Source organism: Vibrio sp. 2433-A1, assembly GCF_056726085.1.
In genome coordinates this window covers 460,522-518,192 of the sequence record NZ_JBRESC010000001.1, presented here as the reverse complement: position 1 = coordinate 518,192, position 57,671 = coordinate 460,522, and the positions used below count along the sequence as shown (strand labels likewise).

At 45.2% G+C, this 57,671-nt stretch carries 54 protein-coding genes (2 of these 54 only partly in view); 42 read left to right on the top strand and 12 right to left on the bottom strand.

Annotated features, from left to right (window positions below; all coding sequences use genetic code 11):
- On the top strand, positions 1-1,351 hold the 3' portion of the coding sequence (locus ACU01J_RS02445; RefSeq protein ID WP_481084252.1) for a sensor domain-containing diguanylate cyclase. It extends 167 nt beyond the left edge of the window; 1,351 of the gene's 1,518 nt are visible here — the last part of the coding sequence; its start codon lies beyond the left edge, outside the window; its stop codon occupies positions 1,349-1,351.
- A gap of 145 nt (positions 1,352-1,496) precedes the next feature.
- Positions 1,497-2,861 (top strand): sodium-dependent transporter, encoded by a 1,365-nt coding sequence (locus ACU01J_RS02440; RefSeq protein ID WP_481084251.1) that lies wholly within the window; start codon positions 1,497-1,499, stop codon positions 2,859-2,861.
- A gap of 101 nt (positions 2,862-2,962) precedes the next feature.
- Here ACU01J_RS02440 and ACU01J_RS02435 read toward each other — a convergent pair whose 3' ends face one another.
- The 4 genes from ACU01J_RS02435 to ACU01J_RS02420 all read right to left on the bottom strand — a co-directional run bounded on the left by ACU01J_RS02435 (position 2,963) and on the right by ACU01J_RS02420 (position 7,119).
- Positions 2,963-4,057, bottom strand: coding sequence for a succinylglutamate desuccinylase/aspartoacylase family protein (locus tag ACU01J_RS02435; protein WP_481084250.1), 1,095 nt, complete (start codon positions 4,055-4,057; stop codon positions 2,963-2,965).
- Positions 4,017-4,922, bottom strand: coding sequence for a 30S ribosomal protein S6--L-glutamate ligase (gene rimK / locus ACU01J_RS02430; protein WP_004415299.1), 906 nt, complete (start codon positions 4,920-4,922; stop codon positions 4,017-4,019). The genes ACU01J_RS02435 and rimK overlap by 41 nt, the downstream gene beginning before the upstream one ends.
- Positions 4,922-5,362, bottom strand: a complete 441-nt coding sequence (locus tag ACU01J_RS02425; protein ID WP_481084249.1) for an ATP-dependent zinc protease family protein — start codon at positions 5,360-5,362, stop codon at positions 4,922-4,924. The genes rimK and ACU01J_RS02425 overlap by 1 nt, the downstream gene beginning before the upstream one ends.
- A 284-nt stretch (positions 5,363-5,646) precedes the next feature.
- Entirely contained in the window at positions 5,647-7,119 is a 1,473-nt protein-coding gene (locus ACU01J_RS02420; protein ID WP_481084248.1) for an aminoacyl-histidine dipeptidase, read from the bottom strand.
- A 463-nt stretch (positions 7,120-7,582) separates the two neighbouring features.
- Here ACU01J_RS02420 and vcdP point away from each other — a divergent pair, with 463 nt between their 5' ends.
- The 15 genes from vcdP (at position 7,583) to pgpA (ending at position 21,027) form a co-directional block, all read left to right on the top strand.
- The gene (gene vcdP / locus ACU01J_RS02415; RefSeq protein WP_481084264.1) at positions 7,583-7,669 is read left to right on the top strand and encodes a small protein VcdP; all 87 of its coding nucleotides are present in this window, start codon (positions 7,583-7,585) and stop codon (positions 7,667-7,669) included.
- A 482-nt stretch (positions 7,670-8,151) separates the two neighbouring features.
- Complete coding sequence (locus ACU01J_RS02410) at positions 8,152-9,441, top strand: NCS2 family permease (RefSeq protein ID WP_481084247.1); 1,290 nt, start codon at positions 8,152-8,154, stop codon at positions 9,439-9,441.
- A gap of 280 nt (positions 9,442-9,721) precedes the next feature.
- Positions 9,722-10,186 carry a xanthine phosphoribosyltransferase gene (gene gpt, locus ACU01J_RS02405; protein WP_053440075.1) on the top strand — a complete coding sequence of 155 codons (465 nt, stop codon included), beginning with the start codon at positions 9,722-9,724 and terminating at the stop codon, positions 10,184-10,186.
- Positions 10,187-10,286: 100 nt separating this feature from the next.
- The gene (gene frsA / locus ACU01J_RS02400; RefSeq protein WP_481084246.1) at positions 10,287-11,534 is read left to right on the top strand and encodes an esterase FrsA; all 1,248 of its coding nucleotides are present in this window, start codon (positions 10,287-10,289) and stop codon (positions 11,532-11,534) included.
- Between the two features lie 104 nt (positions 11,535-11,638).
- On the top strand, positions 11,639-12,028 hold the full coding sequence (gene crl / locus ACU01J_RS02395; RefSeq protein WP_481084245.1) for a sigma factor-binding protein Crl: 390 nt from the start codon (positions 11,639-11,641) through the stop codon (positions 12,026-12,028).
- Positions 12,029-12,195: 167 nt separating this feature from the next.
- Entirely contained in the window at positions 12,196-13,329 is a 1,134-nt protein-coding gene (gene proB, locus ACU01J_RS02390; protein ID WP_481084244.1) for a glutamate 5-kinase, read from the top strand.
- A gap of 10 nt (positions 13,330-13,339) precedes the next feature.
- Complete coding sequence (locus ACU01J_RS02385; protein ID WP_481084243.1) at positions 13,340-14,590, top strand: glutamate-5-semialdehyde dehydrogenase; 1,251 nt, start codon at positions 13,340-13,342, stop codon at positions 14,588-14,590.
- Positions 14,591-14,951: 361 nt separating this feature from the next.
- Positions 14,952-15,401: a transcriptional regulator NrdR gene (gene nrdR, locus ACU01J_RS02380; RefSeq protein WP_038139576.1), complete on the top strand. Its 450-nt coding sequence runs from the start codon at positions 14,952-14,954 to the stop codon at positions 15,399-15,401.
- Positions 15,402-15,413: 12 nt separating this feature from the next.
- Positions 15,414-16,520, top strand: coding sequence for a bifunctional diaminohydroxyphosphoribosylaminopyrimidine deaminase/5-amino-6-(5-phosphoribosylamino)uracil reductase RibD (ribD, locus tag ACU01J_RS02375; protein ID WP_481084242.1), 1,107 nt, complete (start codon positions 15,414-15,416; stop codon positions 16,518-16,520).
- A gap of 2 nt (positions 16,521-16,522) precedes the next feature.
- Positions 16,523-17,176, top strand: coding sequence for a riboflavin synthase (locus ACU01J_RS02370; RefSeq protein WP_053440069.1), 654 nt, complete (start codon positions 16,523-16,525; stop codon positions 17,174-17,176).
- Between the two features lie 68 nt (positions 17,177-17,244).
- Positions 17,245-18,354, top strand: coding sequence for a bifunctional 3,4-dihydroxy-2-butanone-4-phosphate synthase/GTP cyclohydrolase II (gene ribBA / locus ACU01J_RS02365; protein WP_481084241.1), 1,110 nt, complete (start codon positions 17,245-17,247; stop codon positions 18,352-18,354).
- Positions 18,355-18,527: 173 nt separating this feature from the next.
- Positions 18,528-18,998 (top strand): 6,7-dimethyl-8-ribityllumazine synthase, encoded by a 471-nt coding sequence (ribH, locus tag ACU01J_RS02360; protein WP_004415274.1) that lies wholly within the window; start codon positions 18,528-18,530, stop codon positions 18,996-18,998.
- Positions 18,998-19,465 (top strand): transcription antitermination factor NusB, encoded by a 468-nt coding sequence (nusB, locus tag ACU01J_RS02355; RefSeq protein WP_005473507.1) that lies wholly within the window; start codon positions 18,998-19,000, stop codon positions 19,463-19,465. Before ribH ends, nusB begins: the two co-directional genes overlap by 1 nt.
- A gap of 77 nt (positions 19,466-19,542) precedes the next feature.
- Positions 19,543-20,508 (top strand): thiamine-phosphate kinase, encoded by a 966-nt coding sequence (gene thiL, locus ACU01J_RS02350; RefSeq protein WP_481084240.1) that lies wholly within the window; start codon positions 19,543-19,545, stop codon positions 20,506-20,508.
- 12 nt (positions 20,509-20,520) lie between these two features.
- Entirely contained in the window at positions 20,521-21,027 is a 507-nt protein-coding gene (pgpA, locus tag ACU01J_RS02345) for a phosphatidylglycerophosphatase A (protein ID WP_481084239.1), read from the top strand.
- A 186-nt stretch (positions 21,028-21,213) separates the two neighbouring features.
- On the opposite strand, the gene ACU01J_RS02340 is transcribed toward pgpA, so the two are convergent.
- The 3 genes from ACU01J_RS02340 to map all read right to left on the bottom strand — a co-directional run bounded on the left by ACU01J_RS02340 (position 21,214) and on the right by map (position 25,336).
- The gene (locus ACU01J_RS02340) at positions 21,214-21,597 is read right to left on the bottom strand and encodes a DUF3461 family protein (protein ID WP_481084238.1); all 384 of its coding nucleotides are present in this window, start codon (positions 21,595-21,597) and stop codon (positions 21,214-21,216) included.
- 136 nt (positions 21,598-21,733) lie between these two features.
- A complete protein-coding gene (gene glnD / locus ACU01J_RS02335; RefSeq protein ID WP_481084237.1) occupies positions 21,734-24,355 on the bottom strand; it encodes a bifunctional uridylyltransferase/uridylyl-removing protein GlnD in 2,622 nt (873 codons plus the stop codon).
- A 102-nt stretch (positions 24,356-24,457) separates the two neighbouring features.
- A complete protein-coding gene (gene map, locus ACU01J_RS02330) occupies positions 24,458-25,336 on the bottom strand; it encodes a type I methionyl aminopeptidase (RefSeq protein WP_481084236.1) in 879 nt (292 codons plus the stop codon).
- A gap of 348 nt (positions 25,337-25,684) precedes the next feature.
- Here map and rpsB point away from each other — a divergent pair, with 348 nt between their 5' ends.
- The 21 genes from rpsB to ACU01J_RS02225 all read left to right on the top strand — a co-directional run bounded on the left by rpsB (position 25,685) and on the right by ACU01J_RS02225 (position 48,197).
- Positions 25,685-26,413, top strand: a complete 729-nt coding sequence (gene rpsB, locus ACU01J_RS02325; protein WP_481084235.1) for a 30S ribosomal protein S2 — start codon at positions 25,685-25,687, stop codon at positions 26,411-26,413.
- A 131-nt stretch (positions 26,414-26,544) separates the two neighbouring features.
- Positions 26,545-27,387: a translation elongation factor Ts gene (gene tsf / locus ACU01J_RS02320; RefSeq protein ID WP_481084234.1), complete on the top strand. Its 843-nt coding sequence runs from the start codon at positions 26,545-26,547 to the stop codon at positions 27,385-27,387.
- 150 nt (positions 27,388-27,537) lie between these two features.
- Complete coding sequence (pyrH, locus tag ACU01J_RS02315) at positions 27,538-28,269, top strand: UMP kinase (protein WP_481084233.1); 732 nt, start codon at positions 27,538-27,540, stop codon at positions 28,267-28,269.
- Between the two features lie 101 nt (positions 28,270-28,370).
- Positions 28,371-28,928, top strand: coding sequence for a ribosome recycling factor (gene frr, locus ACU01J_RS02310; protein ID WP_004415258.1), 558 nt, complete (start codon positions 28,371-28,373; stop codon positions 28,926-28,928).
- Positions 28,929-29,024: 96 nt separating this feature from the next.
- Complete coding sequence (locus ACU01J_RS02305; protein WP_481084232.1) at positions 29,025-29,780, top strand: isoprenyl transferase; 756 nt, start codon at positions 29,025-29,027, stop codon at positions 29,778-29,780.
- 11 nt (positions 29,781-29,791) lie between these two features.
- On the top strand, positions 29,792-30,634 hold the full coding sequence (locus ACU01J_RS02300; protein WP_481084231.1) for a phosphatidate cytidylyltransferase: 843 nt from the start codon (positions 29,792-29,794) through the stop codon (positions 30,632-30,634).
- A gap of 42 nt (positions 30,635-30,676) precedes the next feature.
- Positions 30,677-31,885 carry a 1-deoxy-D-xylulose-5-phosphate reductoisomerase gene (gene ispC / locus ACU01J_RS02295; RefSeq protein WP_481084230.1) on the top strand — a complete coding sequence of 403 codons (1,209 nt, stop codon included), beginning with the start codon at positions 30,677-30,679 and terminating at the stop codon, positions 31,883-31,885.
- Entirely contained in the window at positions 31,882-33,240 is a 1,359-nt protein-coding gene (rseP, locus tag ACU01J_RS02290; protein WP_481084229.1) for a sigma E protease regulator RseP, read from the top strand. Before ispC ends, rseP begins: the two co-directional genes overlap by 4 nt.
- Before the next feature lie 38 nt (positions 33,241-33,278).
- On the top strand, positions 33,279-35,687 hold the full coding sequence (gene bamA / locus ACU01J_RS02285) for an outer membrane protein assembly factor BamA (protein ID WP_481084228.1): 2,409 nt from the start codon (positions 33,279-33,281) through the stop codon (positions 35,685-35,687).
- Positions 35,688-35,703: 16 nt separating this feature from the next.
- Complete coding sequence (locus ACU01J_RS02280) at positions 35,704-36,213, top strand: OmpH family outer membrane protein (RefSeq protein ID WP_481084227.1); 510 nt, start codon at positions 35,704-35,706, stop codon at positions 36,211-36,213.
- A 6-nt stretch (positions 36,214-36,219) separates the two neighbouring features.
- Complete coding sequence (gene lpxD / locus ACU01J_RS02275) at positions 36,220-37,251, top strand: UDP-3-O-(3-hydroxymyristoyl)glucosamine N-acyltransferase (RefSeq protein ID WP_481084226.1); 1,032 nt, start codon at positions 36,220-36,222, stop codon at positions 37,249-37,251.
- 148 nt (positions 37,252-37,399) lie between these two features.
- Positions 37,400-37,852 (top strand): 3-hydroxyacyl-ACP dehydratase FabZ, encoded by a 453-nt coding sequence (gene fabZ / locus ACU01J_RS02270; protein ID WP_481084225.1) that lies wholly within the window; start codon positions 37,400-37,402, stop codon positions 37,850-37,852.
- 1 nt (position 37,853) lies between these two features.
- Positions 37,854-38,642, top strand: coding sequence for an acyl-ACP--UDP-N-acetylglucosamine O-acyltransferase (gene lpxA / locus ACU01J_RS02265; protein ID WP_481084224.1), 789 nt, complete (start codon positions 37,854-37,856; stop codon positions 38,640-38,642).
- A 91-nt stretch (positions 38,643-38,733) separates the two neighbouring features.
- Positions 38,734-39,876 (top strand): lipid-A-disaccharide synthase, encoded by a 1,143-nt coding sequence (gene lpxB, locus ACU01J_RS02260; protein WP_481084223.1) that lies wholly within the window; start codon positions 38,734-38,736, stop codon positions 39,874-39,876.
- On the top strand, positions 39,873-40,493 hold the full coding sequence (gene rnhB, locus ACU01J_RS02255) for a ribonuclease HII (RefSeq protein WP_481084263.1): 621 nt from the start codon (positions 39,873-39,875) through the stop codon (positions 40,491-40,493). Before lpxB ends, rnhB begins: the two co-directional genes overlap by 4 nt.
- A gap of 90 nt (positions 40,494-40,583) precedes the next feature.
- On the top strand, positions 40,584-44,063 hold the full coding sequence (gene dnaE / locus ACU01J_RS02250; protein ID WP_481084222.1) for a DNA polymerase III subunit alpha: 3,480 nt from the start codon (positions 40,584-40,586) through the stop codon (positions 44,061-44,063).
- Between the two features lie 38 nt (positions 44,064-44,101).
- Complete coding sequence (gene accA, locus ACU01J_RS02245) at positions 44,102-45,061, top strand: acetyl-CoA carboxylase carboxyl transferase subunit alpha (RefSeq protein WP_053440048.1); 960 nt, start codon at positions 44,102-44,104, stop codon at positions 45,059-45,061.
- A 94-nt stretch (positions 45,062-45,155) separates the two neighbouring features.
- Positions 45,156-46,463, top strand: coding sequence for a tRNA lysidine(34) synthetase TilS (tilS, locus tag ACU01J_RS02240; protein ID WP_481084221.1), 1,308 nt, complete (start codon positions 45,156-45,158; stop codon positions 46,461-46,463).
- Between the two features lie 62 nt (positions 46,464-46,525).
- Entirely contained in the window at positions 46,526-46,840 is a 315-nt protein-coding gene (locus ACU01J_RS02235; RefSeq protein ID WP_481084220.1) for a c-type cytochrome, read from the top strand.
- A 113-nt stretch (positions 46,841-46,953) separates the two neighbouring features.
- A complete protein-coding gene (glnB, locus tag ACU01J_RS02230; protein ID WP_004415234.1) occupies positions 46,954-47,292 on the top strand; it encodes a nitrogen regulatory protein P-II in 339 nt (112 codons plus the stop codon).
- 47 nt (positions 47,293-47,339) lie between these two features.
- Positions 47,340-48,197 carry an endonuclease/exonuclease/phosphatase family protein gene (locus ACU01J_RS02225; protein WP_481084219.1) on the top strand — a complete coding sequence of 286 codons (858 nt, stop codon included), beginning with the start codon at positions 47,340-47,342 and terminating at the stop codon, positions 48,195-48,197.
- On the opposite strand, the gene ACU01J_RS02220 is transcribed toward ACU01J_RS02225, so the two are convergent.
- The 3 genes from ACU01J_RS02220 to gloB all read right to left on the bottom strand — a co-directional run bounded on the left by ACU01J_RS02220 (position 48,177) and on the right by gloB (position 51,254).
- A complete protein-coding gene (locus ACU01J_RS02220; RefSeq protein WP_481084218.1) occupies positions 48,177-48,863 on the bottom strand; it encodes a YIP1 family protein in 687 nt (228 codons plus the stop codon). The genes ACU01J_RS02225 and ACU01J_RS02220 overlap by 21 nt on opposite strands.
- Positions 48,860-50,425 carry a LysM peptidoglycan-binding domain-containing protein gene (locus ACU01J_RS02215; RefSeq protein ID WP_481084217.1) on the bottom strand — a complete coding sequence of 522 codons (1,566 nt, stop codon included), beginning with the start codon at positions 50,423-50,425 and terminating at the stop codon, positions 48,860-48,862. The genes ACU01J_RS02220 and ACU01J_RS02215 overlap by 4 nt, the downstream gene beginning before the upstream one ends.
- A 70-nt stretch (positions 50,426-50,495) precedes the next feature.
- Positions 50,496-51,254, bottom strand: a complete 759-nt coding sequence (gene gloB, locus ACU01J_RS02210) for a hydroxyacylglutathione hydrolase (RefSeq protein WP_481084216.1) — start codon at positions 51,252-51,254, stop codon at positions 50,496-50,498.
- A 33-nt stretch (positions 51,255-51,287) separates the two neighbouring features.
- Between gloB and ACU01J_RS02205 the strand changes: the two genes are divergently transcribed.
- Positions 51,288-52,025: a class I SAM-dependent methyltransferase gene (locus tag ACU01J_RS02205; RefSeq protein ID WP_481084215.1), complete on the top strand. Its 738-nt coding sequence runs from the start codon at positions 51,288-51,290 to the stop codon at positions 52,023-52,025.
- Here the strand turns inward: ACU01J_RS02205 and rnhA are convergent.
- Positions 52,022-52,486, bottom strand: coding sequence for a ribonuclease HI (gene rnhA, locus ACU01J_RS02200; RefSeq protein ID WP_481084214.1), 465 nt, complete (start codon positions 52,484-52,486; stop codon positions 52,022-52,024). The genes ACU01J_RS02205 and rnhA overlap by 4 nt on opposite strands.
- 56 nt (positions 52,487-52,542) lie before the next feature.
- Here rnhA and dnaQ point away from each other — a divergent pair, with 56 nt between their 5' ends.
- Together dnaQ and ACU01J_RS02190 are read left to right on the top strand one after the other, a co-directional pair.
- Complete coding sequence (gene dnaQ / locus ACU01J_RS02195) at positions 52,543-53,280, top strand: DNA polymerase III subunit epsilon (RefSeq protein WP_481084213.1); 738 nt, start codon at positions 52,543-52,545, stop codon at positions 53,278-53,280.
- Between the two features lie 8 nt (positions 53,281-53,288).
- Positions 53,289-54,539 carry a TIGR03503 family protein gene (locus ACU01J_RS02190; protein ID WP_481084212.1) on the top strand — a complete coding sequence of 417 codons (1,251 nt, stop codon included), beginning with the start codon at positions 53,289-53,291 and terminating at the stop codon, positions 54,537-54,539.
- Between the two features lie 79 nt (positions 54,540-54,618).
- Here ACU01J_RS02190 and fadE read toward each other — a convergent pair whose 3' ends face one another.
- Positions 54,619-57,069 carry an acyl-CoA dehydrogenase FadE gene (fadE, locus tag ACU01J_RS02185; protein ID WP_481084211.1) on the bottom strand — a complete coding sequence of 817 codons (2,451 nt, stop codon included), beginning with the start codon at positions 57,067-57,069 and terminating at the stop codon, positions 54,619-54,621.
- Between the two features lie 306 nt (positions 57,070-57,375).
- Between fadE and lpcA the strand changes: the two genes are divergently transcribed.
- On the top strand, positions 57,376-57,671 hold the 5' portion of the coding sequence (gene lpcA / locus ACU01J_RS02180) for a D-sedoheptulose 7-phosphate isomerase (protein WP_481084210.1). It continues 286 nt past the right edge of the window; the window shows 296 of its 582 coding nt (coding positions 1-296); it begins with the start codon at positions 57,376-57,378; its stop codon lies beyond the right edge, outside the window.

Here is a 57,671-nt window from a genome sequence, read left to right as displayed (position 1 = left end):
TCTGCTTAGATTGCAGAAAAACGACCTCGCCAAAAACTTGATGGATTACGCTTCGTGGGACGAAGTTACTGAGTATATTGCCGGAGAGAATGATGACCTGCTGCAAGATAGCCTCAATGACCACTCCTTTTCCTCTTTAGAGGTCCAGGGCGTCTTTATTTTTGACCCTCATGTCTCTTTGGTGTGGGGGAGGCTGTATGACTACATCAATGATAAAGAGCTCTCGTATGAACCTATTCGTTATAAGTTTGGCGCTTTATTGGCTGACAGTTTGCGTTCACCGATAGACAAAGTAGCTTCATTTGTAAAGTTCTTAGTATTGGACGGTCAACCTCACTTAATGGCGACGTCAAGGGTGTGTAATAGCGATGGGGTTGACTGCGATAAGGGGTTTATGATGATGATTAAACCCATTGGGCACGAATTTAGCCGTACCTTAAGACAAGCGACTGGCTTAGCGGTTGAGATCAAAACCAAAGATAAGTTTGAGAGTTTCGACAATCTTACTGAGAACGTATCGGTGATTGAGAAGCTGGATTTTCAGAATGATTCCACGGTATTTGTCGAGATTCACCATTCAGTCAAAATCCCTGATTTTATTACTTTTCGAGAACTATCCGCGGTACTTGCCTTTGCGGTTTTCATGTTTGCATTTAATTTGGCTCTTGCGCATATCATAGTGCGGCCAGTTAAGCGTGCCCGCAGCGCACTAGATAGTTTGACAAGCGGTAACGCTTCGGTATTGACTGAGCAAGACTCATTTATTTCTTATGAAATGCGTGATTTCGTCTATCGAATTAATGAAGTGTTTAACCAGTTAGAAGCCAAACAGAAAGAGCTTGAGTGGGTCGCTTTACATGATGCCTTGACCAAAGTAGGCAATCGCCGCAGTTTGCAGCAATATTGGGATACATTGGTTAAACAAAGTGGATCGTGCCATATCAGTTTACTGTTGATTGATATCGACTACTTTAAACCTTTTAATGATCATTACGGTCATATCGAAGGTGATAATGTCCTTCAACAGGTTGCTTCATGTTTAGAGCAAGCCCAAACACAGTGTGACAAATTTGTCGCGCGTTTTGGTGGTGAAGAGTTTTGTGTGGTGCTGAGTTCGGAATCTAACATTGATAATCTACAGGAAGCCGAATGGTTGCGTGCTGCGATTGTAGAGCTTCAGATCTCGCATCAGCATTCTCCTATTGCTGATTGCATCACTGTCTCTATCGGTGTGGCAGACTGCGCGCTGCAACCATTAGATGAACTCCAAGATATCTTCTTAGTGGCCGACCCTGCTCTCTATCAAGCAAAGGATTTAGGTCGCAATCAATTTGTGGTTCGTAGCTTGTGAGAGAAATGCTGATTTTTTGCTCCAATTTCTATTAAACACCTGCATTGTTCATGCTATTTCTAGTGTTGATGCTAAATAAATTGCTGAATATAGTGTTTTGTATTAGTGTACTAGCCAGCTAGTTCATTGGTGCAGATTAAGAAGTATGGCACAGGTAGATTCCTCTCAATCTCGTGAGCATTTTGGCTCTCGTCTTGGTTTTATTCTCGCAGCAGCAGGTGCTGCGGTTGGTCTTGGCAACATCTGGGGGTTTCCTACCCAAGCAGCAAGTAATGGTGGCGGCGCGTTCTTACTTGTCTATTTAGTGATGATCCTTGTAGTTGCGTTTCCGATGTTGGTAGTTGAGATGGCAATTGGTCGTTACGGCCAAGCTAACCCAGTTGATAGTATGCGCTCACTGACCAGTAACCCTATTGGTAAGCGTGTCGGTGCTGCCGTTGGTTGGATTGGCTTAAGTGTGCCGAGTGCGGTACTAGCTTTTTACAGTATCGTCGGTGGTTGGTTGATCTGTTTCTTGCTTGGCGCTGTGACTGACGTCTTGGGTATGGAAACGGCGACCGCTTGGTTTAAAGGCTTCAGTGTTGAACGTAACCTTTTTGGTACCATCACTTTTTACGTTCTTACTGTTTTAATTGTTCAAGGTGGTGTTAAAGAAGGGATTGAGAAGTGGTCGACACGCTTGATGCCAGCCCTGTTCATTTTATTTGGTCTGCTGTTTATCTACATCATGACGCAAAATGGTGCGATGGAAGGTTTAAAACATTACTTGATCCCAGACTTTGAGAAGGTGATGGACCGTAAGTTGATTCTAGCGGCAATGGGGCAAGGGTTTTTCTCGCTCACTATTGGTGGCTGTTCAATGCTGATTTATGGCTCTTACCTTAGCAAGAAAGAAAACCTACCAAAGATGGCGATGAATGTAACGCTGGTGGATACCGCAGTCGCGTTCATTGCCGGGTTGGTGGTGATGCCAGCAATGTTTGTCGCAATGCAAAAAGGCGTACAGATTTATGCTGAAGATGGGTCACTGCTAAGTTCTGATACCTTGGTATTTACGGTGCTACCGTTGATGTTTGATAGCTTAGGTCTATTAGGTCAACTATTTGCGATTATATTCTTCTTACTACTTACTATTGCTGCGTTGACCTCTTCTATTTCAATGTTGGAGTGTCCGGTTGCTCTGGTAAGCGAACGTTTCCACACCAAACGTACACCAACTAGCTGGGTACTTGGCGGTCTAATTGCTCTGTTTAGTGTGGTTATCGTCTATAACTTTGGTGAGCTGTTTGGGCTGGTGGCGATGGTTGCAACTCAGTACCTACAACCAGCAGCAGCCTTGTTGTTCTGCTTATTTGGTGGATGGGTATGGAATCGTCATTCAAAGATTAAAGAGCTAGAGCAAGGCTGTCCTGAGTTCACCCAAGGTTGGTTTGGCAAGCTGTGGCCTGCCTACGTGAAGTTTGTTTGTCCGATTTTAGTCGCAACGGTTATCTGGGCATCATTTGGCTAATAGCCAATTTGATTAACAGCTAATTTAGCTAACAGGAAAGCGGTAGATAATAAAAAGCCCGCATAGTGATATGCGGGCTCTTTGTTTTTAACCGCTTCAGTTTACTGAGCAGGGGCGTTGATTTGACCCGTTGTTAAAGGATCAACGTCAAGATCAGTAACTTCTTCAATAAACTCTTCAACCACTTGTTCCACTTCTTCATCATCTTGCTCAAAGTAAGCTAAGTGGAAGATTGCATCGCCTTCGTTGACTAAAGGTAGTGTCTGTTGACCGATAACAATACCGCCTTTACGAGCGGTGAGTTCAATCTCACTGTGACCGAGCGGGGCGCTGATGTAAGCCAATACTTGGCCTTTTTCAACTTTCTCACCCAGTGTCACAACAGTACGTAAGATGCCATCACTTTCAGCACGTAGCCAGCGAGTAGATTTCGCAATCACTGGTGTTGGCAGCTTTTTACGGCTTGAGCGTAACATGCCAATCGCCTGCATCACACGTTGTACACCGATGAAACCCGCACTGATACAAATTGGCTCAAAGCGTAATGCTTCGCCCGCTTCGTAAGTCAGAACCGGAATGCCCAGGCGCTCAGCTTCGCTACGCAGAGAACCATCACGTAGTGGAGCATCGACTATCACTGGCGTAGCGAACGCCTGAGCAATACGAAGTGTTTCTGGGTTACTTAAATCTGCACGAATTTGTGGCAGGTTAGTGCGGTGAATCGCACCTGTGTGTAAGTCCAGAATGTAATCACAGCGCTTAGCGACCTGAGAAAAGAAAGTATTGGCCATACGTGATGCCAATGAACCTTTCTCACTTCCTGGGAAGCAGCGGTTTAGATCGCGTCGATCCGGTAGGTAACGCGATTTATGAATAAAGCCAAATACGTTGACGATTGGCACAGCAATTACGGTACCTTTGAGCTTGCTAGCATCAATGGTGTTAATCAATTGGCGTACAATCTCAACGCCGTTAAGCTCATCACCATGGATCGCAGCGTTGACCATTAAAACTGGTCCTGCTTGTTTACCATTGATGATCTCAACAGGGATCGATAAAGGCGAGTGGGTATAAAGCTTAGCTGCTTCTAACTCAACAACCTTACACTCTCCCGGCGAGATAGACTCGCCGAGAAATTCAAATGCGCTATTCTTTTTAGCCTTTGCCACGAGTTTTAGTCCTTTTGCTTGCCGCATTCTTCTCAATAAATTCGACAATCATTCCAGCAATGTCTTTACCAGTTGCGGCCTCAATACCTTCAAGACCTGGAGATGAGTTTACTTCCATAACTAATGGACCACGGTCTGATCTTAGTAGATCTACCCCAGCCACATTTAGACCCATTATCTTCGCAGCCGCTACCGCAGTACGGCGCTCTTCTGGAGTGATCTTAATTAAAGATGCACTACCACCACGGTGTAGGTTTGAGCGGAATTCGCCTTCAGCACCTTGACGCTTCATTGCTGCAATCACTTTATCACCCAGTACGAAGCAGCGAATATCGGCACCACCCGCTTCCTTGATGTACTCTTGCACCATGATGTTTGCTTTTAGGCCCATGAACGCTTCAACAACGCTTTCTGCTGCTTTACGAGTTTCAGCTAGAACCACACCGATGCCTTGAGTACCTTCAAGTAGCTTGATCACTACCGGAGCGCCGCCGACCATTTCAAGTAGATCTTTTACGTCATCAGGCTTGCTTGCAAAACCTGTGATTGGCATGCCGATACCTTTGCGCGATAGCAACTGCATTGAGCGTAGCTTGTCACGAGAACGAGTGATCGCAACAGATTCGTTGACTGGGTAAACACCCATCATTTCGAACTGGCGTAATACCGCAGTACCGTAGAATGTTACTGACGCGCCGATTCGAGGAACAATCGCATCAAAGCCAGACAGTTCTTCACCTTTGAAGTGAATTTCTGGTTTCTCTGAGTTGATATTCATGTAACAACGTAGCGCATCGATCACTTTTACTTCGTGACCACGGCTTTCTGCCGCTTCAATTAGACGCTTGGTTGAGTACAGGTTCGCGTTGCGAGACAGAATACCAATTTTCATTATTTGCTTTCCTCGAAAGGGACTAAAAACGATTCAACAGGGTCGACAATGATGCGATCGTGCATTGCAGTGCGACCTAATAACATGCGAAAAGCCATATTTTCGCGATTAGTTAAAGTAATTTCGATTGGCCAACTTTTTCCGCCAATACTCAGTTCTGACTCGATAACGTAACGTGATTCTTCGTGGCCGCCTGAGTCACGCACTGTGCGTTCGTCAATTACTTTAGCTTCACATACTGTTTCGAAATCCGTGTCATGTTGTTTAGGGTGAATCCAGAAGCGGACCCAAAGAGCTTCGTCCTTCTTAAAGCTCTCTACTTTGAACGCGTGTAAGCAAGACGTCCTGGCTCCGGTATCAATCTTTGCGTTAATTTCATTAATACCTAAACCTGGCAGGCTAAGAGTTTCTCGCCAACCGACTAATAGTTTTTCTTTCATCGCAGTAACATAATTTTAGAGAGTATTTAAGATGCTCGAATGAAGTGAGCATCCCCAACATAACACGGTCGAATTGTGCCGAGTCTTGTGCTTGAAGAGGGTAAGAATGTACCCAAAGGCGCTTCAAGGAGGGCGACTGTAGCAACCAAGGGTAGGTGTGACTAACGAAAAAATAATACCGTTACGACAAAAAATATTTATGAATGAGAAATGAGTGGCAATAAAAAAGCCAGCTAATCTGAGCTGGCTTTTTGGATAAGTTTTTCTAATGAAAAATCGACGAATTATGCCTTTTCAGGAATCGCTTCTAGAAGTGCAACCATTTGCTCCCAGAATAGAGCAACGGTATCAATCTTTACTTTTTCATCAGGAGAGTGAGGGAACTTGATCGTAGGGCCAAAAGAAACCATATCCATGTTCGGGTAAGGTTCTTTAAATAGACCACATTCAAGACCAGCATGGATCACCATGATGTTTGGTTTGTGCCCGTAGATGCCTTCATACATATCACGGAAGATCGCCATGATTTCAGAGTCAGCGTCTGGTTTCCAACCAGGGTAAGCACCAGAGAATTCAATCTGCGCACCAGCAAGCTCAGCAACAGAAGTAAGCATGCCTTCCACTTGCTGACGACCCGAGTCAATCAGTGAGCGAACAAGGCATAAAACCTGAATTTTGTTCTCTTTTGTTGTGATAACACCTACGTTAAGCGATGTCTCTACTACACCTTCGATTTCATCGCTCATGCGAATCACGCCGTTTGGACAGGCGTTTAGTGCAGCGATAAAGCGTTGCTGGTCAGCAACGACTAAAACCTGTGCGTCTGTTTCGATTGCTTCATTGAAAGAAACAATGTCCGTTTCCACTTTACCTAGTTCAGTTTTGAGTAGGTGAGTGTAGAACTCAAACAGCTCTGCAAGTTTCGCTTCGTTTTCAGCAGGAACAGCAACAGTAACGAATGCTTCGCGAGGAATCGCATTGCGTAGGCTACCACCGCGGAATTCAACGAGGCGAAGGTCAAGCTCTTGCGCATGGCCCGCTAGGAAACGTGCAACGAGTTTGTTTGCGTTACCACGGCCTGTGTGAATATCACAGCCAGAGTGACCGCCTTTAAGGCCTTTAAGGATGAGCTGACGAGTCACATAACCAGCAGGGATGTCTTCACGTTTGATGTCAAAAGTCATTTCGCCATCGATGCCGCCAGCACAGCCCATGTAGACTTCGCCTTCTTGCTCTGAGTCAGTATTAAGAAGGATATCGCCTTCTAGCCAACCTGCTTCAAGACCAAATGCGCCTGTCATACCTGCTTCTTCATCGATAGTAAGTAATACTTCGATTGGACCGTGCTTGATCTCAGTCGATGCGAGTACTGCTAGACAAGAAGCCATGCCCATACCGTTATCAGCACCTAAGGTTGTACCTTTAGCGGTAACCCACTCACCATCAATGTATGGCTGGATAGGATCTTTAGTGAAGTCATGATCCGTGTCTTCGTTCTTTTGCGGCACCATATCGATGTGCGCTTGTAGAACAACACCTTTTTTGTTTTCCATACCCGGTGTTGCCGGCTTTTTAATGAAAACGTTGCCTGTTGGATCACGGCGAACTGCTAGGCCTTGCTCAGTCGCCCATTGCACAATGTATTGTGCTAGCGCTTCTTCATGCTTAGAAGGATGAGGGATAGAACAGATCTTATCGAAAAACTGCCATAGTGGAGCAGGTGATAAGTCGCTGATTTCAGAATGGAATTCAGACACGGATGACTCCTTAAAAAGAATAATGCCAGATTTTGTTATGCGGCGTGGTTGCTCAGGCAGAACAAAAAGCTAAATCTGACCTATTAAATAGAGGCCACAGCATAGCACTACAGGCCTTTGGGTAGTAGTAAAAGCGAAATGGAAAGCAAAAGGGCAATCACATATTAGGTATTTTTAACGAAAACGTTTACTCACCTAAGTTCGTAACTTTTGTAGCCAATCTCGTTATTAGGCTGATAATTCTGTAAGTTAATTACAGTTTAAGTTTGATTGAAGTCAATTTATAAGGTTTTTGTGATATTTATCACGCAAGTGCTTGTAATTAATTTTCTTTGGGGTATATTAGTAACCAACTTCGAAAGCGAAGAGAAAATGCTCAAAGGATGAGTCCGATTTGTCGCCTCCAAGGAACTGAGAAATCAATATTTGTAATTTGTTTTAATTGATTTAGAAGGTGATAGTTATGAAAGGTTTACCAAGTGCAGCGTTCTGGCTAAATAGCTCTGTTTACACTGGCAACTTTAAGTATCCAACAAGCTTCGGTTACTAAACCGGGGTTTGTGACTCTCGAACAGTTGTATGTTCACCCCTATTATTGGAATTTTTTTTCAGCAGCTTAATTCTTGCTGACATGATTCAACCGCCACTCAAATTGAGTGGCGTTTTTTTATCTAAAAAATAGCCTACCAGCGTATCCCAACTTCCTGATTTACTTAGCTAGCTCTTCTTGCCTCGCTTTTATTCGCATAAACTCATATTACTCGCCGATTATTAGTCATTTCTCTAGTTGTAACTTTGCAACATGGTACAAAAAAGCATCTTTTTCGTTTAAAAAATATCTTTTTCTTTACGTGTTGATAAATAACGTTTTTTACTAACTTTTTTTGCGATGTAATCGATTGAGTTTCCATTTTACAGTTAGAAATATTAGTTAGAGTCTTAATTCTATCTGGAATTTACTATTTGATGACCTTATAATTCCCGCCAATCGATTACGCAACCGTTTACTTTTTACCTTTTTAGGATTCGATTATGTTCGAAAAACTATTCAAGCTCAGTGAAAATGGCACGACAGTCAAAACTGAGATCGTCGCGGGTATCACTACCTTCCTAACGATGGCTTACATCATCTTCGTTAACCCAGCCATGCTTGCTGACGCGGGTATGGACAAAGGTGCTGTGTTCGTTGCTACCTGTCTTGCTGCCGCGATCGGCTGTTTTATCATGGGTTTTGTCGCTAACTACCCAATTGCTTTAGCGCCGGGTATGGGTCTAAATGCGTTCTTCACCTATGGTGTTGTTCTTGGCATGGGGCATTCATGGCAAGTTGCACTAGGAGCTGTTTTCGTCTCAGGTCTTATCTTTATGGCGTTGAGTGTATTCAAGATACGTGAATGGATAATTAACTCTATTCCAATGTCTTTAAGAACGGGAATCTCTGCGGGTATTGGTCTGTTTCTTGCTTTTATCGGTCTGCAAAATGCAGGTATCGTAGTTGACAACCCTGCGACTTTGGTTTCTTTAGGTGATATTACTAGCTTACACCAAGTACTTGCTGCCCTAGGCTTTTTCTTAACAATCGCTTTGGTATATAGGGGCGTACGTGGTGCTGTCATGATTGCAATTCTCGTAATTACTCTGATTGGACTAATTATGGGAGATGTTCATTGGGGCGGAGTGATGTCTACACCACCGAGTATTGCACCAACATTCATGCAGATGGATATCTCTGGTGTATTTGAAGTAGGCATGATCTCAGTCGTTTTTGCTTTCTTATTTGTAGACTTATTCGATACGGCTGGCACGTTGGTAGGGGTGGCAACAAAAGCTGACTTAATCAAAGAAGATGGTAAACTTCCTCGCCTAAGTAAAGCGTTACTTGCTGACTCAACAGCGACATCAGTAGGCGCAATGCTGGGTACTTCAAGTACAACTTCTTATGTTGAATCGACGGCCGGTGTTGCGGCTGGTGGCCGTACAGGCTTAACTGCAGTCGTCGTTGGTGTGTTATTCCTTCTAGCGTTATTCTTCTCGCCGCTCGCAGGCATGATTCCAGCGTACGCGACAGCAGGTGCACTTTTTTACGTAGCAATTTTGATGATGTCAGGTTTAGTTAGCATAGATTGGCGTGATTTAACGGAAGCTGCTCCTGTTGTTGTCACTTGCTTACTAATGCCTCTTACTTATTCAATTGCTCAAGGCATTGCTCTAGGGTTTATTTCCTATGCATTGATTAAGTTTTTAAGTGGTCGTGGTCGTGAAGTCTCGACGAGTGTTTGGTTCTTAGCTGCTGTGTTTATTATTAAATATGCAGTTGCATAATTACTGTTAATTGCTTGGTGTGTTTATTCACAAGCACCGCTAAATAATCGCCATAGTCTTTGTAAAGGCTGTGGCGTTTTTATAAATAGATGGGTAGCTAGGGCCAGAGCAACTTCTAAAGGGGGGGGGCGTTACGATGGAATATTTTACATTAACGGATTGGTATTATGCTGTACTTTCGGTAGAATAATCGTTTGCGTAGCTTTTCCCCCAATAACTTACCATAGCGTACAAGAACCTTTGCGGGGATGCAGATATTTTTAATTATTAGGTTATTAGAATGGCTAAGAAATTCATTATCACTTGGGACCAAATGCACACACTTTGTCGTGAATTGGCAGAGAAACAGATGCCAGCAGAGCAGTGGAAAGGGATTTGGGCTGTGAGCCGTGGCGGTCTTGTTCCTGGCGCAATCCTAGCGCGTGAATTAGGCATTCGTCACGTTGATACAATTTGTATCTCTAGCTACGACCATGATCACCAGCGTGATATGACGGTAGTGAAAGCACCTGAAGGTGATGGTGAAGGCTTCCTAATCGTCGAAGACCTAGTGGATAGTGGTGACACAGCGCGTAAACTTCGCGAAATGTACCCGAAAGCAAAACTGATCGCAGTATGTGCAAAGCCTGCTGGTGTGGAACTTCTTGATGACTACGTGGTTGATATCGCACAAGACACTTGGATTGAGCAACCATGGGATATGTCAATTCAGTACGTTGAGCCAATCAATCGTAAACAAAAGTAATCTCTTTGCTTAATTCCCACCTATTTCTTGATAAATGACCCTTTATTGGGTCATTTTTTTTATTACTATTTAGTCATCATTATTTATTTAGGTCGAACTCATGTCAGAGGAAGTCAGCAAGAACCTCTCAGAAACCTTGTTTGCTAATCATAAACAAGCAAAAGAAACGTCTAGGCTTACCCGCTATATGCCGAGTAGCCAAACGTTTCTCGATGGTAAGCTAGAAGAGGATGGCTATAAGTGGTATCGCAATCTGCGTCGTATGCAGTGGTCATGGCAAGGACTGGATCCGATAGAGATTGAAGCTGTGCTAGCTAAGATAGCAGCATCTAAGCACTCGCGTACCAACGACCAATGGTTAGATACCGTGATGGGCTACCACAGTGGAAACTGGACGTATGAGTGGACGAAATTAGGCATGTTGCATCAAAAGCGCGCAGCTGAACTCAAAGGAGAAGAAGCGGCGGATGAGATGTTTAACGCATCGCTATGTTTTAGTATTGCCGGATACCCACATTTAAAAAACGATAATTTAGCCGCGCAAGCACAAGTGTTAGCAAGCAATGCTTACACTGAAGCGAGCAATAAAACCAAATATATCGTCAAACGTATTGAGATCCCTTACCAAAAGAAAATCATCGTCGCTCATTTGCACCTAACCAGCACAGAAAAGCCTCAGCCTGTTGTGATGGTCAGTGCAGGATTAGACAGTTTACAAACGGATCTGTGGGCGCTATTTCGTGATCATTTGGCGAAAAAGAACATCGCCATGCTAACGGTGGATATGCCTTCTATTGGTTCTAATACCCATTGGAATATGACCGAAGATACCTCGCGCTTGCATCAGGTGGTACTCAATGAGCTGTACAACATTCCTTATGTCGATCACCATAAAGTTGGCTTGATCGGTTTCCGCTTTGGTGGCAATGCGATGGTACGACTTTCGTTCCTTGAACAAGATAAGATCAAGGCCTGTGTATCGCTCGGTGCGCCAATCCATGACGTGCTCTCTTCACCGGAAAAACTCAAGCAGATGCCCAAGATGTATTTGGATGTATTGGCATCTCGATTAGGTAAAACTGTAGTTGATATACATAGTCTAGCAGGACAGCTGATGGCTTGGTCACTCAAGGTTCAAGGCATCTTAGCTGGGCGAAAAACTCGCGTGCCGATCTTGGCGATGAGTTTAGAAAATGATCCAGTGTCACCCTACAGCGATAACCAGCTAGTTGCCGTTTATAGCGACTACGGTAAAGCGAAGAAAATTAGTGCTAAGACAATTACACAAGGTTATGAGCAATCCCTCGATTTAGCGATAAAGTGGTTAGAAGATGAGCTAATTAGATGACATTTAAACTAATTTAGACAACACTTATGTATGCGAGCTACCCAGACTGTTTAGTCCTTAAGTATGCGCGAATAACAAAAAGTAAATGAATATGGAGATTCATTATGTCTGAACAGATAAAAAGTCCAACACATTATCGCTTGTTAACAACACTGAGAGCTATTGGGCCTTACCTGCGTGAATCACAAAGTTCTGAGGGCTCTTATTTGTTTGATTGCCTATCGGTTTGCGTCAATGATAAGAAATCACCAGAGCAAAGAGAGTTTTGGGGCTGGTGGCTTGAGTTAGAGAGAAGAGGCGAGGCGTTTGAAGCGCGCTATCGATCAGGTCTATATGATGTGACAGGGGAGTGGCAAGACAAAGCGTTGCCGAAAAAGGCCATTCAAGATGTCACTCGAACCCAAGAAGTGTTTCATCAAAAGTTGCTTGAAACGCTCGAAAAAGAGTTTGAAATCCCGCTGGCGATTCACAAGGAATCTGTCGAATTCGTCTAAAATACTCAGGCTTTTGCCTCTATAGACCCAAAAGGCGCTTTTTAGCGCCTTTTCTGCTTGTGAAATTTCGATTTGATTGCTAAAACATCAGGTCTAATCAATCTTTGTGACTTATTAATTGAAAACAAGGTTGAGAGGATTTTTATATTTTTCATAGTAGAAAGGCAATGAATCAAGAAAGCGGAAATACCGTACAGTCTCAGACTGTCGTGGTTAAACTAGGTACAAGTGTTTTAACGGGTGGTACGTTGGCATTAGATCGAGCTCATATGGTTGAGCTGGTACGTCAGTGTGCTGAACTTAAAAAGCAAGGCCACTCTGTGGTTATGGTTTCGTCTGGCGCGATCGCGGCTGGTCGTGAGCATCTAGGATACCCCGCACTGCCCAACTCTATGGCAAGTAAGCAGCTTTTAGCAGCAGTCGGTCAAAGTCAATTGATTCAAACATGGGAATCTCTGTTTGCGATTTATGGCCTTAAGATAGGTCAAATGTTGCTGACACGTGCCGACTTAGAAGATCGTGAACGTTTTCTTAATGCGCGCGACACCATCAACGCTCTCGTCGAAAATGACATTATTCCTGTCGTCAATGAAAACGATGCGGTAGCGACGAGTGAAATTAAAGTAGGCGACAATGATAACTTGTCTGCTTTAGTCGGTATTTTGTGTGGCGCAGATAAGCTGCTGCTGCTGACTGACCAAAAAGGCTTATTTACTGCTGACCCTCGCAAGGACCCAAATGCAGAGTTGATCAAAGAAGTTAAGACCATTGACGATACATTGCGCAAAATTGCTGGTGGTAGTGGTACCACACTAGGCACTGGTGGTATGGCAACTAAGTTGCAAGCGGCAGATATTGCACGTCGCGCTGGCATCGAGGTCATCATTGCTGCGGGTAGCGCGCCAAATGTGGTGTTTGATTCACTTGGTGATAACCCACAAGGCACACGTTTCTTACCGTGTGACGAAGCATTAGAAAACCGTAAGCGTTGGATTCTAGCAGGACCAGCCGCTTCAGGTGATATTGTGATTGATGATGGCGCAGTTAACGCTGTGGTTGGTAAGGGCAGTAGTCTACTTGCTAAAGGCCTAACCAGAGTGAGCGGAGAGTTCGCTCGCGGCGACGTTGTACGCGTGACCGATACGCAAGGTAAATTGATTGCACGCGGTATCGCCAGTTACTCAAGCCAAGACATGGCAAAAATTGTCGGCAAGCACAGTAAAGATATTATTGGAATTTTAGGTTATGACTACGGCAATGAAGTATTGCACCGTGACGATATGGTCGTAATCCAAGGATAAGGAAAGAAAAGTGGAACTGATTTCTATGGGTATTGCTGCCAAAGAGGCGGCTTTCCAACTGGCAACAGCATCAACAGCGCAAAAAAACCAGGCATTGGCGATTATTGCTGATGAACTTGAAGCAAATGCTGACACTATCCTAGCGGCGAATGCGAGAGATATCGAACAAGGCCGCGAAGCTGGCCTAACAGAGGCGCTGTTAGATCGCTTATTGCTGAACTCAGAGCGTTTAACTGGGATTGCTAACGATGTACGTAACGTGATTAGCCTAAACGATCCTGTCGGTAGCGAACTAGACAGTAAAGTACTAGAAAATGGTATGTCACTATCACGTCGTCGTGTACCGCTTGGTGTGGTTGGTGTCATTTATGAAGCTCGCCCTAACGTAACGATCGACATCGCGGCTCTGTGTTTAAAGACCGGTAACGCAAGCATACTACGTGGCGGTAAAGAGACATTTTTCTCTAACATGGAACTGGTTAAAGTGATTCAGTCGGCGCTGGCAAAAGCGGGTCTGCCTGCTGCATCTGTTCAGTATATTGAAAAGCCAGATCGTGAGCTTGTCTCGCAATTGCTTAAGCTTGATGACTACGTGGATATGATCATTCCACGTGGCGGTGCTGGCCTGCACAAAATGTGTAAAGAAAACAGCACTATCCCTGTGATTATTGGTGGGTTTGGTATTAGCCATATCTTCGTTGATGAAAGTGCTAATCTAGCAAAATCATTGGATGTGGTTGAAAACTCAAAAGTACAACGCCCATCGGCATGCAATTCATTAGATACGCTATTGGTTCACGAAAAAGTAGCGGCAGAGTTCTTACCTATGCTAGCAGAACGCTTAGCGGATAAGGTTGCGCTAGTTGCAGAGCCAAAAGCGAAAGCTCTGCTAAGCAATGCCAAAGAGCTACGTGATGCAGGTGAAGGTGACTTTGATACTGAATGGCTAAGCTACACGCTTGGCGTTAAAGTGGTTGCTGACGTGCATGAAGCGGTTGATCACATGCGTGTTCATAACGCGAGTCACTCCGATGCGATCATGACGAACAGCTTAGAAAACTCAGAACTGTTTATTAACTCTGTTGGCTCTGCTGCGGTTTATGTCAATGCTTCAACGCGTTTCACTGATGGCGCACAGTTTGGTCTTGGCGCTGAAGTTGCGGTATCTACTCAGAAGCTGCATGCTCGCGGTCCTATGGGCTTGGAAGAGCTGACCAGCTACAAATGGGTCGGTAAGGCAAACTACTTGCCGCGCAGTTAACAAATCTTGTTAAACATTGATTGAAAAAGGGGCTATCTAGCCCCTTTTGTTTTCTTGTCTTAAGCAAATCCGCTACACTAGCTTTCCCTAGGGTCTGTTGACCTTTTGAGCTGATTTTTGCAGCATTTGTGGGTTCTTTGATACAAGGCAGAGGCTTAGAATTGTAGTTGCTCTACCTGATAAGCCGATAACAGGAGCCACAAACGCTGCCCGAAGGGTTCGGCTAAAAGCGTTTTACTCTTTGTTGAGAGATGTTTTGCTTAGAATGACTAGGCGACAAACCTCTCGCCGCGATTAAAACGCTTTTATCTCAAACAAAATTTAACCGCAAAAGGTTAACAGACCCTAAAATGGAGGTGATATGCATTGTCCTTTTTGTTCTGAGAACGATACTAAAGTAATTGATTCTCGTCTGGTTGCTGATGGCCATCAAGTGCGACGTCGTCGTCAATGTCTTGCGTGTAGCGAGCGTTTTACTACTTTTGAAACTGCTGAGCTGGTGATGCCAAGAGTGATTAAATCTAACGGCAACCGCGAACCATTCAACGAAGACAAAATGGTCGGTGGTCTTCAGCGCGCATTAGAAAAGCGTCCGGTTAGCGCCGATGCAGTCGATGTGTCGATCAGCCTGATTAAGTCTCAACTCCGAGCGACTGGTGAGCGAGAAGTACCAAGTGAAATGATTGGTAATTTAGTGATGGATCAGCTTAAAGAGCTCGATAAAGTCGCCTATATTCGATTTGCCTCTGTCTATCGTAGTTTTGAAGATATTCGCGAGTTTGGCGAAGAGATCGCTCGCTTAGAAGACTAACGGTTGTTATCGATGCCACTATTTACCCCCCAAGATTTTACTATGATGTCGCGTGCTATTGAGTTGGCAAAAGGCGGCATCTATACCACGGCTCCTAACCCTAATGTCGGTTGTGTGATTGTTCAAGGCGATGATATTGTCGGTGAAGGTTTTCACTACCGTGCTGGCGAACCGCACGCTGAAGTTCACGCACTGCGTATGGCTGGAGAAAGAGCGGTTGGCGCTACTGCTTACGTCACATTAGAGCCTTGTTCACACTATGGACGTACACCTCCCTGTGCAGAAGGCTTAATTAAAGCTAAAGTGGCGAAAGTCATTTGTGCAATGGAAGACCCTAACCCCAAAGTCGCTGGACGTGGCATTCAAATGTTACGTGATGCAGGCATCAAGGTTGAAGTCGGTTTACTTGAGCAACAAGCTGAATCGCTCAATCCCGCTTTCATTAAACAGATGAAAACTGGAATGCCTTTTGTTCAGCTAAAAATGGCAGCGAGCATCGATGGCCAAACAGCGTTAGCCAATGGTCAAAGCCAGTGGATTACCTCACCACAAGCAAGACAAGACGTGCAAAAATATCGCGCCAAGAGTGGAGCGATCTTATCAACCAGCAAAACCGTGATTGAAGATAATGCTTCATTGAACGTGCGCTGGGATGATCTTCCTCTATCGCTACAAGAGGTGTACTCACAGCAAGAGCTTCGCCAACCCGTTAGAGTGATTTTAGATAGAAATCGTCAGCTGACCTCAGAGCTTAAGTTAATGAATACTGAGGGCGAGCGAATTATTGTCGCAGAAGGCCAAGATCTCGAACCTATACTCAATGATGAGCAATTGATCGATCTTGTGGCGACATTTTCTGTATTAGCAAAACAGCACCATATTAATCACCTATGGGTGGAGGCTGGCGCGACGCTCGCGAGCAGCCTTATCAAAGCGAATCTTGTTGATGAGCTTGTCCTCTATCTAGCTCCGAAGATCATGGGCAGTGACGGTAGAGGGTTACTCGGTGCGTTAGGTTTAGAGTCAATGGCAGAGACCATTGATCTCATTATTAAAGATGTAAGACAGGTCGGTGAGGATATTCGTATTACCGCCACCTTAAAGAATAAAGAGTCGTAATCATGTTTACAGGTATTGTTGAAGCAGTGGGTACCCTTACTGCAATCACGCCAAAAGGCGAAGATATTAGCGTCACAGTGGAAGTCGGCAAACTGGATATGTCCGACGTTAAACTGGGTGACAGTATTGCGACCAACGGAGTTTGCCTAACGGTAGTGGATTTCAGCTCAACCAGTTATACAGCGGATTTATCTATCGAAACGCTGCAAAAAACCGGCTTTACTGATTATCAAGCGGGTGACAAGGTTAACCTAGAGAAAGCAATGTTACCGACTACACGTTTTGGTGGGCACATTGTTTCTGGTCACGTCGACGGTGTTGGTGAAATCGTAGAGCGCAACATGGTTGGCCGTGCTATCGAGTTTTGGGTTTCAATGCCAGAAGAGATTGCCAAATACGTTGCCGAAAAAGGTTCGATTACGGTTGATGGTATTAGCTTAACCGTGAACGATCTACGTAAGAATGCCTTTAAACTGACTATCGTTCCTCATACTGGTGAAGAGACGACCATCGCAGATTTCCACGTTGGCCGCAAAGTGAATTTAGAAGTCGATGTACTGGCGCGTTATATGGAACGTTTATTGACCAGTCAACGTGAACAGCAGCCAGAGTCGCGCATTACGATGGATTTTTTGCAGCAGAACGGTTTTGCATAAACCAATAATTATACAAACATTAACGGCGACGCCTTATTCGCTAGATGCTTTTAGATAGGAATACCAAAATGCCAATTAGTACGCCTCAAGAAATTATTGAAGATATTCGCCTAGGTAAAATGGTCATCCTGATGGATGATGAAGATCGTGAAAATGAAGGCGATCTGATTATGTCGGCTGAGATGATCACGCCAGAAGCAATCAACTTTATGGCGACTCATGGTCGTGGCTTAATCTGTCTAACAATGACCAAAGAGCGTTGTGAACGTTTAGGTTTACCCCCTATGGTTCAAGATAACAATGCTCAATACACGACTAACTTTACCGTTTCTATCGAAGCTGCTGAAGGTGTGACTACGGGGATTTCTGCGGCTGACCGTGCACGTACAGTGCAAGCAGCAGTCGCGAAAGAGGCAAAAGCAGCAGATCTCGTTCAGCCAGGTCATATCTTCCCTCTTGCAGCGCAAGAAGGTGGCGTTCTAACTCGTGCTGGTCATACGGAAGCAGGCTGTGATTTAGCGCGTCTAGCAGGTCATGAGCCTTCGGGCGTTATCGTTGAGATACTGAATGATGACGGCACCATGGCACGTCGTCCAGACCTAGAGATCTTTGCTGAAAAACATGGCTTGAAACTAGGTACGATTGCTGACCTTATCGAATACCGCAATAACACTGAAACGACCATTGAACGTGTTGCTGAGTGTAAGCTACCAACTGAATTTGGTGATTTCGATTTGGTAACCTACCGCGATGTTATCGATAACCAAATCCATTATGCCTTGTGTAAAGGCGATCTAACGATTGAAGCGCCACTAGTGCGTGTTCACCTGCAAGATACCTTTACCGATCTTCTGCACAGTGACCGTAATGCTGAACGTAGCTGGACCCTGGATGCGGCGATGAAGCGCATCGGTAGTGAAGGCGGTGTTCTGGTTATCTTAGGTAATGAAGAGTCAACCGATTTACTGATCCACCGCGTGAAAATGTTTGAGGCGCAAGATAAAGGCCAAGCGCCGACGCTTGCTAAAAAACAAGGTACCTCACGCCGTGTGGGGGTTGGTTCACAGATTCTAGCCGATCTTGGTGTATGCGATATGCGTTTGCTCTCGTCGGCAAGCAAGAAATACCATGCTCTAGGTGGCTTTGGATTGAACGTTGTTGAGTATGTGTGTGATTAAACACGAACTCTTGGTTAATAAAGCGTCTTGGTTAACATTAAGGCGCTCTTAAAGCTGGATAGAGGGTTTACCTCTGTAGTGTCACTTCTGTTAAATTTCTATTAGATATTGCTCACAGATTTGTGCTAGAATCCGGCGATTCTCACTTGATGAACATAGTTAAAGGAAGGCTTATGAAAGTGATCGAGGGTGGCTTCCCAGCGCCAAACGCAAAAATTGCTATCGTTATTTCTCGTTTCAACAGTTTTATTAACGAAAGTCTATTGTCTGGTGCAATCGATACTTTAAAGCGTCACGGCCAAGTAAGTGAAGACAACATCACTGTAGTTCGTTGCCCTGGTGCGGTTGAACTTCCACTAGTTGCTCAGCGTGTTGCTAAAACAGGCAAATTTGATGCAATCGTATCACTAGGTACGGTAATCCGTGGTGGTACACCACACTTTGACTATGTTTGTAGTGAATGTAACAAAGGTCTTGCGCAAGTGTCTCTGGAATACTCTCTTCCAGTTGCATTCGGCGTACTTACCGTTGATACAATTGACCAAGCAATTGAGCGCGCAGGAACCAAGGCTGGTAATAAAGGTGCAGAGGCTGCACTAAGCGCACTTGAGATGATTAACGTTCTTTCAGAAATCGATTCCTAATGGGGGCCAGTGTGAAACCAGCCGCACGTCGTAATGCACGTCGATTCGCTCTACAAGCGATCTACTCTTGGCAAATTACTAAAGAAAATGTTGCTACTATCGAGGAGCAATTTTTGTCAGGTGGTAAGTATGATGAAGAAGAACATCATGCTTCTGAGCCGGCACTTTCTACTCCAGACACAGACGTTGCATACTTCCGTGACCTACTAACAGGTGTTGTGCTAAGTCACACAGAGCTAGATAGTAAGATTCGTCCATACACAGCACGCCCAATGCAAGATTTGGACATGATGGAGCTTGCACTGCTTCGTCTTGCTATGTACGAAATGACTCGTCGCGAAGATGTCCCTTACAAAGTGGTAATCAACGAAGCGATCGAACTTGCAAAAGTATTCGCTGCAGAAGAAAGCCATAAGTTCGTCAATGGTGTGCTTGATAAAGCTGCGCCACACGTACGTAAGAAATAATCATTTAAGATTACTAAAAGGTCAGCAAACGCTGACCTTTTTTATGCTTGTTACTTTTAATCACTCATAGATTTCATATGTCCGGTGAATTTAACTTAATCGAAAAATATTTTGTTGGTCGTCAGAAGCAGCGTAAAGATGTGCTTCTTGCTGCGGGTGATGATTGCGCATTAGTAAAAGCTCCAGAGGGCTTGTCGGTCGCGATTAGCACTGACACCTTGGTGGCTAGTACTCACTTTCTTGCTGATGCTAACCCTGCTTGGGTGGCACACAAGGCCCTTGCCTCAAACATTAGCGATCTTGCGGCGATGGGAGCGACACCAGCATGGGTTTCTTTCGCATTGACGATGCCAAGCTCTGATGAAGCATGGTTGGCACCGTTCTGTGATGCCTTCTTCGAGTTAGCTGATTACTTTGATATCCAATTAATCGGTGGAGATACGACCAAAGGGCCGTTAAGTCTCACTTTAACGGTACAAGGCTTGGTTGACCCAGATAAAGCTTTACGTCGAGATGGCGCAAAAGTAGGGGACTGGGTCTATGTGACGGGAAACCTCGGCGACAGCAAAGCCGGGTTAGACGTTATTCTTAACCCTGAACTGCGTACTAAACCGTGTGCAGAAGAACTTGAGAAAAGGCATTATCTCTCAACGCCAAGAGTATTAGCTGGACAAGCGCTGCTGAACTTAGCCAGCTCAGCGATTGATATCTCAGATGGTGTCATTTCAGATATAAAACACATTTTAAAACGCTCAAATGTTGGTGTGAGCATTGACGTTGCTACTCTTCCTGTTTCTAATGAGTTGCTCCAATTTGTAGGGACTGCCGCTGCGGCCCAGCAATATGCGCTCTCTAGCGGTGAAGAGTATGAGCTGTGCTTTACTGTTCCAGAGCAGAACAAAGGGTCAATTGAAAGCGCTTTGGCTCATTGCGGTGCTAAGGTCACCTGCATTGGTCAAATTCGCCCGCAAGGTACCTTTGAGCTGCATAGTAACGGCCAAGCGATTGACTGGTCTCTCAGCGGTTATGATCACTTTAAGTAGAATACGATAATTATGACAAACCCTCTTGCACTTATCTCTTTGAAAAATCCATGGCATTTGCTAGCGACTGGCTTTGGTAGCGGTTTATCTCCTATCGTACCGGGTACTATGGGTACACTCGCCGCTGTCCCTTTCTATTTGCTGCTGGTTCAATTGCCCCTTCCGCTCTATATCATCGCCGTGCTGATTTCTTGCGTTATTGGCATTAAAATTTGTCAGGTGACATCTGATGATATGGGCGTGCATGATCATGGCTCGATTGTATGGGATGAGTTTGCAGGCTTTTGGATTACTATGTTGGTGGTGCCGCTGTTTAACTTATCGGCAACGGACTGGAAATGGCTAGTGACAGGATTTGTCTTGTTTCGTTTCTTCGATATGGTGAAGCCATGGCCGATTGGCTGGCTAGATAAGCGTGTTCATGGCGGCTTAGGCATTATGGTCGATGACATTGTTGCTGGTGTTATGGCGGGTGTTGCGCTTTACTTTGTCGGTAAATACGCAGGCTGGTTGGTTTAAAGTCTATCTGGGAACGGCGTAAAGGCTTCGTCATTCCATAGACCGAAGAATGAGGGAGTAGGGAATCTCTCATCGTTTTCGGCTAGGTTTAAGAGATCCCTAACTTGCTCGCCCCTCACTCTCGCGAATGACGCACAAAAAAAGGGCTGGTAACTAAGTACCAACCCTTAAATCCATTAAAACTTGCTATTTCAGCTTCTCTAGATCCGCTTCAATCTCTGCGATTTTACTCGACACCACTTTTTCCAAGTGACGTAAATCAGAGAGTATTTTTTGTTTCACATCGAGTTCTTCGACTTTCTCTGGCTTAGTTAACTGATTCAGTTCATCGATAACCAGAGTCAGGTTGCGATTGATTTCAGTGACTTCACGGTACTTGTGGCTGCCACTATCAACCAAGACATTTTTTACTTGGCGTGGGTATTTGAACTTAACGCTTTTCGCAAACAACTCACCTTTTTGCTTACGAAAATAGATTTTTAACACATCCTTGTGCGCTTCTTGGCGAAGGGAATAGCGCTCAATTTGCTTAGGATCTTGAATACCTAAACCTGTGAGGTGTGGATACATAGGCTACCTCTATTGTGTTGAAGTGTTTATTCCTGTGTTATACAGAAAATGAATAATTCAATTAATAATGTAGCAGCCTATGATCGTGGTAGATAGCGCTTTTTTAACCAAGTTAACAACTTGTGGCTGAGATCGCTTAAGGGGCTAATTCCGCAATGTTTTCTCGCAATCTCGTGCGTAATTCCGCTTGTTCCTCTTCAGTCAGCCTACCGCCTGATGGGCTAGTGATGATAAACAAATCCTCCGCTCGTTCACCAATGGTGGTGATCTTCGCAGCATGAAGGTGGATGCCTTGGTCAGCAAAGGTTGCCCCTACCGTTGCCAGTAGTCCGGGTGTATCCAAGGCAACAAACTCTAACAGTGTGCGCTTCTTACTCTTTGTCGGCAAAAAGTCGACGGTGGTTTTTACCTTAAAGTGCTGCAAGTTGCGTGGAGTACGGCGTCGCTTAATCTTGGTTGGACGCCCATCAGCCAAAACATGAGCAAGGTGTTTGGTCACGGCTTTATGGCGTGACTCTTCGATGGCTTCTCCGTTTTGGTCGAGCACCATAAAGGTATCGAGTACATAGCCATCTTTACTGGTCATGACCTGTGCATCATGGACGTTGAAGTTGCGTCTATCTAGCTCTGCGACCACAGAAGCAAATAGCGCATGTTGGTCTTTGCTATAGACAAACACTTCAGTACCTCCTCGGGTAGCCTTCTTCGAAATCAGGATCAGCGGTTGAGAGTGATCTTCATGACGAAGTAAGTTCATGCAGTGCCAAGCAATCTGCTTATGGCTATGGCGTAGGAAGTAATCTGCTTTAAAGCGCTGCCACAGTACCTCTATTTCACGCGCACTGAAGCCTTCTTTGCGCAGCAGAGCTGATGCGAGTTGTTGATTGTGGCGAATACGCTCTCGGACATCGACAGGGTTCTCTAACCCGCGACGCAGTGCTCGTTGAGTCGAATAGAACAACTCGGCGAGTAAGGTACGTTTCCAGCTGTTCCAAAGCTCTGGATTCGTTGCGCAGATATCAGCGACTGTGAGACAAAGCAAATACTCTAAGTACTCTTCATCACGTACTTGCTTAGCAAATTCAGTGATCACTTCTGGATCGTAAATATCACGGCGCTGAGCAGTCACTGACATCAATAGATGGTTGCGAACCAGCCAAGAAACCAGCTTGGCTTCTGGTTTTGATAAACCATGTTCAATACAGAAGGCATAAGCTTCTCCTTCGCCTATCACCGAGTGATCGCCACCGCGACCTTTGCCAATATCATGGAAAATTGCAGCAATGATTAGCAGCTCTTTCTTCTGGATTCGTGGATAAACTTCGCAACAAATAGGGTGCTTATCATGATTTTTAGCGTAGCTAAATGTGTTGATATGTTTGAGCAGTCGTACACTGTGCTCATCAACCGTATAGACATGAAACAGGTCGAACTGCATTTGGCCAACAATCTGACTCCACTGAGGCAGGTAGGCCGCGAGAACGCCTAATTTGTGCATCAGGCTAAACGCTTTATGCAGTGCATTAGGGTGACGGCAGAGATCCATGAATTTTTCACGCGCCTCAGGGATGGTATGTAGGAACTTATTTAGCCTTCTACGCGCAGTTCTAAGTTGACGTAGCGTTGGTGGGGCCACACCTTCAATCGTTGAGTCATTGGCGATGTGCAAAAACATATCCAAAATCGTCTCGGGCCTTGCTTGGAACAACGCAGGCTTACGTGCTTCGATTAAGTGACCACGGCGTTGGAAGTCATCACTCAGTATTTGCGGCTCGGCTTCAATGCCATTATTGAGAATTGCCAGATCAAACAGCTTGAGTAACATTTTATTCAGCTCTGCCACACGGCGCAGCGTGCGGTAGAACTCTTTCATCATCATTTCAACGCCACGATTGCCTTCGCCACTATAACCAAGGTTTTCTGCAACTTGGGCTTGGTGAGCAAAAGTAAGTCGATTGTCATAGCGTTTTAGTTCTATATGCAGGGCAAACCGAACTCGCCATAAAAAGTCCTGACATTCGACCAGTTCACGGTATTCTGCATCAGTCAAAAATCCGTAGCGGCTCATTTCTAGCAGGGATGTTGCACCAAAGTGGCGGCGTGCTACCCAACTTAACGTGTGGATATCCCTCAGTCCGCCAGGCGTTGATTTAATATCTGGTTCTAAGTTGTAGGTGGTGTCGTGATAGCGAGCATGGCGGTTACGTTGCTCTTGGACCTTAGCTTTGTAAAACACCTCGCTTGGCCAGAAAGATTCAGAATGAATGACCATGCGCAGTTGATGGAAGGTATCTTCACAGCCACATAAGAGTCTTGCTTCCTGTAGATTGGTTGCAACGGTTAAATCATCACGGCCGATTTCCGCACACTCTTCAACCGAACGAACTGCATGGCCAACTTCTAAGCGTAAATCCCACAGTAGGGTAATAAACTCACTGACTTTACCCGCTAGTGATTCTGGTAGCGCCTTTCTTGAAACAACCAAAATATCAATGTCTGACAATGGGTGGAGTTCACCTCGGCCATAGCCGCCGACCGCAACGAGACTGATGTTAGGTAAAGCGGAAAAGCCAAAGTGAATCCACAAACGGTTGAGTAGCAGATCGATATATTCAGCTCGCCCTAGAACCAAATCGGTCACAGGGTGGTGATTGAGAAATTCTTGCTTCTGATATCGCGCGAATTTTTCTAACTGACTTTTGAGATCAGCAATTGAAAGTTGGTCATTGTCAAACGTCAGTGGGGATTGAAAGGGCATACAGCAAATCCGTGCAGAAGGTCCATTAGGTACTAATCTATCAAAATGGAGCGAATAAAAAAATATCCCCGACTAAGCGGGGATATTTTCAAAGCGTTGTGATTAAGCGTTATTCATTAAGCGCGGTATAGTGTCGTCGCTGCGCAATGTCATCACTTCACAGCCTGTTTTGGTCACCAAAATCGTGTGCTCATACTGTGCAGATTTTTTCGCATCGCCGGTGTAAACTGTCCAATCATCTTCTGCATCAACAGTTACACCGAACTTACCAGCATTAATCATTGGTTCAATCGTAAAGCACATCCCTTCTTTTAGTACGCGGCGATCATTGTTTTTGTAGTGAACAATTTGTGGTTCTTCGTGGAACTCATTACCGATACCGTGACCACAGAAGTCCTTCACAATAGAGAACTTATTGCGCGGGTTCTTTTTGTTGTTTTCTTTGATGTACTTTTCAATCGCGGTACCAATATCACCCACTGTTGCGCCTGGCTTCACTTTACGCATACCAACGTAAAGCGCTTCTTGAGTCACCATACATAGGCGTTTATCTGCTGGAGACACATCGCCAACAAAGAACATTTTAGACGTGTCACCGTGGTAACCTTCTGGACGAACACTTAGATCTGCACCTTCTTCGTTTGGAATGATAACAGTGATGTCTACGTTAATGATGTCGCCGTTTTTCAGGACCGCAGGTTTAAGCTGACCGTTGCTGCCCATTTCATCTTGAGAGGCTGGAATACCGTGACAAACGATGTGGTTGATCGAAGTACAGATTGATTTAGGGAAACCGTGGTAATCAAGAGGAGCCGAGTAAGCGCCTTTTTCGATGCCGTAATCGTGACAGATTTGGTTTAGTTCATCCGTTGTTACGCCTTCTTTGATGTGAGGTTCGATCATCTCTAGGATTTCCGCGGCCAACGCGCCCGCTAGTCGCATACGTTCGATTTCTTCAGCTGTTTTAATCTTGATTGACATCGGTTTTCTCTACTTTATTCAGTTGCACACGTTGGTGCGATTGGGCGCATTCTAACAGGAACACTACATAATGAGAATTATTCTTCACTTTTGATACGAGAGAAGGCGAGCTTGAAATCACTGCAATATGTTTTTTTAGTAGCCAGAAGAGATGAAAATATGGTATAAAGCGCGCCGGAATGTGGTCTGTTCTCTTCGGTTAAATCTGTTGACTGGCGAAACTGATTACTTCCAACTAACTTATATCTTTAAATCACACACATTCCGTCACATATTCCGGGGTGCTGGGCAGAAGCCTAGTCGGAGTTATGGGGGATGTGGAGGCCTAACCCCATAGAGGATTTTAAAATGGCAACTGTATCAATGCGCGATATGCTAAAAGCTGGTGTTCACTTCGGTCACCAGACTCGTTACTGGAACCCAAAAATGAAGCCATTCATCTTTGGTGCTCGTAACAAAGTTCATATCATCAACCTAGAAAAAACTGTACCAATGTTCAACGAAGCTCTAGCTGAATTAGCTAAAGTTGGCGAGAAGAAAGGTAAAGTTCTATTTGTTGGTACTAAGCGCGCTGCATCTGAAGCTGTTAAAGAAGCTGCAATCGCAAGCAACCAGTTCTACGTAAACAACCGCTGGTTAGGCGGTATGCTTACAAACTACAAAACTGTTCGTCAGTCAATCAAGCGTCTAAAAGAACTTGAAGCTCAAGCTCAAGACGGTACGTTTGACAAACTAACTAAGAAAGAAGCTCTAATGCGTACTCGTGAAATGGAGAAGCTAGAGAAATCTCTTGGTGGTATCAAAGATATGGGCGGCCTACCAGACGCTCTATTCGTAATCGACGCTGATCACGAACACATTGCGATTAAAGAAGCTAACAACCTAGGTATTCCAGTATACGCTGTAGTAGATACTAACTCTAACCCAGACGGCGTTGACTACATCATCCCAGGTAACGACGATGCGATCCGTGCGGTACAGCTATACCTAAACGCTGTTGCAACTTCAGTAACTGAAGGTCGTAACAAAGACGTAGCTGTAGCTGCTGAAAAAGACGGTTTCGTAGAAGCTGAATAATAGCGGCTCCTAGTCACACTTAGTTTATGTGCAACTTAGTTGTAGCATAAACTGAGTTATAGTTATCAGCAGGGGCCGAAAATGTAGGCCCCTGTTTTTTACCAAATCCAGAATCAACTGAGGAATTTAGAATGGCTGTTACTGCTGCTCTAGTTAAAGAACTGCGCGAACGCACTGGCGCAGGTATGATGGAATGTAAGAAAGCGCTTGTTGAAGCAAACGCTGACATCGAACTAGCAATCGAAAACATGCGTAAATCAGGCGCTGCAAAAGCTGCTAAAAAAGCAGGTAACGTAGCTGCTGAAGGCGCAATCATCATTAAAGAAGAAAACGGCGTTGCTGTTCTTCTTGAAGTTAACTGCCAAACTGATTTTGTTGCTAAAGATGGTAACTTCACAGCATTCGCTGACGAAGTTGCAGCTGAAGCTCTAGCTTCTAAAGCTTCTGTTGAAGAACTACAAGCTAAGTTCGAAGAAACTCGCGTTGCTCTAGTAGCTAAAATCGGTGAGAACATCAACATTCGTCGCGTTCAATACGTTGAAGGCACTGCTCTAGCTTCTTACCGTCACGGCGAGAAGATCGGTGTAGTTGTTGCTGGTGAAGGCGACGCTGAAACTCTTAAGCACGTTGCGATGCACGTTGCTGCTTCTAAGCCAGAGTACGTTAACCCAGAAGACGTACCAGCTGACGTAGTTGCTAAAGAGAAAGAAGTTCAAGTTGAAATCGCTATGAACGAAGGCAAGCCTGCTGAGATCGCTGAGAAGATGGTTGTTGGCCGTATGAAGAAATTCACAGGCGAAATCTCTCTAACTGGTCAAGCGTTCATCATGGAGCCTAAGAAATCTGTAGGCGAAATGCTGAAAGAAAAAGGCGCTTCAGTTGCTACATTCGTTCGCCTAGAAGTAGGTGAAGGTATCGAGAAAGCTCAAGAAATGAGCTTCGCTGAAGAAGTAGCTGCAGCTCAAAAAGGTTAATCCTTAGAGACTCGCATACTATTTAGACCGTAGCCAAGGCTGCGGTCTTTTTACGACTAACGAGGAATCGTTTAACTGTGATGAATGCAGACTAGATAAGTCTTCATCCATGACTGTTAATCAACAACTCTCTTTTGGAAGGTAAACTCCATGACTACGAACCCTAAACCAGCGTATCAACGTATTCTGTTAAAACTGAGTGGTGAAGCTCTTCAAGGCGAAGATGGTTTCGGCATTGATCCTGCGGTTCTTGATCGCATGGCACAAGAAGTAAAAGAGTTGGTTGAACTTGGTGTTCAAGTAGGTGTGGTTATCGGTGGTGGTAACCTATTCCGCGGTGCAGGCCTAGCAGAAGCTGGTATGAACCGTGTTGTTGGTGACCACATGGGTATGCTAGCAACAGTAATGAACGGCCTTGCAATGCGTGATGCACTTCATCGTGCATACGTGAACGCTCGCGTAATGTCAGCAATTCCTCTTAAAGGTGTGTGTGACGATTACAACTGGGCTGATGCTATCCGTGAACTTCGCCAAGGCCGTGTAGTAATTTTCTCTGCAGGTACTGGTAACCCGTTCTTTACTACAGATTCTGCTGCATGTTTGCGCGGTATTGAAATTGAAGCTGACGTAGTTCTAAAAGCGACAAAAGTAGATGGCGTATTTACGGCTGACCCTGTAGCAAACCCTGACGCAGAGCTGTATGATAGCCTTTCATTCAACGCAGTTCTTGAAAAAGAGCTAAAAGTGATGGATTTGGCAGCATTTACATTGGCTCGTGACCACAAAATGCCAATCCGCGTATTCAATATGAATAAGCCAGGCGCACTTCGTCGCGTGGTAATGGGTGAAGCAGAAGGCACGCTAATCAGCGACGCAGAGTAACTCCAATCACCGTAGCGTAAATTGATTTATGCTACGGTATTGCCTTTTGAAGACTCCGCATAGGCTTTCTTCGAGAAAGAATTACACATTAAGGTGATATTGTGATTAACGAAATCAAACAAGACGCTCAAGAGCGCATGGAAAAAAGCGTAGAAGCGCTAAAGAACAACCTTTCTAAAGTTCGTACTGGTCGTGCGCACCCGAGCCTACTATCAGGTATCTCTGTAGAGTACTACGGCGCTCCAACGCCTCTTAACCAAGTAGCAAACGTTGTAGCTGAAGATGCACGTACACTAGCAATCACAGTGTTCGACAAAGAGCTTACGCAAAAAGTTGAAAAAGCGATCATGATGTCTGACCTTGGTCTAAACCCAATGTCTGCTGGTACTATCATCCGCGTTCCACTTCCACCGCTAACAGAAGAGCGTCGTAAAGACCTAGTTAAGATTGTTCGTGGTGAAGCTGAAGGTGGTCGTGTTGCTATCCGTAACATTCGTCGTGATGCTAACGGCGAACTAAAAGCTTTACTAAAAGACAAAGAAATCTCTGAAGATGAAGATCGTAAAGGTCAGGACGAGATTCAAAAGCTAACTGACGCTGCAGTTAAGCAGGTAGACGAAGTGTTAGCAGCAAAAGAAAAAGAGTTGATGGAAGTCTAATTCTCCATAAACTTTCTATATAAATAGCGCTGTGCTCGCAGCACAGCGTTTTTTTATGCTAATCTCTATCTCCTGCTGATTATCTATCAATGTTTTATGCATAACTCACAACTCTCTCCTGATTTACTCCCAAAACATATCGCAATCATTATGGATGGCAATGGCCGTTGGGCTAAGGCACAAGGTAAACCTCGTGTATTTGGTCATAAAAACGGTGTTGCTGCGGTACGTAAAGCGATTTCAACTTCAGCAAAACTAGGTATCAAGGCCGTCACTCTATTTGCGTTTAGTAGTGAAAACTGGCGTCGCCCAGAAGAAGAAGTCGGTGTATTGATGGAGCTGTTTATTTCAGTTCTTTCGACAGAAGTGAAAAAACTCCATAAGAATAACTTACGCCTACGTGTGATCGGCGATAAGTCTCGTTTCAACGATCGTTTACAAAAGAAGATCGCTCAAGCTGAGGCTCTTACTGAATCCAATTCTGGTATGGTTATCAATATTGCAGCTAACTACGGTGGCAAGTGGGACATTATGCAGGCGACAAAAGCAATTTCAGCTAAGGTTGCCAGTGGTGAATTGAAGGCGGAAGAGATCAGTGAAGAGCTGATGACTGAGCACCTTACCATGGCAGATTTACCTGAAGTTGATTTGATGATTCGAACCAGTGGTGAATGCCGTATTAGCAATTTTATGCTGTGGCAGATGGCCTATGCGGAGTTTTATTTTACTCCTGTATATTGGCCTGAGTTTGATGAAAATAGCTTGATTGAAGCTGTGACTTGGTTTGTTAACCGCGAACGTCGATTTGGTTGTACCGGTGAGCAAGTCAAAGCGCTAATGGACAGCGAATAAAGGATCCAAGTTTGAAACAAAGAATTATAACCGCGCTTATCCTTGCTCCTTTGGTGATTCTAGGGATATTTAAGCTTTCACTTCCACTATTTATGGCAGCCATTGCTGCGGTGACGTTAATTGGTTATTGGGAGTGGACACAATTTGTTGATGCTAAGTCGCGCACTATGGCATTAATTCCGACGGTGGCTGTCAGTGCCGCGAGTCTGATTTTTATTCCATTCGACAGCCTGAGTCTGAATCTAATTTCTGACGGTCATTACGCTATTTTGGCGGTCGGCTTTATTTGGTGGTTGGCGGCTAGCGCTTTAGCCATTACTTACCCAAAATCTTCCTCACTCTGGCAGAACTCTAATATTTTACGTTATAGCTTTGGCATACTCACCTTATTGCCATTCTTTTGGAGTGTATTACTGCTTCGCGCGGAGGGGGTGGATGTCGACCCATACCATGGGGCTAAGTTAGTTCTGTACGTCTGCTTTATTGTTTGGGCTGCGGACAGTGGCGCTTATTTTGCTGGTAAGAGTTTCGGTAAACATAAAATGGCCCCTCATGTGAGCCCGAATAAGACGATTGAAGGCCTTATTGGCGGTATCATTGCTGCAATTTTAGTCGGCTGGGGAACAGCACAATGGTTTAATCTACAGTTCGATAGCACCTTTGCTATGGTGGCGATTACGCTAGTGACTGTGGTAATTTCAGTGCTAGGTGATTTAGTTGAAAGCATGTTTAAACGTGTCTCTGGCATTAAGGATAGTAGCAACATCATTCCTGGTCATGGCGGTGTATTAGACCGCATTGATAGCCTAACAGCGGCATTTCCTGTTTTTGCTTTCCTATACTTCATATTTTAAGGCAAGCTTCGGCTTGCCTTTACCATACTTTGGTTTCTCGCTATGCGTAAGTTAACGATTCTTGGTGCAACAGGCTCTATTGGAGCAAGCACGTTTAAGGTTCTCGAACAAAATCCTGAGAAGTTTTCAGTGGTTGCGTTAGCCGCAGGGCAAAACGTAGCGAAAATGCGAGAACTGTGTCAGAAATGGCAGCCTAAGTTTGCTGTTATGGCTGATGATAACGCTGCTAAACAACTCAAGCTTCAACTCTGTGAACTTAAAATCGCCACTCAAGTGCTGTCAGGAGTTGATGCAATGTGTGAAGTCTCATCAATGGATGAGGTCGATACCGTTATGGCTGCGATTGTGGGGGCAGCAGGTTTGCTACCAACTATGGCGGCGGTTAAAGCGGGAAAGCGCGTGCTATTGGCGAATAAAGAGGCGTTAGTGATGTCTGGCCAGCTGTTTATCGATGCGGTGAGCAAGCATGGTGCAGAATTACTACCTGTTGATAGCGAACATAATGCTATTTTCCAATGTTTGCCTAGCGATATTCAAACGAACTTAGGCCACTGCCAGCTTGATAACCATGGTATTTCTCATATCTTGCTAACTGGCTCGGGCGGTCCGTTCCGTTATAGCGATATCCGTTCACTTGATGATGTGACGCCAGAGCAAGCAATCGCTCACCCTAACTGGTCGATGGGACCTAAGATCTCAGTAGATTCTGCAACCATGATGAACAAAGGCCTTGAGTATATTGAGGCTAAATGGCTTTTCAATACTCAGCGTGAACAGCTAAAGGTGGTGGTTCACCCACAGTCTGTCATTCACTCTATGGTTCAGTACAAAGATGGCTCAGTGTTAGCTCAGATGGGAGAGCCTGATATGGCCACGCCTATTGCTCTGACACTTTCGTATCCAGAGCGAATTGCTGCTGGCGTACCTGCACTAGATTTTACCAAGGTAGGAGAGCTTACTTTCCTAGAACCAGACTTTAATCGTTATCCGTGCTTAAAGCTGGCAATTGAGGCGTGTTACTCAGGTCAGCATGCGACAACTGCGCTGAATGCGGCTAACGAAATCGCCGTAGATGCGTTTTTAAATAAGCAGCTTCGTTTTACTGATATAGCTAAGGTAAATGAGCAAGTGGCGAGTAATATCATTGGTGCTTACAACTCGTCGCAATGCAGTGACTTGGAAAGCATTTTAGAGCTCGATAGAATAGCAAGAGAATTAGCGGTAACTATCGTAAGTGGGCTTAAGCGATGACAGGTATTTTGTGGAACTTTGCTTCCTTTATAATTGCGCTAGGAATCCTGGTAGCGGTTCACGAGTTTGGCCACTTTTGGGTGGCGCGACGTTGCGGTGTCAAAGTCGAAAAGTTTTCAATTGGCTTTGGTAAATCCATTTGGAGCAAAGTGGGTAAGGATGGCACTGAGTACAGTGTTTCAGTTATTCCACTTGGCGGTTATGTCAAAATGCTTGATGGACGTGTTGATGATCTTGCAGAGGGTGAGCAAGAGTTCGCTTTTGATCGCAAACCTCTGTGGAAGCGAACAGCCATTGTTGCTGCTGGGCCAGCCTTTAACTTCTTGTTTGCAATCTTTGCTTACTGGCTCGTTTTCCTTATCGGCGTTCCCGCTGTTAAGCCCGTCGTTGGTGAAGTTACCCCTTACTCGATTGCTGCTGACGCAGGTTTAGAACCTGGAATGGAACTAAAATCAGTTTCTGGCGTCAAAACTGCGGATTGGGAATCGGTTAATATGGGCCTTATCTCTCATATCGGTGATCGCCAGTTAACCATGACAGTTGCACCTGCTGATGGTATTGGGGTTGAGCAAGTTAAGCACTTTGATTTAACTGAGTGGAACTTTGACCCTGAGAAAGAGTCTGCAATGTCAGCGCTCGGTTTTGTTCCCTTTACGCCTGCGATCACACCTCGTCTGACTGCAGTGTCAGAAGATGGCGCGGGTGCAAAAGCTGGACTTGAGGTTGGCGATTTACTTGTTTCCCTTGATGGACAAAAAATTAGTGAATGGGATCAAGTTGTTGAAGCGATTCAGCAGCATCCAAATACACCGATTGAGCTACAAATTGAGCGAAATGGAGAGAACGTTAGTTTAACCATGATTCCTGATAGCCGCGAACTTGCAGACAAGCGAGTGATTGGTTTTGCTGGAATCGCTCCTGAAGTCGCAGAATGGCCAGAAAATTATCGCTTCGACTTACAATTTGGTGTAATTGATTCAGTCGGTAAGGCGGTTGAGAAAACAGGTCAGGTAATCAGTCTGACAATCAGTATGCTCAAAAAGCTGATTGTTGGTGATGTTGGATTGAATAACTTAAGTGGACCTATTTCGATCGCAAAAGGGGCCGGTATGACTGCCGATTATGGCTTAGTCTACTTTTTAGGTTTCCTTGCATTAATCAGTGTGAACTTAGGGATTATTAACCTTGTACCGCTGCCTATGTTAGATGGCGGACATTTATTGTTTTTTGCTATTGAGGCTGTAATAAGACGCCCTGTACCTGAGAAAATTCAGGAAATGGGTTACCGCGTTGGCGGTGCAATTATCTTCTCTCTTATGGCAGTGGCAATTTTCAATGATTTTGCTCGTTTGTAATTGAGCAAAGGTTGAATTAAGGAATAACAAAAACAAATATGGCGATGAAAAATATTCTGTTTGCAACTCTGTTGGCGACCAGTGTCAGTGCAAACGGTGCCGAGAACTTCGTAGTTCAAGATATTAGAATTGAAGGCCTTCAACGAGTTGCACTGGGTGCAGCATTGCTGAAGATGCCAGTACGAGTTGGCGATACAGTCGATAATCAAGATGTGTCTGAGACAATACGCGCGCTATACGCCACCGGTAACTTTGAAGATATCAAAGTGCTGCGTGATAAGGATGTGTTGGTTGTTCAAGTTAAAGAACGTCCAACGATAGCGAGCATTTCGTTCTCGGGTAACAAAGCGATCAAAGAAGAGCAACTTCAGCAGAACTTGGATGCATCAGGCATCCGCGTTGGTGAAGCACTTGATCGCACAACGCTTTCAACCATTGAAAAAGGCTTAGAAGACTTCTACTACAGTGTAGGTAAGTACAATGCTAGCGTAAAAGCGGTCGTTACACCTTTACCTCGTAACCGTTCTGACCTGAAGTTTGTCTTTACTGAAGGCGTGTCTGCCAAAATTAAACAGATCAACTTTGTTGGTAACACCCAATACACAGATGAAGAGTTATTGAGCCGTTTTGACCTCAATGTGGACGTTGCTTGGTGGAACTTCCTTGCTGATGATAAGTATCAGAAGCAGGTGCTCGCGGGTGATATCGAGGCGCTTAAGTCATACTACCTTGATCGTGGTTACCTTAAGTTCCAGATCGACTCTACCCAAGTCGCGATCTCACCAGACAAAAAAGGGGTTTACATCACTCTGGATCTTAATGAAGGCCAGCCTTACACTGTGAGTGATGTGAAGTTCCGCGGTGACCTTCTGGGCAAAGACGCAGAATTCGAAAAACTAGTACCATTTAAAAGTGGTGAAACCTATAACGGCTCAGCGGTTACTGGATTAGAAGAGAGCGTTAAACGCCTACTTGGTGAAGCAGGTTATGCATACCCTCAAGTACGTACCATTCCAGAGTTTGATGATGAAAATCAGACAGTATCATTGGTCGTTAGCGTCGATGCAGGTCAACGTATTTACGTGCGCGATATTCGCTTTGTGGGTAACAACTCGACGAAAGATGAAGTTCTACGCCGTGAAATGCGTCAAATGGAAGGCAGCTGGCTCAACTCCAAATCGATTGAGACAGGTAAAAGCCGTCTAAACCGCTTGGGCTTCTTTGAAACGGTTGACGTGCAGACGGTACGTGTACCGGGTAGTACTGACCAAGTTGACTTGGTGTATAACGTGAAAGAGGCGAACTCTGGCAGCGTTAACTTCGGTGTTGGTTACGGTACTGAATCAGGCGTCAGCTTCCAAGTGGGTCTTCAGCAAGACAACTTCGTTGGTAGTGGTAACCGCGTTGGTATTAACGCGATGGTGAACGACTACCAAAAGAACATTAGCCTAGATTACCGTGACCCTTACTGGAACCTTGATGGTGTCAGTCTTGGCGGTAAGATCTTCTACAACGAGTTCGAAGCATCAGAAGCCGGTATTGTTGACTATACCAACGAAAGTTACGGTGCGAGTTTAACTTGGGGTTTCCCATTCGATGAGCTTAACCGCTTTGAGTTTGGTGTTGGTTATACGCACAACAAGATTGGTAATGTACCAACTTATGACCAAGCTCAGCTATTTGCCCAGAGTATTGGCCAAGAGAATGGCGATATCCTGACAAACGACTTCGATGTTAACGTATCATGGACACGTAACAACCTAAACCGTGGTTATTTCCCTACCGCTGGTAATTACCAGCGTGCTTTCGCTAAGGCGACGGTGCCAAGTTCTGATGCTCAATACTTTAAAGTTCAGTATGACATTAGACAGTACGTTCCAATTACCAAAAAGCATGAATTTACGCTCTTGATGCGTGGTCGCTTAGGTTACGGTAACGGTTATGGCCAAACAGATGGTAACGACAACTTGTTCCCATTCTATGAGAACTACTATGCGGGTGGCTTTACAACGCTACGTGGTTTCGGTTCAAATAGTGCAGGTCCAAAAGCGGTTTATACCACTAACGGCAATCCGGCAACGTGTAACAGCACAAGTTGTGTTTCAGCGACTGATGACTCGGTAGGTGGTAACGCGGTTGCATTGGCAAGTCTGGAACTGATTGTCCCAACACCATTTGCTTCGGAAGAAGTACGTAACCAAATTCGTACCAGTGTGTTTGTCGATGCGGCAAGTGTTTGGGATACAGAGTTCATTTATGACCCAGGTGTTGATACTCGTTACTACGATGATTACTCAGACCCAATGAACATCCGTGCATCTTACGGTGCAGCATTGCAATGGATGTCACCAATGGGGCCTCTAGTCTTCTCTATTGCTAAACCTATTGAAAGTTATGAAGGTGATGACGAAGAATTCTTCACTTTCACCATCGGCAGAACCTTCTAAAACAGAGGAAAATAAAGTGAATAAAACAATTAAAGCGGCTGGTCTAAGCCTTCTTGTAATGACGTCTTCTTTCTTTGCTAATGCAGCTGAAGCAGCGCAAAAGATCGGTTATGTCAATACGGCTCAAGTATTCCAAGCGCTTCCTCAACGTGAAGTCGTGGCGAAAAAGCTTCAAGATGAATTCAAAGATAAATCTTCTGAACTTAAGGCGATTCAGGCTAAAGGCAAGGGTAAGGTTGAAAAGCTAAAGCGTGATGGCGAATTAATGAGTCAAGATGATATCGATAAATTGCGTTTAGAGATTGGCCAGCTAGAGAGTGAGCTGAAGGTAAAAGCGCAGTCTTTCGAACAGTTAAGAAAGCGTCGCCAAATGGAAGAAGAGCAAAAGCTATTTAAGACTATTCAATCTGCGGTCAATAAGGTAGCAGAGAAGCAAGGTTATGATTTGGTATTGGATCAGCAAGCGGTCCGCTTTTCTAAGCCAGAAAATGATATCTCTAAAGCTGTAATTGACTCACTAAAATAATTATCTATGACAGTACTTTCTTTAGCCGAATTGGCAACTATTACCGGGGGCGAACTACATGGTGACGCAACAGCAACTGTCAACATGGTTGCGCCAATGGATAAGGCGCAACAAGGGCATGTGACCTTCTTGTCTAATCCTAAATATGCTAAGCACTTAGCTCAATGTCAGGCCACTGTTGTGATGGTCAAAGAGGCTCAGCGTGAACAGTGCAATGGAAATGTACTGGTTGTTGCGGATCCTTACGTAGCATTTGCGAAAGTGACTCAAGCGTTAGATAGCACTCCAGCACCTGCGAGCACTGTGGCTCCTTCAGCTGTTGTTGCCGAAGACGCAAAGCTTGGTAAGAATGTTTCCATTGGCGCAAACGCTGTGATTGAATCTGGTGCTGAACTGGGTGATAACACGGTAATTGGTGCGGGCTGTTTCGTTGGTAAAAATGCGAAGATCGGCGCGAACTCAAAGCTTTGGTCAAATGTGAGTGTTTACCATGAAGTGCAGATCGGCTCTGACTGTCTGATTCAAGCTAATACAGTGATTGGTTCAGACGGTTTTGGTTATGCGAACGAGAAAGGCGAGTGGATTAAAATTCCTCAGTTAGGCAGTGTTCGTATCGGTAACCGTGTTGAAATTGGTGCGTGTACCACTATTGACCGTGGCGCATTGGATGATACGGTAATCGAAGATAACGTCATTATCGATAACCAGCTGCAGATCGCACACAACGTACACATCGGATATGGTACAGCTATGGCTGGTGGTACGGTTGTCGCAGGCAGCACTACTATCGGTAAGTACTGTATTATTGGTGGCGGCACAGTCATCAATGGTCATATCGAAATTGCTGATGGTGTGACCATCACAGGTATGGGTATGGTGATGCGTGGAATTTCAGATAAAGGTATATACTCCTCTGGTATTCCACTACAGCCAAATAAAGAATGGCGTAAAACAGCAACTCGCGTTCATCGTATTGATGAGATGAATAAGCGTCTGAAGGCTGTTGAAAAGCAATTAGAGCAGAAAGAAGAATCTTAATTCCATTTCTGATTAAAAGGCTCGCACTTTGCGAGTCTTTTTGTCTATATAGCCAACCAATTTTCGGGTGGGATTACACCTTAGGCTCACTTGAGTATATAATGCCTGCCAGCAACCAAATTTAGCATTCAAAAATAGGAATATGACTTTGACTACTGAACAAAAAACGATGAACATCACTGAAATCCAGGAATTGTTACCACATCGCTACCCATTCTTGCTTATCGATCGCGTAATTGATTTCCAAGAAGAGAAATACCTAACGGCGATCAAAAACGTTTCAGTGAATGAACCTCAGTTTACAGGTCATTTCCCTCAGCTACCTGTATTCCCAGGTGTACTTATTCTAGAAGCGATGGCTCAGGCGACTGGCCTGTTGGCATTCAAATCATTTGGTGCTCCTGCAGAAAATGAACTGTACTATTTTGCGAGTGTTGATGGCGCGAAATTCCGCAAACCAGTTGTTCCAGGCGATCAGCTGGTAATTGAAGTAGAATTTATTAAAGAGCGTCGTGGTATTGCTGCATTCAAAGGCACCGCAAAAGTCGACGGTGAAGTAGTATGTTCTGCGGAACTAAAGTGTGCTCGTCGAGAGTTTTAATATGATTCATGAAACAGCTCAAATTCACCCTTCAACGGTTATTGAAGGTGATGTTAAAATTGCAGCCAATGTGACAGTTGGTCCATTCACTTACATCTCAGGTACCATTGAGATCGGTGAAGGCACTGAAGTGATGTCTCATGTTGTCATCAAAGGTCATACAACGATTGGTAAAGGTAACCGTATCTTTCCAAACGCCGTAATTGGTGAAGAGAACCAAGATAAGAAATATGGCGGTGAAGAGACGACCGTTGTGATCGGCGACCGTAATGTCATCCGGGAAGCGGTTCAAATCCACCGTGGTACAACGCAAGACAAAGCGACGACGGTAATAGGCAACGATAATCTGCTGTGTGTTAATGCGCACATCGCTCATGATGTGATTGTTGGTAACCATACTCACATTGGTAACAATGCCATCCTTGGTGGTCATGTTACCGTTGGCGATTATGCAGGCGTTATGGCGCTTTCAGCGATTCACCCGTTCTGCAATATCGGTGCTTACTCATACACAGGTGGCTGCTCTGCAGTGGTTCAAGACGTGCTTCCTTACGTGCTTGCACAAGGTAACCATGCAACACCGTTTGGCCTAAACCTTGTTGGCCTTAAGCGCAATGGTTTTGAGAAGCCAGAAATCCGTGCTTTGCAGAAAGCATACAAAGAAATTTACCGTTCAGGCAAAACGCTTGAAGACGCAAAAGCTAGCCTAGTTGAAATGGCGAAAGAGTTCGACTCGATCCAACCTATGCTGGACATGCTAGAGATTTCTGAGCGCGGTATTATTCGCTAATAACACTTGTGAAGCTGCATAAAAGATCGCAATCTTACGGTTGCGGTCTTTTTTACTTTTTAAAGCAACAAATTAGGTAGGTCATTCAACCATGGAAAAGCCACTACGAATTGGTATTGTCGTCGGGGAACTGTCCGGAGACACTCTCGGTGAAGGTTTCATCAAAGCGATAAAACAGAAGTACCCTAACGCTGAGTTTGTTGGTATCGGTGGACCAAAGATGATAGCGCAAGGCTGCGAATCTCTGTTTGATATGGAAGAGCTTGCGGTAATGGGGCTGGTCGAAGTACTGGGAAGACTGCCAAGGTTGCTGAAAGTGAAAGCTGAACTGGTTAAGTACTTCACGCAAAACCCGCCGGATGTATTTGTCGGTATTGATGCGCCAGACTTTAACTTGAGACTTGAGCTCGACCTGAAAAAAGCGGGCATTAAAACTGTTCACTATGTGAGCCCATCGGTGTGGGCTTGGCGACCAAAGCGCATTTTTAAAATTGATGCAGCAACCGATCTTGTCCTTGCGTTCCTACCTTTTGAAAAAGCATTCTACGACAAGTACCAAGTCGCGTGTGAGTTTGTTGGACATACCTTAGCGGATGCGATCCCATTGGTACCGGATCAACAAGAGGCGAGAGAGTTACTCAACTTGGAACAAGACAAGCAATGGCTGGCGGTATTACCTGGCAGTCGTGGTGGGGAAGTCGGCTTGATCGCTCAGCCATTTATTGAAACGTGCCGTGAAATAAAGCAGAAGTTTCCTGATATTGGTTTTGTTGTTGCGGCGGTGAATGACAAACGCAAACAGCAGTTTGAAGAAATCTGGCAACAGACTGCTCCTGAACTGGATTTCGTTATTGTGAAGGACACGGCACGTAACGTGATTACGGCGTCTGATGCGGTACTGCTTGCGTCTGGTACGGTTGCATTAGAGTGTATGCTGCTTAAACGACCTATGGTCGTGGGCTATAAGGTCAACCGATTCACTGGCTGGTTAGTACAGAAATTAGCGATTACCGAATTCGTCTCGCTGCCGAATATTTTGGCTGGAGAGGAGTTAGTCAAAGAGTACATTTTGCATGAGTGCGATCCACAATTTTTAGTACCTGCTGTTGAGGATATGTTGCGCAGAAACAACGATGAACTGATTGCTCGATTTACTGACATGCACCACTTGATCCGCAAAGACGCGGATGTTCAAGCTGCTAAAGCTGTCCTCAACCTAATTGGTAAAGAATAATGGCAAAAGAGATACAAGAACTTCCACCTTTTGAATACCCGCAAGGCTATCAATTGGTGGCTGGTGTTGATGAAGTAGGCCGTGGCCCCTTGGTCGGTGATGTAGTCACTGCCGCGGTTATTTTAGACCCGAATAACCCGATTGAGGGTTTGAACGACTCTAAAAAATTATCAGAAAAAAAACGTTTAGCACTGTTGCCAGAAATTAAGCACAAAGCTTTGGCATGGTCAGTCGGGCGTTGTTCACCTGAAGAAATTGATCAGCTCAATATCCTGCAAGCGACGATGGTGGCAATGCAGCGTGCTATTGATGGCTTAAGTGTTAAGCCAGATCTCGCCCTTATCGATGGCAACCGTTGCCCTGAATTACCAATGGACTCTCAAGCGGTGGTCAAAGGTGATTTACGTGTTGCAGAGATCAGTGCCGCATCGATTATTGCTAAAGTTGTCCGCGACCAAGAGATGGAAGAGCTAGATAAACAGCACCCTGAGTTTGGTTTTGCTAAGCATAAAGGCTATCCCACTAAGGCGCATTTTGAAGCCATTGAAAAGCACGGTGTCATTGAACAGCACCGCAAGAGCTTCAAACCAGTCAAACGAGCGCTCAGGATCGAATAGAAAGCGCTTTGATGGGGTATATAAGTCGATAATTTTCACTTAAAATACCCCAAATATCTTCCAAATTTATCACCTTTCTGGACCTTATTCATGTCAGATCCAAAGTTTATCCACCTTAGAGTTCATAGTGACTTCTCCATGGTTGACGGCCTATCGAAAGTGCCTCCCTTGGTTAAGAAGGTGGCTGAAATGGGGATGCCGGCAATGGCACTGACCGACTTCACCAACTTGTGTGGTCTGGTTAAGTTTTATGGTACCGCACACGGCTGTGGCATCAAGCCAATCATCGGTGCTGATTTCCTTATGCAGTCACCAGAGTTTGGTGATGAGCTGACTAAACTGACCGTCATTGCAGCGGACAATGTTGGCTACAAGAACCTAACTCTACTCATTTCCAAAGCGTACCTGCGTGGGCATGTACAGCATCAACCTGTCATCGATAAAGAGTGGCTAACTGACCTGTCCGAAGGGGTGATTCTGCTCTCGGGTGGTAAAAGCGGTGAGATAGGTAAAGCGCTGCTAAAAGGTAACCAGAAAGTTGCTCAAGAGTGTGTGGAGTTCTATCAAACCCATTTCCCAGATAGATTTTATTTGGAGCTGACGCGAACAGGCCGTGCGGATGAAGAAACGTATCTGCATTTTGCATTAGAGCTGGCTGAGCAACGAGATATCCCTGTTGTAGCAACCAACGACGTGGTTATCCTCGACGAAACTCTGTTTGATGCTCATGAGATTCGAGTTGCTATCCATGATGGTTACACACTTGAAGATCCACGTAGGCCAAAAAATTACAGCCCTCAGCAATATCTACGCACGGAAGAAGAGATGTGTGAGCTCTTCTCTGATATCCCAGAAGCACTAGAAAACAGTGTTGAAATTGCTAAGCGTTGTAACGTTACTGTTCGACTTGGTGAATACTTCCTTCCAGCGTTCCCAACCGAAGGGATGGAAGAAACCGAATTCTTGGTTAAGAAATCGGAACAAGGCCTAGAAGAGCGTCTTGAGTTCCTATTTCCTGACCCGAAAGTGCGCGAAGAGCGCCGCCCGGAATACGATGACCGACTTAAGATTGAGCTTGAAGTAATCAACAACATGGGATTCCCAGGTTACTTCTTGATCGTAATGGAGTTCATCCAGTGGTCAAAAGATAACGCTATTCCAGTTGGTCCTGGTCGTGGTTCGGGTGCGGGTTCATTAGTGGCATACGCACTTAAGATCACCGATTTGGATCCACTCGAATATGATCTGCTTTTCGAACGATTCTTGAACCCAGAACGTGTTTCGATGCCCGATTTCGACGTCGACTTCTGTATGGATAAACGTGATCAAGTTATTGAACACGTAGCAGAAATGTATGGCCGAGACGCGGTATCTCAGATAATCACCTTTGGTACCATGGCGGCAAAAGCGGTTATTCGCGACGTGGGACGTGTACTTGGTCACGGTTTCGGCTTTGTTGACCGCATTTCTAAGTTAGTGCCGCCAGATCCGGGCATGACGTTAGAAAAAGCATTCAAAGCTGAGCCAGCACTGCCTGAATTGTACGAGAACGACGAAGAGATCAAAGAGCTTATCGATATGTGTCGCATCCTTGAAGGGTGTACACGTAACGCCGGTAAGCACGCTGGTGGTGTTGTAATCTCACCAACGACCATTACTGATTTTGCGCCTATCTACGCAGATGCTGAAGGCCACTTCCCAGTTACCCAGTTTGATAAGAATGACGTAGAAACCGCTGGCTTGGTTAAGTTCGACTTCTTGGGTCTACGAACGCTGACCATCATCGACTGGGCGCTAGGCTTGATTAACCCTCGTTTAGAGAAAGAGGGCAAACCACCGGTTGCAATCGAGTCAATCCCTCTGGATGATCAAGCGTCGTTCAATCTGCTGCAAAATTCAGAAACCACCGCGGTATTCCAGCTGGAATCGCGCGGTATGAAAGAGCTAATCAAGCGTCTTCAGCCAGACTGTTTTGAAGATATTATCGCACTGGTAGCCCTGTTCCGACCGGGTCCACTTCAGTCGGGCATGGTAGATAACTTTATCGACCGTAAACATGGTCGTGAAGCGGTTTCTTACCCAGATGAGAAGTGGCAACACGACTCGCTTAAAGAGATTCTTGAGCCGACCTACGGCATTATCCTCTATCAGGAGCAGGTAATGCAGATCGCTCAGGTCCTTTCTGGCTATACGCTCGGTGGCGCAGATATGCTCCGTCGTGCGATGGGTAAGAAAAAACCTGAAGAGATGGCTAAGCAGCGTGCCACGTTTGAAGAAGGGGCGATTGCCAACGGCGTTGATGGCGAACTGGCGATGAAGATCTTCGACTTGGTAGAAAAGTTCGCAGGTTACGGCTTTAACAAATCGCACTCGGCTGCCTATGCACTGGTTTCGTACCAGACGTTGTGGCTCAAAACGCACTTCCCTGCAGAGTTTATGGCGGCGGTAATGACAGCCGACATGGACAACACGGAAAAAGTGGTTGGTCTGGTCGATGAATGTTTCCGCATGAAGCTTAAAGTGCTACCACCGGACATTAACGCTGGCTTATACCGTTTCAATGTAGATGAAGACGGTGCGATTGTTTACGGCATCGGCGCGATTAAAGGGGTAGGTGAAGGCCCAATTGATGCGATTCTAGAAGCGCGCAATAAAGATGGTCACTTTAAAGATTTATTTGATTTCTGTGCCCGAATTGACCTTAAGAAAGTCAACAAGCGTGTGATTGAAAAGCTGATTTATGCTGGAGCTCTTGACCGACTTGGCCCTCACCGTGCAGCCTTGATGGCGTCATTGAATGATGCAGTGAAGGCTGCGAGCCAACACCACCAAGCGGAAGCGTTTGGCCAGAGTGATTTGTTCGGGGTACTAACCGAGGCACCAGAAGAGGTTGAGCATAAGTACACCAAAGTAGAACCATGGCCTGAGAAGGTATGGCTTGAAGGTGAACGTGATACACTCGGTCTATATTTGACCGGCCACCCTATTAATGCCTATATAAAGGAACTTGGTAAGTACACCAGTTGTCGACTAAAAGACGCGACCCCAACTCGTCGTGATCAAAGTGTCACTGTTGCCGGCTTGGTGATTGCGTCGCGAGTGATGACAACCAAGCGCGGTACACGTATCGGTATTATGACTTTGGATGACAGAAGTGGCCGAATGGAAGTGATGTTGTTCTCTGATGCGCTGGATCGGTACGCAGAATTGTTAGAAAACGATAAAATTTTGGTTGTTTCTGGACAGGTCAGCTTTGATGATTTCAATGGTGGTCTTAAAATGTCCGCGCGCGAAGTTATGGATTTGGGAACAGCTCGTGAAAAATATGCACGAGGATTATCTGTCTCGATTGATGAGTCGCAAATCAATGACCGATTTTTTGAGCGTTTTAGTCAAATACTAGAGCCTCATCGGGCGGGAAGTGTGCCCGTCCATGTATACTACCAACGCTCCGATGCTAGGGCGCGTTTAACGCTAGGTACAGAATGGCGAGTAACGCCGAGTGACGCATTATTAGATGATTTAAAACAACTACTTGGGAAAGGCCAGGTAGAACTCGAATTTAACTAAGTTCGGTCAACGGCGACCGAATAATAAAGGATCTATAGATGAGCCTGAACTTTTTAGAATTTGAAAAGCCAATCGCAGAGCTAGAAGCAAAAATTGAAGCACTTCGTGACGTATCTCGTCATGGTGGTGAAGCGGGTGTTGATCTTGAGAAAGAGATCGAGCAGCTAGAAAAGAAAAGCCTAGAACTTAAAAAGAAAACGTTCAGTGATCTTGGTGCATGGGAAACAGCTCAACTCGCTCGTCACCCACAGCGCCCTTACACGCTAGATTACATCGAGCACGTATTTACTGAGTTTGATGAAATGGCGGGTGACCGTCACTACGCTGACGACAAAGCAATTGTTGGTGGTATGGCTCGTCTAAATGGCCGTCCAGTGATGATCATTGGTCACCAGAAAGGTCGTGAGACAAAAGAAAAGGTAAAACGTAACTTTGGTATGCCAAAGCCAGAAGGTTACCGTAAAGCGCTACGTCTAATGCAAACGGCTGAGCGTTTCAACATGCCAGTGATCACTTTCATCGATACTGCAGGTGCATACCCAGGTGTTGGTGCTGAAGAGCGTGGTCAATCTGAAGCAATCGCAACGAACCTTAAAGTGATGGCTGGCCTAAAAGTGCCAGTAATCTGTAACGTTGTTGGTGAAGGCGGTTCTGGTGGTGCGCTCGCTATCGGTGTAGGTGACTACGTGAACATGCTTCAGTACTCAACTTACTCGGTAATCTCTCCAGAAGGTTGTGCATCAATCCTATGGCGTGATTCAGATAAAGCACCACAAGCTGCAGAAGCGATGGGTCTAATTGCTCCGCGCTTAAAAGAGCTTGAGCTTATCGATGAAATTATCGAAGAGCCACTAGGTGGCGCACACCGTGATCACCTGAAAATGGCGCAAAACATGAAGGCAACACTGGTTCGTCAACTTGAAGAGTTAGAACAGTTTGATAACGATACGCTACTAGAGCGTCGTTACCAGCGCCTAATGAGCTACGGTTACTGTTAATCGCTACATGTATCATAGAAAGGCTGAACTTAGGTTCAGCCTTTTTTATTGCTAGTGATAAAATAACCCTATAACTCTCAAGATAAAGACAGTGATGAAGCTCAAAACTAGGTTTTACGCAGCGATTGACCAATGTTATCAACCAAACACACGCATTGTGCTTGGATTGAGTGGTGGGCTAGACTCACGAGTGATGCTCGAACTACTGGCTCAATACGCTCAGCAACATAACGTGGAGTGTTTAGCGGTACATGTTCACCATGGGCTAAGTGATAATGCTGATCACTGGGCTAATCAATGCCAGCTCTGGTGCCAATCATTAAATGTGCCACTGGTTATTGAAAGAGTGAGCTTGGATATTGAGGGGCGGAGTATCGAAGAGAGTGCTCGTGAAGCTCGTTATAACGCATTGAGTAAGTATCTCAAGAGTGATGACTTATTACTAACGGGTCAACATGCTGATGATCAGTTAGAGACGTTTTTGCTGGCACTTAAACGCGGTAGTGGCCCAAAAGGTTTATCTTCAATGGCTGCCGTCATGCCTTTCGAAAATGGACAAATTGTAAGGCCACTATTATCTGCAACGCGCCAAGAGATAGAAGAGTTCGCTCAAAGTTTAGATCTTGAGTGGGTTGAAGATGAGAGTAATCAAGATCAGCGCTTTGAGCGTAACTTCATTCGCCATAATCTCACGCCAAGAATGAGAGAGCGCTGGCCGCACATCCACCAGTCGGTTCTGCGTAGCGCTGAGCTTTGTGCAGAGCAAGAACTGTTACTTGATGAACTGATGGCTGAAAAGTTATCTTCTGCGATCCATCCAGATGGCAGCTTAGACATTGCCACGTTATCAACGGTGAGTGAACTGGCGAGAACACGCCTGCTGAGAATGTGGCTACAAGCCCTTGGTCTGCGTATGCCTAGCCGAGTACTGCTCGAAAAATTATGGCAGGAAGTGGCTCTAGCCCAGCAAGATGCGAACCCTCAATTGATGTTGACTGATGGGCAGATTCGACGCTTCGCTCATAAGCTATATGTCGTTAAAGCGTGGCAAAGTCTTGAGCAGTGGCAGTGCGCGATGCAACTTGATCAAAGTTGTGAATTGCCTGATGAATTAGGCCAATTGGCGTTGGTTTCATCAGTTAATGGGAAACTATCACAGCAATTATTAGCTCAAGCGCCGCTGCAGGTAAGATTTAGCCCTGAAGGACTTTCAGCGCACCCTGCAGAACGAGGCCATAGCCGAAAACTGAAAAAATTATTTCAAGAGTATGGTGTTCCAAGCTGGCTTAGACGTAGAACTCCTATAGTAATGTGTGGTGAGCGGGTTGTTGCGGTCGGCGATTTATTTATTGATCGCCACTTTATAGGCCAGGACTGTGAACTCATCTGGGACAAGGTTTAGTTGTTTCTGTTAAATTGTATACATAAAAACGTACAACTATCATGGAATTATAAGGAAGAGCAATGAGAAGAATCGCTATTGGATTGGTTATTGGTATGGGCCTATTTAGTGGCCAAGTGCTAGCGGCGGGTGATGTTGCTGCGGGTAAAGCGAAAGCTGCGGTTTGTGCTGCGTGTCACGGCGCTGACGGCATTGCAATGATCCCTGGTTACCCAAACCTGAAAGGTCAAAACGAGCAATACCTTGTTTCTTCGATCAACGCGTACAAAAACAAACAGCGTAACGGTGGTTTGGCTGCGGTTATGCAAGCACAAGCAGCAATGTTAAGCGATGCTGATGTCGCTAACCTAGCGGCTTACTACGCAAGCTTAAAATAATAGCCTTCTGCTGTAGATAGAACAATTGAGCCCGTGCATTCAATGCTCGGGCTTTTTATTACCCAGTTATCATGGGATAATGGAGAAAAGTTACAATAGTTTAAGGGATGAACATGAAAAAGATTGAAGCCATTATTAAGCCGTTCAAGCTTGATGATGTACGTGAAGCGTTAGCTGAAGTTGGTATTACTGGCATGACAGTGTCTGAAGTAAAAGGTTTTGGCCGTCAAAAAGGTCATACAGAGCTGTATCGTGGTGCTGAATACATGGTGGACTTCCTACCTAAAGTGAAGCTAGAAATTGTTGTGACTGATGAAGTGGCTGATCAATGTGTTGATACCATCATTGAGACTGCGCAGACAGGCAAAATTGGTGATGGAAAAATCTTTATCACTGACGTTGAGCGTATCGTACGAATCCGTACTGGCGAAGAAGACGAAGACGCAATCTAATACCTTAAAAAAGAGCCGTAAGGCTCTTTTTTGTTTTGGCGAACAATATGAAAAAAGCTTCCTTAATTCTGCTCCCTTTACTCCTCGCGAGCGCGACAGTTATCGGCTATAAGTCGATATTTCAGTTGTCGGATAGTGCACAACTGACGTCGTTAGATGGTGATCAAGTAGAGCTATCACTGCAATGCTATCAAAACCCCAATGCAGCGGTTGTCGATCAATCAGGCGAAATAAATCTCTTAGTTTGGAATATCTACAAGCAAAACCGTGATAGTTGGCAGCAAAGTTTGCAGCAATTTTCCGCGAACAAGCAATTAGTCCTGCTGCAGGAAGCGAGCATGACGCAAGAGCTTCGTGAATGGATCTTGGCGGCGAAGTGGTTTGGTAGTCAGGTCGATGCGTTTAAAGCGTTTGATACCACTGCAGGGGTGTTGAACCTTTCATTGAGTGCGCCAGCTAAAGCGTGTGCTTATACCGAGCTTGAACCGTGGCTAAGATTGCCTAAATCGGCTTTGTATGCTCTGTATCCGCTGTCTAATGGCCAGCAACTAGCCGTCGTTAACATCCATGCAGTGAACTTTACTTATGGCACAGTGGAATACCAACGTCAGTTAGAGGTGCTGGTGGGTGAGCTGAATAAACATCAAGGACCAGTGATTGTTGCGGGCGATTTTAATAGTTGGAGTGAAGAGCGTTTGAAGGTGATGCACCAAGCTCTGAAATCAGTAGGGCTGCAAGAGGCGACGTATTTGCCGGATCATCGCACTCAATTCATTACAGGATTACCACTGGATCATGTTTTTTTCCGCGGGCTTGGACTAGAAGCAGCAGAGGCGCCTGAATCGGACGCCTCTGATCATAATCCTATTTTGGTGCGCTTCCGATTAGAAAATCAGGATGTATAGCGCCCAAATGAAGTAGTAACCCACCCATGGTAGCGCGGAAATCGCAAGAGCTTGGCCGCGCTCAAATTCAGTCCAAGTACCTATCGCTGCATAACCTAGAGCGATGTACCAAGGCAGTAACAGAGGGAATGAGCTGGCAAACTGAGACCAGTCATTGGTCAGTGGCAGTTTAAGTAAGCCATTTAAACTATTGAGGTCAGCGGCATATACCATCACCTGACCATGCTTAAGTAGCACGCTGACATAACTTGCCAAATCACCAATGATGGCAGGGAAGGTAATCACTGCGCCGGCAGCAAACCATTTCCAAAAGCCATGTTGATGTTGGCTTGGTTTCGTCGCTAGATTAAACCAAAATGCCAGCATCAGGATCGTCAGTGTACGCCCTACAATATCACTGATGATCTCACTGGCCATCAAAGTATTAGGATCTAATAGCTCTAGCTGCTTTGGATTCGTCTCGGCCAGCTGCGCCGCCAAACCTTCTCTTAGCCATTCAAAGTTGACTAAGTCAAAGTAAGAGCCCCAGAATAAAAATGGCGATAGAATTAAGAAAACATAAGGTTGCCAACCCCAAGCGCCACGTTGGTATAGGGCTAAGAAACATGCACTTGGCGATCGAAAAATATCGATCAGCATAACAAGTGGGTTGCTTGATGGGTTCATACACTCACCTTAGTTACATCTACGTAGAGCTTAAGCTTCTGTCCCGGTTTAAGGTACTTCTGCTTGTTTAAGCCATTCCATTTAACAATATCGTTCGACTTCACTTTAAACTTACTCGCAATGCCGCTGATCGTGTCGCCGCTGCGCACGTTGTAGAACACGGTGCGAATGATGGCTCCATCGGAACTGTTCTTCCAAATCACAAGTTTCTGACCAACGCGAAGTGTGTCGCGCGGGCCGATACCGTTCCACTTAGCCAGAGACTGATGGGACACCTTATTCTCTTTGGCAATCGACCATAGGCTATCACCGGAGCTTACTGTGTGTGTAAGTTTGTACTGACCACGTCTCGTTGATTGCGTTTTCGCTAGGCGGTTAGAGGCACTAAGTGCGTAAGCTTTGTCGTCTTTGGTCGAAGTAGGAATCAGCAAGTGTTGACCAACACGAATATTGTTATTGGTCATGTTATTCGCGGTGCGAATCACGCTTGAAGTCGTATTGTACTTTTGTGCCAAAACACTCACGCTATCGCCAGATTTGACTTTGTAACGTACGACTTTCATGCCCTTGCCACGGTTTTCGCTTACCGCTTTATTAAATTTAGCGACATTGCCCGTTGGCAGTAGTAATTGATGCGGCCCTTCTGGCGCAGTGGCCCACTGATTATAGGCAGGGTTCAGACCTTGTAGCTCTTTCACTGAGATACCAGCATATTGAGCCGCAATCGCAAGATCGAGCTGCTCCTTCGGGTCGACTAATTTAACTACAGGTTTGTTAGCAATCGGCGGAATGGTGAGTCCGTATTTCTTTTGATTGGCAACAATATCAGCCAGTGCGAGTAGCTTTGGTACGTATCCGCTGGTCTCTTTTGGTAGATCTAAAGAGAAGAAGTCAGTAGGCTTACCTAAATTTTTGTTCTTGCGAATAGCACGGGAAACGCGCCCTCCGCCACTATTGTAGGCCGCAATTGCGTGCGTCCATTCACCATCAAAACGTTTATTGAGGTAGGTTAGGTAGTCTAGTGCGGCGTCGGTTGAGGCAGGCACGTCGCGGCGGCCGTCATACCAAAAGTTTTGCTCTAGGCCTTGTTGTTTCCCCGTTCCTGGAACAAATTGCCATAAGCCTGCCGCGCTACCGTGTGAATAGGCGAAGGCATCAAATGAGCTTTCTACAACAGGAAGTAAAGCCAACTCTAGCGGTAGGCCACGCTGTTCAATCTTTTCAGTGATCAGGTACAAGAACGGTTCCGCACGCTTAGACACTATTTTCAGATGATTGGGGTGTTTTAGGTACCAAGTACGGTAGTAGTCGACCAATTTATGATCTGGAATAGGCATCTCTAGCTGCATTGCAATGCGTTGCCATACATCTTCTTGAGATTGAGGAGTCACCACTGGTTGTGGTTTTGCTACCGGCTTTGCGGGTTGAGTGGTTAACTCAGTTTGCTTGCTTGGTGGTGGATTATTGGTTCCCGGAGAGACGGCTTCACCGGAATCTGTTGGCTGGGTAAGTTGACAGCCAGATAATACTAGCGCGAATACCCAGCTGTGTTTAACTCGCATTTCACAGCCCTTTTTATCTTTGGCTGCTGATAATACTTGTCACAATTAGTCAGTGACAAGCTGCAAATCGTTAAAATTCGTTCTTCCACTCACGTAATGCAGTAAAAATTGACAAAGAGTCTGTCTCAGAGGTGCGATTTGCGACCGAACGCATAACGGTTGGCTGATCGGTACGAAGGAACGGGTTGATCCATTTTTCACGGCGGATGCTACTTGGTAGCGTCGGTTTGTTTTGCGCACGTAAGCGATTCACTTCATCACGATACTGCTGCAGTTGTTCGTTGTCAGGCTCAACGGCAAGTGCAAACGCTAAATTACTTGCGGTGTATTCATGGGCGCAGAACACTTGAGTCTCTTCTGGTAGGGCGGCTAATTTTCTTAGCGAGGTGTGCATTTGTTCCATCGTGCCTTCAAACACGCGCCCACACCCTGCAGAAAACAGTACATCGCCACAAAACAGCTTACTATCTCCGACGTAGCCGATATGTCCCAGCGTATGGCCTTCTAACCCTAAAACGAAGAAAACTTCATCAAACAGTTCAATTTGGTCACCCGTTTCTACAGCATGAGTCAGTGTGGGAACCGGTTCATTAGCCGGGCCGACGACATCGATGTTAGGGAATTGCCTGACTAATTCAGCAATACCGCCAATATGGTCGTTGTGGTGGTGGGTGATAAGAATTGCTTCTAAACTCAGATCGTGTTCAGCAAGGTAATCAAGCACAGGCTTTGCATCACCTGGATCGACAACTGCACAACGGTGATCGCTATTTTCGATCAGCCAGATGTAATTATCATTAAATGCAGGTATGCTTTTGATGTTCAACATAGTTGTGTCTCCCAAGGGTGAAGCAGGTTAGATATGAAACCAGCACGTAGCGCCAAAAAGCTTGAAAAACCTCATTCATGGTCTCAGCTAAAAAATGGTCAATGGGTCAATGACTCCATCCAAACCCGAATTGATGAATGGTGCCCTAGGTTATTTGGGTATCACTTACTCAAGTTGGGTGGTTTGAGCTGCGAGTTAACCAGCTTCAACTGTAACATTCAACATCAAGTTCAGTTAGATATCCAGAACCCTTTGCATAATGTGATTGCAGATGGTTACGATTTGCCCTTTTTAGAGAAAAGCTTTGATGCTGTCTTGATGGCGCATCAGCTTGACTACTGTAATGACCCTCACCGCATGCTGCGTGAAGTTGACCGAGTCATGATTGATGATGGTTATCTGGTTATTACTGGCTTTAACCCAATTAGTTTAACTGGATTGGGGAGTTTAATGCCATGGCGACGTAATAATTTGCCATGGAGCGGTCGTATGTTTACCCCTAATCGGATTAAAGATTGGCTAGGACTGCTGAACTATCAAGTGGTTGAGTGTGATAGCTATGCGCTGTTTCCAATGCAAAAGTATCGAACGATGTGGACTTGGCTTGAAAACAGCTTAGGAGATTGGGCGTCGCCGATGGGCAGCTTGTACTTTATTGTCGCGCGTAAACGTACCTATCCGTTAAAACCGATTAAACCGCACTGGAAGCTAAAACGAAAATTGACACCCGTGAGCGTCAATTATAAGGTCTCGAATAAACAGCAGCACTAGTTGGGAATGTAGCCGGTATCTTCTTCGGTTGGGTTTTCAGCTGCAGCACGAGCAAGCTCATCACACATTTCGTTTTCACGATGGCCAGCATGACCTTTTACCCAGCGCCAATCTACCGTGTGGCGCTCAGTTTCTTGATCAAGCGCTTTCCAAAGGTCGGCATTTTTAACTGGTTTCTTATCAGCGGTTTTCCAACCACGTTTTTTCCAGTTATGAATCCATTGAGTGATGCCTTGACGAACATATTGGCTATCAGTGGTAAGAATGACATCGCAAGGCTCTTTCAACGCTTGCAGTGCAACGATGGTTGCTAGCATTTCCATGCGGTTATTCGTCGTTAAAGTGTAGCCTTTAGCAAGAGTCTTTTCAGTCTGTTTATAGCGTAATACGACGCCATAGCCACCAGGGCCAGGATTACCTAAACAAGAACCATCAGTGAAAATTTCCACTTGTTTCGTCATGATTTGATACTATTGGGTTAAGCACATTATTGGCATAGTCTGACACACATATTGTTATGAATACTAGCAACAATTCTAAGCAGCATCGTATCGTTGTTCTCGATACGGAAACCACCGGTATGAACCGTGAAGGTGGTCCACACTATCAAGGCCACCGCATTATCGAAATTGGTGCGGTAGAAATTATCAACCGTAAGCTCACTGGCCGTCACTTCCACGTCTACATTAAGCCAGATCGTGAGATCCAGCCCGATGCGGTTGAGGTCCACGGTATTACCGATGAGTTCTTGGTCGACAAGCCTGAATATCAAGATGTTCACGCTGAGTTCCTCGATTTCATTAAAGACGCAGAGCTAGTGGCTCACAATGCGCCCTTCGATACCGGTTTTATGGATCACGAGTTTTCTATGCTCGATCCGACCATTGGTAAAACGGACGACTATTGTAAGGTGACCGATACGCTGGCCATGGCGAAGAAGATCTTTCCTGGCAAGCGAAATAACCTCGATGTGCTTTGTGATCGTTACGGTATTGATAACTCGCATCGTACTCTTCACGGCGCTTTGCTCGATGCGGAGATCCTAGCCGACGTCTACCTATTAATGACTGGTGGTCAAACATCGCTGCAATTCAATGCTGGTAGTTCGAATGATGACGGTGGGGAAGCGATAAAACGTGCAGACAGTGGACGAAAAGCGTTAAAGGTTCTACGTGCAACGGCCGATGAAATAGATGCCCATAATAAAAGATTAGATATCGTCGAGAAAAACGGAAGTTGTCTCTGGCGTCAGTAGGAGAAAGGATGTTGAGGATTTGGATTGCCATTGTAGGGATTGTATTTAGTGCTTTAAGCTACTCAGCTGAAGAATCCTCAATGACTTTGTTAGATAACCGCTTTCGAGTTGATCCGTCGATTAAGCAGATCACTTTTATTATCTATCGAGCAAAGAGCTCACAACCTGTGGTTTTAGTTCGTCCAGATGGTAAAAAATACTATGCTTGGCGCTCTCCTGATAATGTCCGTTGGTACCAAGAGTCATCAATGGACATCATTTCGATCGACAATCCGATGCCGGGGCCTTGGCAGGCGATTGGCAAAGTAACGCCCAAAAATAAAATTAAGCTTATCTCCCATTTAGAGCTATCTACCGATAAGATTCCGCATCGTCTTTTCGTGGGAGAGTCGATTAAGTTTAGTGCGCGTCTTACCTCTGATGGGAAGCCACTTGTCCTGCGAGATTTCTTAGATCGAGTCAAACTTAAGGTGACCTTCACCAAGTTTATTGAGAATGAAGAAACCTTAGTCAAAGAAGCGCGACCAATACCTGAAGTGATTGGTGAGTTTGCTGACGATGGACGTGGTTTAGATGAAGTGGCGGGAGACGGTATTTTCACCGTGCTATTGCCCGTTACGAGCGAACCGGGTAAATATCGTGTGCGTATTACCTCTGGAAATGGCGTCTTTTTACGTGCCCAAGAACAAGAAGTCTTGATCTATCCTCAGCCGCTGCAATTGACTTTTATTCAATCTCGGGATGCCAGTACACCGCATAAGGTGGTGATCAATGGTGAATTGGGGATGATTAAACAAGGGTCGATATCTGCGCATATTGAGCATATGAGCCCAGATGGAGACAAAGTGACTGTTCAAGGTAATTCAGAAGCAGATGCTAACAAGTTGGAGTTAGAGATCCCCAACAACGGTGAGATCGGTCAGTATTCATGGTCGGGTGAAGTGTTTGCCACAAAAATGGGGTCAGAGCGACCACTAATGTTTGACATTACTGAGCATACCTACAGTGTAGTTAAAGATATTGACCTTACTGAAGCCCGCCGTTTGCAGGAGCTAGAGAGAATTGAGCAGCAAAAGATGCTTGAAAAAATGCAGCTTCAACAGATGAGAGAACAAAAGAAAACGCGCACCATGATTATTATCGGTGTGGGTAACTTTATAGTACTGATTCTTGGTTTGGTTGTTTGGTTTGTAATCGGCAAGCTGAGAGCGAAGAAACAAGCGATACCAGAGATGCAGTTAGAAATGCCTAAGAAATAACGCATTGCATTGACTTCGTAACAACAAAAAGGGCTGCCATTGCATTGGCAGCCCTTTGTTTTATCGAGATCTTTTCTGGTTAAGCGACTTCATCCATCGGCGTCAGCGTTGGCTGGGGCTTTGCCGCTAAGTCCTTTGGGTCAAAATCATCAACATTGATGACGTACAGACGATGCTGCTCAGCTTCACGTAACAAGTTAGCTTCGCTGCTATCAATAATGCCTTGTTCTAGACCGATATCAGCCACGAGATCTAAGCGTAAGAACGGACGGCGCTTATTGGTTGCTTTACATACTTTATCAAACACAGGCTCTGCCTCTAGAATGATATGTAGTGCTTTCTCAATCTTACCAACTGGATTAAATTCGCTTGCTTCAAAGTATTGATTGCGGCCAATACGAGAACGTGTCGCACTTGGCGTTTGTAGAATTTGCGCGACTTGGCTATCCAACTTGTCACTTGGTGCTTTACGAATGCGGCCAAACGGGAGAATCATCACTCTAAGTGCTTTACCTAGCCACTTATTCGGGAAGTTAGCTAAGAATTCATCAATCGCATGCTCTGTCTGTTTCAAGCTATCTTGTAGACCCCAGTGAACCAACGGTAGATCATCGGCAATACGGCCTTCACTTTCATAACGTTTCAGTGTTGCCGAGCTTAAGTACAACTGGCTCAAAATATCACCCAATCGTGCGGATAGGCGCTCTTTACGTTTCAGTGAACCTCCTAATACCGCCATTGAGATATCTGACAAGAAGGCAATATTGGCACTGTAGCGGTTAAGCTGTTGGTAGTAACGGGTTGTTTGGTCTTTAACAGGTGCATTAGAGAAGCGACCATCGGTGAGGCCTAACCACAAGCTGCGCACGAAGTTACTCATGGTAAAGCTAACGTGACCCGCTAGAGCGCTGTCAAACTTATCCAGAGCGTCTGATGAATCTGAATAGGCGGCATTCATTTCTGCTAGAACGTAGGGATGGCAACGGATAGCACCTTGACCATAGATGATCATTGAACGAGTAAGAATATTCGCGCCTTCTACAGTGACAGCGATGGGAGCACCTTGGTAGCCACGTGCTAAGAAGTTTGATGGGCCCATACAGATGCCTTTACCACCGACAATATCCATTGCATCAATCACGCTATGTTGCATACGGTGAGTACAGTGGTATTTAACAATGGCAGAGATCACCGATGGCTTTTCACCTAGGTCGATACCTGCAACCGTCAATGAGCTTGCTGCATCCATAACATAAGCATTACCACCTAAACGTGCCAACGGCTCTTCGACACCTTCCATATGACCAATCGGCTGTTTGAACTGACGGCGAATACGTGCATACGCACCCGTCGCAAGTGCGGCAGTTTTAATACCGCCGGTTGAGTTTGAAGGTAGGGTAATCCCACGACCAACCGATAAACACTCTACTAGCATTCTCCAACCTTGGCCTGCCATTTTCGGGCCACCAATGATGAAATCTAATGGCACAAACAGCTCGTTTCCGCGAGTTGGACCGTTTTGGAACGGAACGTTTAATGGGAAGTGACGGTTACCAATTTCAACGCCTTTTAGGTGAGTTGGGATTAAAGCACAGGTGATGCCGAGTTCTTGTTGTTCACCAAGTAGGCCATCTGGGTCACGCAGTTTAAATGCTAAACCTAGTACCGTCGCAACAGGGGCGAGAGTGATGTAGCGCTTGTTCCAAGTCAGACGCATCCCTAGAACTTCTTTACCTTCCCATTTGCCTTTACATACCACACCGAAATCAGGGATAGAGCCAGCATCTGAGCCAGCTTCAGGGCTAGTCAGGGCAAAACAAGGGATCTCTTTACCTTCCGCTAGGCGAGGTAAGTAGTAATCTTTTTGGTCGTTAGTGCCGTAGTGTTGCAGTAACTCACCAGGGCCTAAAGAGTTTGGTACGCCTACCGTTGATGACAGAACGCTGGATACACCAGTCAATTTCTGTAGCACCAAAGATTGCGCATAAGCGGAGAACTCAAGACCGCCATATTTCTTTTTAATGATCATGGCGAAGAACTTATGATCTTTTAAGTATTGCCATACTTCTGGTGGTAAGTCGGCTAGTTCATGAGTTACTTGGTAGTCGTTTACCATAGCGCACACTTCGCTTACCGGTCCATCAAGGAAAGCTTGCTCTTCAGCGCTTAGCTTAGGATCTTTAATCTCATGTAGCTTGTTCCAGTTCGGCTTACCTTTGAAAAGCTCTGCCTCCCACCAAACCGTACCCGCATCAAGGGCTTCTTTTTCCGTTTGAGACATAGCAGGTAGCACTTTCTTAAACAGAGTTAGTGCTTTTTTGCTGATCAGAGATTGGCGCACCGATGGGATAGCTAAAGTTACTACCGCTGCGATGAATAGAATCCAACTCAGCGAGCCTGCACTGCCAAAGATAGACAGAGCTACCATAGTAGCGGTCAGAGCCGAGATAGAGAGTAGCAGCGAACTGCGATGGTATAAGCAGACCGCTAGTACAGCGGTAAAACCTAAGATAGAGAGCAAGATGTCCATATTTTTTTCCTTTTACGGCGGCCTTGTATGTGTTGTACGTCTTTAAAGTAGTAAGAGGTCTAACCAGTCAAGTGTAATCAAAACATTAATAAAATGTAAAACGGCAATTTGTTCAAAAAGTGATCTAAGTAGAGTGAAAGGTCTAAAAATGATGAGTCATACAGATTTTGTGAGGAGAGATTTGCAATAAAGGTGCAATTGTTAACTGTGGGCTATCGACAGTGAGAATTGTTTGAGTAAACTCTGTAGGTAATGCTTTCTGTAATTGATGCAGAACTATTTATTACAAAAATTAGAGATAAACCTATGTACCAGGACCTAATTAAAAACGAATTGACCGAAGCTGCCGATGTACTGAATAAGTTTTTGAGTGATGATAATAATATTGCTCAGATTGAAGCAGCGGCGAAGATGATTGCTGATTCATTCAAGCAAGGTGGTAAAGTTCTGTCTTGTGGTAATGGCGGTTCACACTGTGATGCGATGCACTTTGCTGAAGAGCTAACAGGTCGTTACCGTGAAAACCGTCCTGGCCTACCGGGTATCGCGATTTCAGATCCTAGCCACCTATCATGTGTGAGCAATGATTTTGGTTACGACTT

Coding starts and splice junctions, on each gene's coding strand:
- proB (WP_481084244.1), top strand. CDS start 12,196: ATGAATCAAGAAAGCGGAAATACCGTACAGTCTCAGACTGTCGTGGTT.
- rseP (WP_481084229.1), top strand. CDS start 31,882: ATGACAGGTATTTTGTGGAACTTTGCTTCCTTTATAATTGCGCTAGGA.
- tsf (WP_481084234.1), top strand. CDS start 26,545: ATGGCTGTTACTGCTGCTCTAGTTAAAGAACTGCGCGAACGCACTGGC.
- dnaQ (WP_481084213.1), top strand. CDS start 52,543: ATGAATACTAGCAACAATTCTAAGCAGCATCGTATCGTTGTTCTCGAT.
- glnD (WP_481084237.1), bottom strand. CDS start 24,355: ATGCCCTTTCAATCCCCACTGACGTTTGACAATGACCAACTTTCAATT.
- lpxD (WP_481084226.1), top strand. CDS start 36,220: ATGACAGTACTTTCTTTAGCCGAATTGGCAACTATTACCGGGGGCGAA.
- ACU01J_RS02235 (WP_481084220.1), top strand. CDS start 46,526: ATGAGAAGAATCGCTATTGGATTGGTTATTGGTATGGGCCTATTTAGT.
- fadE (WP_481084211.1), bottom strand. CDS start 57,069: ATGGACATCTTGCTCTCTATCTTAGGTTTTACCGCTGTACTAGCGGTC.
- dnaE (WP_481084222.1), top strand. CDS start 40,584: ATGTCAGATCCAAAGTTTATCCACCTTAGAGTTCATAGTGACTTCTCC.
- ACU01J_RS02215 (WP_481084217.1), bottom strand. CDS start 50,425: ATGCGAGTTAAACACAGCTGGGTATTCGCGCTAGTATTATCTGGCTGT.
- ACU01J_RS02410 (WP_481084247.1), top strand. CDS start 8,152: ATGTTCGAAAAACTATTCAAGCTCAGTGAAAATGGCACGACAGTCAAA.
- lpxB (WP_481084223.1), top strand. CDS start 38,734: ATGGAAAAGCCACTACGAATTGGTATTGTCGTCGGGGAACTGTCCGGA.
- lpxA (WP_481084224.1), top strand. CDS start 37,854: ATGATTCATGAAACAGCTCAAATTCACCCTTCAACGGTTATTGAAGGT.
- ACU01J_RS02190 (WP_481084212.1), top strand. CDS start 53,289: ATGTTGAGGATTTGGATTGCCATTGTAGGGATTGTATTTAGTGCTTTA.
- ribD (WP_481084242.1), top strand. CDS start 15,414: ATGCCACTATTTACCCCCCAAGATTTTACTATGATGTCGCGTGCTATT.
- ribBA (WP_481084241.1), top strand. CDS start 17,245: ATGCCAATTAGTACGCCTCAAGAAATTATTGAAGATATTCGCCTAGGT.
- glnB (WP_004415234.1), top strand. CDS start 46,954: ATGAAAAAGATTGAAGCCATTATTAAGCCGTTCAAGCTTGATGATGTA.
- bamA (WP_481084228.1), top strand. CDS start 33,279: ATGGCGATGAAAAATATTCTGTTTGCAACTCTGTTGGCGACCAGTGTC.
- map (WP_481084236.1), bottom strand. CDS start 25,336: ATGTCAATCAAGATTAAAACAGCTGAAGAAATCGAACGTATGCGACTA.
- ACU01J_RS02435 (WP_481084250.1), bottom strand. CDS start 4,057: ATGCGGCAAGCAAAAGGACTAAAACTCGTGGCAAAGGCTAAAAAGAAT.
- vcdP (WP_481084264.1), top strand. CDS start 7,583: ATGAAAGGTTTACCAAGTGCAGCGTTCTGGCTAAATAGCTCTGTTTAC.
- ACU01J_RS02205 (WP_481084215.1), top strand. CDS start 51,288: ATGAAACCAGCACGTAGCGCCAAAAAGCTTGAAAAACCTCATTCATGG.
- ispC (WP_481084230.1), top strand. CDS start 30,677: ATGCGTAAGTTAACGATTCTTGGTGCAACAGGCTCTATTGGAGCAAGC.
- ACU01J_RS02225 (WP_481084219.1), top strand. CDS start 47,340: ATGAAAAAAGCTTCCTTAATTCTGCTCCCTTTACTCCTCGCGAGCGCG.
- accA (WP_053440048.1), top strand. CDS start 44,102: ATGAGCCTGAACTTTTTAGAATTTGAAAAGCCAATCGCAGAGCTAGAA.
- ACU01J_RS02370 (WP_053440069.1), top strand. CDS start 16,523: ATGTTTACAGGTATTGTTGAAGCAGTGGGTACCCTTACTGCAATCACG.
- ACU01J_RS02440 (WP_481084251.1), top strand. CDS start 1,497: ATGGCACAGGTAGATTCCTCTCAATCTCGTGAGCATTTTGGCTCTCGT.
- rimK (WP_004415299.1), bottom strand. CDS start 4,922: ATGAAAATTGGTATTCTGTCTCGCAACGCGAACCTGTACTCAACCAAG.
- ACU01J_RS02425 (WP_481084249.1), bottom strand. CDS start 5,362: ATGAAAGAAAAACTATTAGTCGGTTGGCGAGAAACTCTTAGCCTGCCA.
- ACU01J_RS02220 (WP_481084218.1), bottom strand. CDS start 48,863: ATGAACCCATCAAGCAACCCACTTGTTATGCTGATCGATATTTTTCGA.
- ACU01J_RS02340 (WP_481084238.1), bottom strand. CDS start 21,597: ATGTATCCACACCTCACAGGTTTAGGTATTCAAGATCCTAAGCAAATT.
- gpt (WP_053440075.1), top strand. CDS start 9,722: ATGGCTAAGAAATTCATTATCACTTGGGACCAAATGCACACACTTTGT.
- rnhA (WP_481084214.1), bottom strand. CDS start 52,486: ATGACGAAACAAGTGGAAATTTTCACTGATGGTTCTTGTTTAGGTAAT.
- ACU01J_RS02305 (WP_481084232.1), top strand. CDS start 29,025: ATGCATAACTCACAACTCTCTCCTGATTTACTCCCAAAACATATCGCA.
- crl (WP_481084245.1), top strand. CDS start 11,639: ATGTCTGAACAGATAAAAAGTCCAACACATTATCGCTTGTTAACAACA.
- pgpA (WP_481084239.1), top strand. CDS start 20,521: ATGACAAACCCTCTTGCACTTATCTCTTTGAAAAATCCATGGCATTTG.
- tilS (WP_481084221.1), top strand. CDS start 45,156: ATGAAGCTCAAAACTAGGTTTTACGCAGCGATTGACCAATGTTATCAA.
- gloB (WP_481084216.1), bottom strand. CDS start 51,254: ATGTTGAACATCAAAAGCATACCTGCATTTAATGATAATTACATCTGG.
- pyrH (WP_481084233.1), top strand. CDS start 27,538: ATGACTACGAACCCTAAACCAGCGTATCAACGTATTCTGTTAAAACTG.
- ribH (WP_004415274.1), top strand. CDS start 18,528: ATGAAAGTGATCGAGGGTGGCTTCCCAGCGCCAAACGCAAAAATTGCT.
- thiL (WP_481084240.1), top strand. CDS start 19,543: ATGTCCGGTGAATTTAACTTAATCGAAAAATATTTTGTTGGTCGTCAG.
- rpsB (WP_481084235.1), top strand. CDS start 25,685: ATGGCAACTGTATCAATGCGCGATATGCTAAAAGCTGGTGTTCACTTC.
- nrdR (WP_038139576.1), top strand. CDS start 14,952: ATGCATTGTCCTTTTTGTTCTGAGAACGATACTAAAGTAATTGATTCT.
- nusB (WP_005473507.1), top strand. CDS start 18,998: ATGGGGGCCAGTGTGAAACCAGCCGCACGTCGTAATGCACGTCGATTC.
- frsA (WP_481084246.1), top strand. CDS start 10,287: ATGTCAGAGGAAGTCAGCAAGAACCTCTCAGAAACCTTGTTTGCTAAT.